The 57,671-nt window shown below is 49.6% G+C and carries 47 protein-coding genes and 2 tRNA genes (2 of these 49 only partly in view); 36 read left to right on the forward strand and 13 right to left on the reverse strand.

From position 1 onward, the window contains the following. The 3 genes from ACO5JD_RS00770 to ACO5JD_RS00780 all read right to left on the reverse strand — a co-directional run. Nucleotides 1-1,058, reverse strand: partial view of an XRE family transcriptional regulator gene (locus tag ACO5JD_RS00770; protein WP_035438493.1) — the 5' portion only. The gene continues 13 nt to the left of window position 1, outside the view; only the first 1,058 of its 1,071 coding nucleotides appear in the window; it begins with the start codon at nt 1,056-1,058; its stop codon lies off the left edge, out of view. A 14-nt stretch (nt 1,059-1,072) separates the two neighbouring features. After that, nucleotides 1,073-1,393 carry a toxin RelE gene (locus ACO5JD_RS00775; protein WP_021626055.1) on the reverse strand — a complete coding sequence of 107 codons (321 nt, stop codon included), beginning with the start codon at nt 1,391-1,393 and terminating at the stop codon, nt 1,073-1,075. Nucleotides 1,394-1,491: 98 nt separating this feature from the next. Continuing rightward, entirely contained in the window at nt 1,492-2,364 is an 873-nt protein-coding gene (locus ACO5JD_RS00780) for a 5-methylcytosine restriction system specificity protein McrC (protein WP_484986985.1), read from the reverse strand. Here ACO5JD_RS00780 and ACO5JD_RS00785 point away from each other — a divergent pair. Together ACO5JD_RS00785 and ACO5JD_RS00790 are read left to right on the forward strand one after the other, a co-directional pair. Then, the gene (locus tag ACO5JD_RS00785; protein WP_484986987.1) at nt 2,350-2,733 is read left to right on the forward strand and encodes a hypothetical protein; all 384 of its coding nucleotides are present in this window, start codon (nt 2,350-2,352) and stop codon (nt 2,731-2,733) included. The genes ACO5JD_RS00780 and ACO5JD_RS00785 overlap by 15 nt on opposite strands. Nucleotides 2,734-2,812: 79 nt before the next feature. Then, nucleotides 2,813-4,132 (forward strand): tyrosine-type recombinase/integrase, encoded by a 1,320-nt coding sequence (locus ACO5JD_RS00790; protein ID WP_484986989.1) that lies wholly within the window; start codon nt 2,813-2,815, stop codon nt 4,130-4,132. Nucleotides 4,133-4,205: 73 nt separating this feature from the next. Here ACO5JD_RS00790 and ACO5JD_RS00795 read toward each other — a convergent pair. Together ACO5JD_RS00795 and ACO5JD_RS00800 are read right to left on the reverse strand one after the other, a co-directional pair. Further along, nucleotides 4,206-4,282: transfer RNA gene (locus ACO5JD_RS00795), tRNA-Glu, on the reverse strand. Between the two features lie 22 nt (nt 4,283-4,304). Next, nucleotides 4,305-4,378, reverse strand: a tRNA-Gln gene (locus tag ACO5JD_RS00800). 316 nt (nt 4,379-4,694) lie between these two features. Here ACO5JD_RS00800 and ACO5JD_RS00805 point away from each other — a divergent pair. The 4 genes from ACO5JD_RS00805 (at nt 4,695) to ACO5JD_RS00820 (ending at nt 11,441) form a co-directional block, all read left to right on the forward strand. Further along, on the forward strand, nt 4,695-4,931 hold the full coding sequence (locus tag ACO5JD_RS00805) for a hypothetical protein (RefSeq protein ID WP_298580180.1): 237 nt from the start codon (nt 4,695-4,697) through the stop codon (nt 4,929-4,931). Nucleotides 4,932-5,116: 185 nt separating this feature from the next. Next, nucleotides 5,117-8,503: an ABC transporter ATP-binding protein/permease gene (locus ACO5JD_RS00810; RefSeq protein ID WP_484986991.1), complete on the forward strand. Its 3,387-nt coding sequence runs from the start codon at nt 5,117-5,119 to the stop codon at nt 8,501-8,503. A 162-nt stretch (nt 8,504-8,665) separates the two neighbouring features. Beyond that, nucleotides 8,666-10,093 carry a D-alanyl-D-alanine carboxypeptidase family protein gene (locus tag ACO5JD_RS00815; RefSeq protein WP_484986993.1) on the forward strand — a complete coding sequence of 476 codons (1,428 nt, stop codon included), beginning with the start codon at nt 8,666-8,668 and terminating at the stop codon, nt 10,091-10,093. A 76-nt stretch (nt 10,094-10,169) separates the two neighbouring features. Beyond that, nucleotides 10,170-11,441 (forward strand): lysylphosphatidylglycerol synthase transmembrane domain-containing protein, encoded by a 1,272-nt coding sequence (locus ACO5JD_RS00820; RefSeq protein ID WP_021626062.1) that lies wholly within the window; start codon nt 10,170-10,172, stop codon nt 11,439-11,441. Between the two features lie 102 nt (nt 11,442-11,543). Here ACO5JD_RS00820 and sdaAA read toward each other — a convergent pair whose 3' ends face one another. Continuing rightward, nucleotides 11,544-13,145, reverse strand: a complete 1,602-nt coding sequence (gene sdaAA, locus ACO5JD_RS00825; protein ID WP_484987358.1) for an L-serine ammonia-lyase, iron-sulfur-dependent, subunit alpha — start codon at nt 13,143-13,145, stop codon at nt 11,544-11,546. A 39-nt stretch (nt 13,146-13,184) separates the two neighbouring features. Then, nucleotides 13,185-14,708 carry a glutamate--tRNA ligase gene (gene gltX / locus ACO5JD_RS00830; RefSeq protein WP_484986995.1) on the reverse strand — a complete coding sequence of 508 codons (1,524 nt, stop codon included), beginning with the start codon at nt 14,706-14,708 and terminating at the stop codon, nt 13,185-13,187. Nucleotides 14,709-15,032: 324 nt separating this feature from the next. On the opposite strand from gltX, the gene ACO5JD_RS00835 reads away from it, so the two are divergent. The 7 genes from ACO5JD_RS00835 (at nt 15,033) to ACO5JD_RS00865 (ending at nt 24,488) form a co-directional block, all read left to right on the forward strand. Then, nucleotides 15,033-15,764 (forward strand): P-loop NTPase family protein, encoded by a 732-nt coding sequence (locus tag ACO5JD_RS00835; RefSeq protein ID WP_035438497.1) that lies wholly within the window; start codon nt 15,033-15,035, stop codon nt 15,762-15,764. Then, a complete protein-coding gene (locus ACO5JD_RS00840) occupies nt 15,765-18,242 on the forward strand; it encodes a YhgE/Pip family protein (protein WP_484986997.1) in 2,478 nt (825 codons plus the stop codon). A gap of 94 nt (nt 18,243-18,336) precedes the next feature. Then, nucleotides 18,337-19,119, forward strand: coding sequence for a TetR/AcrR family transcriptional regulator (locus ACO5JD_RS00845; protein ID WP_035438499.1), 783 nt, complete (start codon nt 18,337-18,339; stop codon nt 19,117-19,119). Between the two features lie 14 nt (nt 19,120-19,133). Beyond that, nucleotides 19,134-21,467, forward strand: coding sequence for a replication restart helicase PriA (gene priA / locus ACO5JD_RS00850; protein WP_484986999.1), 2,334 nt, complete (start codon nt 19,134-19,136; stop codon nt 21,465-21,467). A gap of 105 nt (nt 21,468-21,572) precedes the next feature. Beyond that, nucleotides 21,573-22,124, forward strand: a complete 552-nt coding sequence (gene def / locus ACO5JD_RS00855; RefSeq protein WP_484987001.1) for a peptide deformylase — start codon at nt 21,573-21,575, stop codon at nt 22,122-22,124. 1 nt (nt 22,125) lies between these two features. After that, on the forward strand, nt 22,126-23,052 hold the full coding sequence (locus tag ACO5JD_RS00860) for a methionyl-tRNA formyltransferase (RefSeq protein WP_484987003.1): 927 nt from the start codon (nt 22,126-22,128) through the stop codon (nt 23,050-23,052). Next, entirely contained in the window at nt 23,052-24,488 is a 1,437-nt protein-coding gene (locus tag ACO5JD_RS00865; protein ID WP_484987005.1) for an RsmB/NOP family class I SAM-dependent RNA methyltransferase, read from the forward strand. The genes ACO5JD_RS00860 and ACO5JD_RS00865 overlap by 1 nt, the downstream gene beginning before the upstream one ends. A gap of 222 nt (nt 24,489-24,710) precedes the next feature. Here the strand turns inward: ACO5JD_RS00865 and ACO5JD_RS00870 are convergent, their stop codons facing one another. After that, on the reverse strand, nt 24,711-25,691 hold the full coding sequence (locus ACO5JD_RS00870) for a hypothetical protein (protein WP_484987007.1): 981 nt from the start codon (nt 25,689-25,691) through the stop codon (nt 24,711-24,713). A gap of 433 nt (nt 25,692-26,124) precedes the next feature. Then, nucleotides 26,125-27,483, reverse strand: coding sequence for a thiamine diphosphokinase (locus tag ACO5JD_RS00875; protein WP_484987009.1), 1,359 nt, complete (start codon nt 27,481-27,483; stop codon nt 26,125-26,127). A gap of 133 nt (nt 27,484-27,616) precedes the next feature. On the opposite strand from ACO5JD_RS00875, the gene ACO5JD_RS00880 reads away from it, so the two are divergent. From ACO5JD_RS00880 to ACO5JD_RS00960, 17 genes are all read left to right on the forward strand, one after another. Further along, nucleotides 27,617-27,820 carry an FmdB family zinc ribbon protein gene (locus ACO5JD_RS00880; RefSeq protein WP_484987011.1) on the forward strand — a complete coding sequence of 68 codons (204 nt, stop codon included), beginning with the start codon at nt 27,617-27,619 and terminating at the stop codon, nt 27,818-27,820. A gap of 272 nt (nt 27,821-28,092) precedes the next feature. Then, entirely contained in the window at nt 28,093-28,281 is a 189-nt protein-coding gene (rpmB, locus tag ACO5JD_RS00885) for a 50S ribosomal protein L28 (protein ID WP_021626077.1), read from the forward strand. Between the two features lie 162 nt (nt 28,282-28,443). Then, nucleotides 28,444-28,788 (forward strand): Asp23/Gls24 family envelope stress response protein, encoded by a 345-nt coding sequence (locus tag ACO5JD_RS00890; protein ID WP_035097790.1) that lies wholly within the window; start codon nt 28,444-28,446, stop codon nt 28,786-28,788. Between the two features lie 88 nt (nt 28,789-28,876). Beyond that, on the forward strand, nt 28,877-30,541 hold the full coding sequence (locus tag ACO5JD_RS00895; protein ID WP_035438503.1) for a DAK2 domain-containing protein: 1,665 nt from the start codon (nt 28,877-28,879) through the stop codon (nt 30,539-30,541). A 15-nt stretch (nt 30,542-30,556) separates the two neighbouring features. After that, nucleotides 30,557-32,728, forward strand: a complete 2,172-nt coding sequence (locus ACO5JD_RS00900; protein ID WP_484987013.1) for an ATP-dependent DNA helicase RecG — start codon at nt 30,557-30,559, stop codon at nt 32,726-32,728. After that, nucleotides 32,725-33,363: a 16S rRNA (guanine(966)-N(2))-methyltransferase RsmD gene (gene rsmD / locus ACO5JD_RS00905; protein ID WP_484987015.1), complete on the forward strand. Its 639-nt coding sequence runs from the start codon at nt 32,725-32,727 to the stop codon at nt 33,361-33,363. Before ACO5JD_RS00900 ends, rsmD begins: the two co-directional genes overlap by 4 nt. After that, on the forward strand, nt 33,344-33,853 hold the full coding sequence (gene coaD, locus ACO5JD_RS00910; RefSeq protein WP_484987017.1) for a pantetheine-phosphate adenylyltransferase: 510 nt from the start codon (nt 33,344-33,346) through the stop codon (nt 33,851-33,853). Before rsmD ends, coaD begins: the two co-directional genes overlap by 20 nt. 89 nt (nt 33,854-33,942) lie before the next feature. After that, nucleotides 33,943-34,434, forward strand: a complete 492-nt coding sequence (locus ACO5JD_RS00915) for a hypothetical protein (RefSeq protein ID WP_021626083.1) — start codon at nt 33,943-33,945, stop codon at nt 34,432-34,434. A gap of 5 nt (nt 34,435-34,439) precedes the next feature. Continuing rightward, nucleotides 34,440-34,991 carry a YceD family protein gene (locus ACO5JD_RS00920; RefSeq protein WP_484987019.1) on the forward strand — a complete coding sequence of 184 codons (552 nt, stop codon included), beginning with the start codon at nt 34,440-34,442 and terminating at the stop codon, nt 34,989-34,991. A gap of 163 nt (nt 34,992-35,154) precedes the next feature. After that, nucleotides 35,155-35,334, forward strand: coding sequence for a 50S ribosomal protein L32 (gene rpmF / locus ACO5JD_RS00925; RefSeq protein ID WP_021735096.1), 180 nt, complete (start codon nt 35,155-35,157; stop codon nt 35,332-35,334). A 99-nt stretch (nt 35,335-35,433) separates the two neighbouring features. Beyond that, the gene (gene plsX, locus ACO5JD_RS00930; RefSeq protein ID WP_484987021.1) at nt 35,434-36,432 is read left to right on the forward strand and encodes a phosphate acyltransferase PlsX; all 999 of its coding nucleotides are present in this window, start codon (nt 35,434-35,436) and stop codon (nt 36,430-36,432) included. Between the two features lie 68 nt (nt 36,433-36,500). Continuing rightward, complete coding sequence (locus ACO5JD_RS00935) at nt 36,501-36,737, forward strand: acyl carrier protein (RefSeq protein WP_035438508.1); 237 nt, start codon at nt 36,501-36,503, stop codon at nt 36,735-36,737. A 9-nt stretch (nt 36,738-36,746) separates the two neighbouring features. Then, the gene (rnc, locus tag ACO5JD_RS00940; protein WP_021626088.1) at nt 36,747-37,514 is read left to right on the forward strand and encodes a ribonuclease III; all 768 of its coding nucleotides are present in this window, start codon (nt 36,747-36,749) and stop codon (nt 37,512-37,514) included. Further along, nucleotides 37,514-41,056 carry a chromosome segregation protein SMC gene (smc, locus tag ACO5JD_RS00945; RefSeq protein WP_484987023.1) on the forward strand — a complete coding sequence of 1,181 codons (3,543 nt, stop codon included), beginning with the start codon at nt 37,514-37,516 and terminating at the stop codon, nt 41,054-41,056. Before rnc ends, smc begins: the two co-directional genes overlap by 1 nt. Further along, complete coding sequence (ftsY, locus tag ACO5JD_RS00950; protein ID WP_484987025.1) at nt 41,056-41,964, forward strand: signal recognition particle-docking protein FtsY; 909 nt, start codon at nt 41,056-41,058, stop codon at nt 41,962-41,964. The genes smc and ftsY overlap by 1 nt, the downstream gene beginning before the upstream one ends. Nucleotides 41,965-42,017: 53 nt before the next feature. Continuing rightward, complete coding sequence (gene ffh, locus ACO5JD_RS00955; RefSeq protein ID WP_035438509.1) at nt 42,018-43,436, forward strand: signal recognition particle protein; 1,419 nt, start codon at nt 42,018-42,020, stop codon at nt 43,434-43,436. Between the two features lie 132 nt (nt 43,437-43,568). Next, nucleotides 43,569-43,784, forward strand: coding sequence for a hypothetical protein (locus tag ACO5JD_RS00960; protein ID WP_484987027.1), 216 nt, complete (start codon nt 43,569-43,571; stop codon nt 43,782-43,784). Between the two features lie 48 nt (nt 43,785-43,832). Here ACO5JD_RS00960 and ACO5JD_RS00965 read toward each other — a convergent pair whose 3' ends face one another. The 3 genes from ACO5JD_RS00965 to ACO5JD_RS00975 all read right to left on the reverse strand — a co-directional run bounded on the left by ACO5JD_RS00965 (nt 43,833) and on the right by ACO5JD_RS00975 (nt 46,417). Further along, nucleotides 43,833-44,831: a hypothetical protein gene (locus tag ACO5JD_RS00965; protein ID WP_021626093.1), complete on the reverse strand. Its 999-nt coding sequence runs from the start codon at nt 44,829-44,831 to the stop codon at nt 43,833-43,835. Nucleotides 44,832-44,878: 47 nt separating this feature from the next. Beyond that, nucleotides 44,879-45,232: a hypothetical protein gene (locus tag ACO5JD_RS00970; protein WP_484987029.1), complete on the reverse strand. Its 354-nt coding sequence runs from the start codon at nt 45,230-45,232 to the stop codon at nt 44,879-44,881. A gap of 369 nt (nt 45,233-45,601) precedes the next feature. After that, the gene (locus tag ACO5JD_RS00975) at nt 45,602-46,417 is read right to left on the reverse strand and encodes a TrmH family RNA methyltransferase (protein ID WP_021626097.1); all 816 of its coding nucleotides are present in this window, start codon (nt 46,415-46,417) and stop codon (nt 45,602-45,604) included. A gap of 136 nt (nt 46,418-46,553) precedes the next feature. On the opposite strand from ACO5JD_RS00975, the gene ACO5JD_RS00980 reads away from it, so the two are divergent. Together ACO5JD_RS00980 and ftsH are read left to right on the forward strand one after the other, a co-directional pair. Then, nucleotides 46,554-48,095 carry a L,D-transpeptidase family protein gene (locus tag ACO5JD_RS00980; protein WP_035438514.1) on the forward strand — a complete coding sequence of 514 codons (1,542 nt, stop codon included), beginning with the start codon at nt 46,554-46,556 and terminating at the stop codon, nt 48,093-48,095. A 77-nt stretch (nt 48,096-48,172) separates the two neighbouring features. Then, the gene (gene ftsH / locus ACO5JD_RS00985) at nt 48,173-50,074 is read left to right on the forward strand and encodes an ATP-dependent zinc metalloprotease FtsH (RefSeq protein ID WP_021626099.1); all 1,902 of its coding nucleotides are present in this window, start codon (nt 48,173-48,175) and stop codon (nt 50,072-50,074) included. On the opposite strand, the gene ACO5JD_RS00990 is transcribed toward ftsH, so the two are convergent. Further along, nucleotides 50,071-51,981 (reverse strand): fructose-1,6-bisphosphatase, encoded by a 1,911-nt coding sequence (locus tag ACO5JD_RS00990; RefSeq protein WP_484987031.1) that lies wholly within the window; start codon nt 51,979-51,981, stop codon nt 50,071-50,073. The genes ftsH and ACO5JD_RS00990 overlap by 4 nt on opposite strands. Before the next feature lie 169 nt (nt 51,982-52,150). Between ACO5JD_RS00990 and ileS the strand changes: the two genes are divergently transcribed. The 4 genes in view from ileS to ACO5JD_RS01010 are tightly spaced (at most 47 nt apart) and all read left to right on the forward strand, a layout consistent with a single transcriptional unit that may run on beyond the window. Continuing rightward, a complete protein-coding gene (gene ileS, locus ACO5JD_RS00995; protein ID WP_484987033.1) occupies nt 52,151-54,970 on the forward strand; it encodes an isoleucine--tRNA ligase in 2,820 nt (939 codons plus the stop codon). Nucleotides 54,971-54,973: 3 nt separating this feature from the next. Then, nucleotides 54,974-55,558, forward strand: a complete 585-nt coding sequence (lspA, locus tag ACO5JD_RS01000) for a signal peptidase II (RefSeq protein ID WP_021626102.1) — start codon at nt 54,974-54,976, stop codon at nt 55,556-55,558. Further along, complete coding sequence (locus ACO5JD_RS01005; protein ID WP_484987035.1) at nt 55,551-56,594, forward strand: RluA family pseudouridine synthase; 1,044 nt, start codon at nt 55,551-55,553, stop codon at nt 56,592-56,594. Before lspA ends, ACO5JD_RS01005 begins: the two co-directional genes overlap by 8 nt. A 47-nt stretch (nt 56,595-56,641) precedes the next feature. After that, nucleotides 56,642-57,671: the 5' portion of a glycosyltransferase family 2 protein gene (locus tag ACO5JD_RS01010; RefSeq protein WP_021626104.1), read on the forward strand. It continues 290 nt past the right edge of the window; 1,030 of the gene's 1,320 nt are visible here — the first part of the coding sequence; the start codon lies at nt 56,642-56,644; its stop codon lies beyond the right edge, outside the window.

A 57,671-nucleotide genomic window follows, 5' to 3' on the forward strand; every position in this document is an offset into this window, starting at 1 on the left:
CTCTTGAGGTAGTTGAGCTGCTGGTATCCCAGGCGCCGATCATGCTGCAGGAAGGCTACGACAATGCCAGGCGCCACATTTTGGCTAGCTGCAAAGTCCCGAACGGCAGCGGAAGAGAAGTCCTTCGCTTCAACGAAGTTATCGTATTCGCATTCGTCAATAAAGAACTTCCTTGCCAGTCTGTTCGCCTCATCGTCCTTCTCAGCGCTGCTCTTCACTGCAGGCTCTTCCGATTTATCCATAAGGAACTGTACTTGTTTTGGGTCGTAATGCTCAAGTAGGTGCATAATCTCATGAGCGATGGCAAACCAGATGTCTGCATGAGTCTTAAACCGTCCGCTTATGTAGATGACTGGGTGTCCATTGTGTTTGCCGAGGGCACCGCGAATCTTTGGCTTTCCGACTTCCGGATGGTAAACAAGATACACGCCAGCCATGTTGAGAAGGTTGCGACAGCTGTTGATAGATTCCTCGATGTTTGTGTTGAGCGCTACGTCCTTGAGCATGCCGAGCATGCTCCGGAGTTCTTTCTCCGAATAGGGGGGCTCGGTCAAGTCTGCGTTTTGGATGTCGATCTCTTGGTCGCAAAGCTTAATCCATACAACAACGGACTCAGGCTCACCGCCATCTTGCATGTATTCCATATTAGCTGGAATTGCGTAAGGGTATCTGTCAAAGCTCGATATTCCCAGTATTTTCAGCATGGCAAGTGCTTGTTCCGTTAGTGTCATGCCTGCACCCCTGAACACCTCCCTGAAATTGAATCGCTTAGCAATGTCCTTGAGGTCGAGTCCCTCAATTTCATGCTCTTCTCTCTCCCTAGCTAGGTATTCCTGGTACTTAACCTCGTAGTTCAGCCAAAAGCTCGCTGGCACGTCTGGCATAATCTTTTCAAGCTTCAACGCCATTTCTTCAGTGAGACGCGTCTTGCCATTGAGCATGTTAGAGAGGTGCTTTTCGCTCACGCCGAGGCGCTTGCATACCTCTTTCTGACTCAAGCCGCGTGCGTCCAGATATTCCTTTATTACCTCGCCCGGGGCGACGATGAATCCGCTCATATGTCTCACCTCTCTCATCGTTTGTGGTAGTCCTCAACTGCTTCAATCTTCACTGCCGTTATTGTTGTTAGGTCGTCAGGTTCATAATTACCAATGGGATGTATTATGAGTCGCTTGTTCTTACTGAGATCGATTCCCCAGCATCCAGCCCAGTTTCCTATGAGCTTGTGTCGCCTCGGTGGCGGAAGGTGAGATATCTCTGAGAGATTTTTAGCAACTCGGAGGTCCGAGAGTCTGAATTTCAGGTGACTGGCAACGTCGCTGTAACGTCTTACGATAAGACGGGGATTCTCCATAATCTTCTTCATCCGCTTGTCAGCATATTCGATTTCCATATTCACCTCCGTATACCGACATTCTAATAGAATTGACCTTAGAGGTCAATTCTGATATAAGAGCCAATTATCCTTAAAGAGGAAACTACCGACTGCCTTTAGTAGATAAAACTCTGCGTTAGATACATACCAAGCTCTGTAGCGAACTTACTCATGCCATGCGAACCCAATAAGCTTGGATCCACGCGCACGCCGTAGATATCCCAATTATCAGTTGTAACATGTTGGAACTGCTCGAAAAACGTCCCGTCAGTAATCTTGCCGAATGGATACAGAAGGACCAACTTGGGAATGCCGGTCGCCTCGATAAACGCCCGGCCCTCATATACGTCAGCGTTCGCAATGGTCCCTGCGGCGGCGTCACCATATTTGTATTTCGCATCAACAAGCAAGTTGATCCCGTTGTTCGAACGAATAATGTAGTCCGGCCTAACCCTGATAGTAAAGTTGTCTCTGTGCGCAAACGGGTGCTTTTCCTGGAACGCAACGCTGCAGTCCTTCATCCCAACCACAAGCGCCTGCCTGAACAGTTCCTCCCATGCATCAGACGTGCGTACGACAAACCCTGGACTGAGCACTTCTCCCTGCGTGACATAGTCGATGCCGTAGCCGTCAAGGATATCGACGCATAGGCTATAGAGATCCTGCCAGTTTCGAAAGCGTGAGGGTACGCTGCGCTGCGGCACTGCAGGTAGCCTAGATTGCTTGCCCAGATGTTGGATTGCGCGGATGAGCCGTGCTTTCAAATCAAAGTCGCTAACCGATTGTGACAGAATATGGGCCGCCTCGACAATGACGGCGTTGTATTCGTTCTGTCGGGAGAACTCGGTGATAGTTTGCGTGAAGCCATCTCGCTCGGGGTGGAAGACAGATTCCTCGTCGAGCTCTCCCTCAACTTCGAATGCCTGTCGAAGAACACGGGCAACGTGTTCGTGGAGATGTGTCTTTCGTATGCCGTGGACCAGATGCACCTGTATCGCCCGCGCGACATAGAGGACACCGTGCGAGGCTACGTGGCGGCAGCCTTCTCGCTGCTCCTGTCAGACGAGACGCGCAAGGTGCTCGAGACGACGCTAGAGCCGTACACGTCGAATAACACGATCCTCTCGGCAGCCTGGTCCTTCTTTGCAACCGGACTCGACAAGGAGGAAGGCTCGGAAGCGATCGGAGTATGCAAGTACTGCGGCAAGTTCTTCCAGCAGCTGCGCTCAACCAAACAGTTTTGCAGCGACTCCTGCCGCGTCATGTATCAGCGTAAGCATGCGGACGAGCCCGACACGCCACTGCCGGTAACCAAGACGGTAGAGCTGCGCAGAAGGCTGAGGGAGAAACTCAAATAGCCATCACGCGCCGATCGCGAAACGGCGCTTTTGGAATAGTCATCGCAAACGCCTCGGATAAGCAGAAAGGAGGGAAACCATGAGTTACGGAGAAGGTTCAATCACGGAGAAGCTCAAGCCCAACGGAAAGAGCTACAGCCCCAAGCGTTGGCGCGTCTGCCTGTCCTACGTCGTGCAAGTCGAGGAGGATGGCCAGATCAAGAACAAGCGCAAGAAGGTGCAGCGCATTGTCGAGGGCACCAAGGCTGAGGCAAAGGCGCTGCGCGACAAGCTCAAACAGGACTATGACGGCGGCCTGTCGCTCAAGGACGACCAGCTCACGTTCGACGTCTATGCCAACCAATGGCATGACAAGCGCGTGCTCCAGGCCGAGGTCGGAAAGGCTCGTCTCGACCGCGAGAAGAGCATCGTCAACGACCTCGCGTCGGTTCTTTCGGGCATCCGCCTGCAGGACATGACGCCCCAGACCGTCGACGCCGCCATGCTCGCAATCAAGAAGCGCAAGCAGGCTGAGGGCCATCCCATCAGCAACACCACGCTCAACATGGGCTTCAAGGTCCTGAAGCAGGTCCTAAAGAACGCTGTGGACTACGACCTCATCCTGCGCAACCCCTGCGACCGCGTGAAGGCTCCCAAGATAGACGCGCCGGAGCGCAAGTCGCTCGAGGCGTCCGAAGCCGCACGGCTGCTCGGCTGCGTCGACCGCGAGGAAGACGAGGCATGGGCGAAGCTCGAGGAGAAGGAAGCCCGTCAGGCCCAGCGCGGCAAGAACGAGAACCGCAAGATGATCATGGGTCTCAACGACCTCGGATTCATCCAGGCGGTCCGCATCGGCCTCGCCACTGGCATGCGTCGCGGCGAGGTGTTCGCGCTCACGTGGAAGTATGCCGACCTCGATGCGGGCAAGCTGCGCGTCGCCGCGTCGCTCACCGTCTACGACGAGGTCAAGGCTCCCAAGAGCCGTGCAGGCTACCGCGTCATCTCCATCGACGCCGCGACCTGCGAGCGCCTGCGCGACTGGAAGGAGCGCCAGGCGGTAGAGCTCAAGAAGCTCCGCATAGTGCAGGGTCCGGATACGCCGGTGTGCTGCTCCGCCACCGGCACCATCGCCAAGCTCGCCGGCTTCGAGCGCTGGTGGCGTGCGTTTCGCGAGCGCAACGACTTCGGTGATTTGAAGTTTCATGAGCTTTGCTACACACAGGCAACCCAGCTCCTGGCCAACGGCATCGACGTCAAGACGGTTCAGACGCGCCTGGGGCATTCCAACGCTTCGCTCACGCTCAACCAGTACGCGCACGCGATACCGGAGAACGACGAGCATGCGGCCGCACTCGTGGGCCAACTTTATGCGCTACCCGAGGAAGAGGATTATCGAGAGGAGGAGAGGGCTTCGGCCTAGTTTTGCCGAATGTCCCCCAAGCTGGGAAAGGGCAAGAAAAAAGGCCAGAACCGAAGTTCTGACCTTGAACATTTGGTAGCCCGTACCAGATTCGAACTGGTGATCTCCGCCTTGAGAGGGCGGCGTCCTAAACCGCTAGACGAACGGGCCATATACTGTGTAGGACGGAAAATGGCTGGGATGGAGAGAGTCGAACTCCCGCTGACGGAACCAGAATCCGTTGTCCTACCACTAGACGACATCCCAATGATTTTCGTCCTTGCGCTAAGCTCGTGCTCCTCAACGCGAGAAATCACTTTATAGGAAGGCGCAGTGCAATGCAAGCCCTCTTTTCAAAAATCTTTTCGGGAAGGTAAAAAGTTGAGAATTTATGTACATTTCCCTGCTCATTAAGCTCTTCGATTGCCTATATCAAGCGCCTACATATACATGTTAATCCCTCGAGTATGCATCCCTAAATAGTAACGATTTTATTGCCGGGCTGTTCTCGCAGGTAAAAAACCGCTAAAGTATTAGCAAGGGCTCGTTTATACGAGACCATGTTGTCGATGATTGGGAGATTATGCGCAAGACTAAGATGTTTGAAGGTAAGCGTCATGTCTATGACACTGCTAAGGCTACCGAGGTTGCACACCGTAGCTTTGGCGGCTTTGGCGATCCTGCTGGTTATGAGGAAACCCTCTATCAGACTAAGCAGGGTCTCTATTTTGTCGTGGGCGTAGGCGGAGCCGATTCCCCGTATCCTACCGAGGATCTCAAGCCTATTTCCAAGAAGGATGCTGAGGCTTTCGAGGCGTAGTTCCTCTGTGATTACAATTTAGCAAGAGAAAGGGCGAGGGCTTATGGCTTCTTGCCCTTCTTTTTAAGGCGAGCGGTGAAGTAACGGCTCACTCTGTAAAATCGGCGCATTTCAAAAAAGTGGTTTTGATTTTTAGTCAATGGGTAGACTTTTCCCGACTGTGATTTATTGCTTTGGGGGAATTGATGATTTACCTATCTGACCTGCGCAAATCTTACAGAACGGGAGACTTTGTTCAGCGCGCCCTTGATGGAGTGTCAGCAAAGTTTCGGGATTCTGAGTTTGTTGCAATTTTGGGACCGTCGGGCTCGGGCAAGACGACTTTACTCAATGTAATTGGCGGTCTTGATCATGCTGACTCTGGCGACCTTATCATTAATGGTGTGTCGACCAAGGGTTACCACGCTAAAGATTGGGATGCATATCGCAATCACCATGTAGGTTTTGTCTTTCAGAGTTACAACCTGATTCCTCATCAGACGATTTTGTCCAATGTTGAGTTGGCTTTGACGCTGGCGGGCATTTCTCCTGCCGAGCGTAAGCGTCGTGCACAGGAGGCGCTGACGCAGGTAGGTCTGGGCGAGCACATTCACAAGAAGCCATCTCAGCTCTCAGGCGGTCAGATGCAGCGTGTTGCTATTGCTCGCGCTTTGGTCAATAACCCCGATATTGTGCTTGCAGATGAGCCTACAGGCGCCTTGGATACTGAGACAGGTGAGCAGGTCATGGGTCTGCTTGCCGAGGTCGCAAAAAAACGTTTAGTTGTGATGGTGACGCACAACCCCGAGCTTGCCGAGAAGTACGCTACACGTATCATGCGCATTGCCGACGGACGTATTGTTGACGATACAGATCCTTTTGAGGGAGTAGAGCAGGACATTAGTCACAACGTTGCGACTACTACCAGTTCTGCAACGATCAATTCTCCAAAGTCCGCTGCTACAGCTACAAAGCCGCATCCAGGACGCGCGTCGATGAGCTTCCTTACGGCGCTGGCTTTGTCTTTTTCAAATCTCATGGCCAAAAAAGGTCGTACGCTACTGACTGCTTTTGCGGGTTCAATTGGCATTATGGGCATCGCGGCGATTCTTGCCCTCTCAAATGGTGTGAGCAACTACATCGACAAGGTACAAGAAGACGCCCTATCATCATCCCCGCTAACTATTACTAAATCGAGTTTTGATATCACTTCGATGATGACCAAAACAACTGAGTATCGTACGGGTAGCAAAAAGTCAGCGAATGATACGGCTACAGACAAGAAGAAATCCAAAGACGAGCTTATTCCTTCGTCGCCCATCATGAGTGACGTCCTAACCGATGTAAAAAACAATGACCTCAAGAGCTTCCGTGCGTTTCTTGAGAGCGGCAAATCGGGGATGGAACCCCATGTCAGTGCTATTACTTATGGATATGGTATCAAGCCCCAGATCTATATGGCTGACAGCTCAAAAGGCGTAAAGCAGCTCAATCCTTCCTCGCTTAGCAAGATCATGTCCAATGGAGTTTCGTCGATGTCAGCAATGTCTGTAGGAGGCTCAAATATGGGCTTTCAAGAAATGGTTGATGATCAGGACTTGCTCGATGCTCAATTTGATGTTGTTGCCGGTAAATGGCCCAAGAAATACAACGAAACTGTGCTTGTACTCAACAAATCAGGCGAACTTTCGGACTATACACTTTATTCGATTGGTGTGCTTGATCCCGACAAATTGTCAGATATGCTCTCTGACGCGATTGCATCCAAAAAAGTTACTGCTCCTGCGACTGATGTCAAATTTAGCTATGATGATGCGCTCAAATTGAAGTTTAAGCTGGTCAATCAAGTCAATCTTTTTGCTCGCAGTGAAGACGGTAAAACGTGGACGGATCACTCCAATGACAAAGACTTCCTTAAATCCGCAGTTGATGCGGGTACTGAGCTGCGTATTGTGGGTGTCGTCAAACCCAAGGCAACCGCATCGAACACTTCACTCAATGAGGGCGTTGCCTATCGTCATGATCTGATTTTGCATTTGATAAAAGAGGCAGGGGAGTCCGAGATTGTCCAAGAACAGCTTGCTCACCCCGAGACTGACGTCTTTACTGGCAAGACCTTTGATGCGCTCAAAAAAAAGCAGGGCAAGAAGCTCGATATGTCTTCGCTTTTTTCGGTTGATCAGTCACTTTTGGCGAGTGCCTTTACGCTTGATCAATCCAAACTGAATGCGGGCAAAATTGACCCATCTGCTTTTGATTTTTCCAAGCTCAAATTTGATACAAGCTCTCTTAAGCTGCAGATAGACCAAGCGGCAATTGCAGAATCTGTTCGTCAGTCCTTGGCAAATAATCTACCAACTCCTGATGCGGCTGATCTAGGCTTTGGCGATCTTGCAGACATATCTGGTGCGCCTGACGAGGCGACAGCAGCACGTCTTGCAAATATGCAGGCCGTATCTCAGGCAGTAGGCGAAAATTTCCCCAAGCTATTGCAGGGCTATATTGCGAGCTTGGGTAAGAAAATCCAAGCAGGTGACGATGTCAGTAACTATAGCCAGTTGATGACAGATTACCTTGCAACACCCGTATCTCAAGGCGGTGGCAAGGACTACTTTGATGCTATTGTGGCCGCTGCTGGTGATGAGACCCAACAGCAAAAGACCAGTGCTGCTTTGACGAAATACTTAGTGAATTCAGTAGCGCCGAGTGTGCAGGCTACGTTGAGCTCGGCAGTGTCGAGTGCTTCTTCTCAGGCACTTAACCAGGCAATGGATCAGATGAAGTCTCAGCTTGCTCAGACTTTGGCCGATCAGATGGGCCAAGCAATGCAGACGCAGATGGCAGGTTTTGCGACGAGTCTCAAGAGTGCTATGAGTGTTGATCCCACGGTGTTTGCAAGTGCTATCAAGGTCAACATGGACCAAGAGGACTTAACATCTCTGCTTGCCAATTACATGAATGCAGAAGAGCTGAGCTACGACAACAACCTTGCCAAGCTCGGTTATGCCGATGAAGCAGAGCCTGAGTCGATCAATATCTATGCCAAGAGCTTTGATGACAAGCAGGAGGTCAAAAACCTCATTGATGCCTATAACAAAGACCAAGAGGCTGCACATAAAGCCGATCGTTCCATTTCGTACTCTGATTTAACGGGCGTACTGATGGGTTCGGTCTCCGATATCATTCACATGATTTCTCTGGTTTTGATTGCTTTTGTGTCGGTGTCGTTGGTGGTGAGCTCAATCATGATTGGCATCATTACCTATATCAGCGTGCTTGAACGCAAAAAAGAAATTGGCATTCTACGTGCTATGGGTGCATCCAAACTCAATATTGCCAATATATTTAACGCTGAGACCTTCATTGAAGGCTTGTTCGCTGGTGGCTTGGCGATTGTTATTGTGTTGTTGGTCTCGGTACCCGTCAATATTTGGGTGGAAAAGACTTATAACGTTGAAAATATCCTTGCTCTGCCTTGGACTCAAGCAGCCATTTTGATTTTGATTTCGGTTATTTTGACGCTGGTAGCGGGTGTTATACCGTCGACTGCTGCAGCGCGTAGAGATCCGGTGGAAGCTCTTAGGAGCGAATAGCTACGTCGATGAGCAAGTCCTACGGGGACATATGCCTGTGAGATTTTTGCAGAAGCGCTTCGCAAACGAAGAGATATCGTGCGAAGCGCTTTTTCTGTCCACTGAGGCTGCTATGCTAAAAAGACTAGATTTCGATAGATGAAGCGGAGACGAGGAATGTCGATGTCTACTTTTAGCAAGAACGTCCGTGTTATGCGACTGTTAGTTGCCTGTGTGTTGAGTCTTTTGATGGTGACCCCAGCCTCTGTCGTATGGGCTTCCTCAATGCCGCAGCTACCCAAAGACGCAGCAATCTATCTCATAGATAACCAAACAGGTGACGTTATTGCTTCTCAGCGTGCAGATGAAAAGATGTATCCCGCAAGCCTTACCAAAATGATGACCGCGCTTGTCGCAATGGATTATGTAGGCGACAAGTTGGACGAAAAAGTGAGCGTTGGCGATGAGGTCAAATTAACGCCTGAGGACAGCACAATCATGGGCTGTCATTCTGGCGATGTATATAGCTGGCGTGATTTGATATATGGCATGATGCTTCCATCAGGAAGCGATGCAGCATTGGTGTTGGGCACTCACGTAGGTCGTCTGTCAGCAAATGATTCCAAGCTTGACCCCAAAGATGCTCTTGCAAAATTCATTGCCTTGATGAATGAAAAAGCCAAGACAATGGGCTTGACTGGGACTCACTTTAATAATGTGCATGGCTTTCATGACAAAAATCATTACAGTTGTGCGCATGACCTAACGTCTATTGCGCAGGCGGTACTCGCAAATAAATTTTTGAGTGAGGTAGTCTCGACTCAATCTCATGAATGCGTCAATAAAGAGGATGCTAACGTTACGGTTTACAACACCAACTGGCTAGTAGACAAAACAGCGGGCAAGATCGAGAAAAACGCGCTGGTAGCTGCAGGTGAGACGGGTGTTGATAATCCTTATTACAAGGCAGAATGCCAAGGTGTCAAGACGGGCTATACCGAAGAAGCAGGTCGTTGTCTTGCCTTTGCGGGTAAAAACAAAAAGATGTCTTTTGTTGGTGTAGTCTTGCACCTGTCTGATAAACCCACTATCTACAAAACAACAGGTGCTGCTCTTGAAAGTGCACTCAATGAGTATGAACGCCGTCGTTGGGGCACAGATGTGCTGCCTTATACGGTGACGATAAACAATCCCTCTTTACAGGATTTTCTTAACCATAATATCAAGCTGAGAGTGCGTCGCAGAGATATCCCAAAAACTGTAACTATCGACGCCACACTGAAATATGAAACTAAAATTGCTTGGGACAAGAAATACGTGAAAGAAGGCTCCGAAGATACCTGTGAGTTGCAGAGTGCCATCAAGTCGGGCAGCCAGATTGCAACTATGCAGGTGTTTTGTGAGGGCAAGCTGATAAGTGAAACTCCGCTGTATGTGGATCAAACCATGATGCCCTTTAGCAATGAAGACAAGCTCGTGTTAGCTGGTGTGGCTGTGGGAAGTGTTTTGCTCATCGTGCTCATTATTGCGGGTATACGTATGATTGTTAAACGCAATAAGCATGATGAAAGTCAAAGTCCAAAAGAGGCCGACGATTTGGCAAAGCAGTAGTTGTAATGTGTGCAGTTTTGCTTGTCTGCAGTAAAATAATTGTACTCATGAGTGAGCGGTATAGGAAGTAGGCGACGTGACAAGTACAGCCAATAAGGCGCACAAGAGCGTTGCTACTGAGCACAAGCTTAAGCCGCGAGTGAGCCGTAATACCAATAATGAAAATGAGGCAAAGGCACGCAAGGGAGCACTTTTTCTTGTTGGAGCTGTGATTGCCTATATCATTTATCTGATAGTTTCTGGACAGATGAGTAGTTTTATCGCAGCTCTGCGCGGAGTTGATATGCGCTGGGTCTGGTTGGCGGCTCTCTGTTATGTCTTTTATTTCATCTTTGGCGTCATTGCCTATGCGGTGGCAGTTGTGCTTGATCACGAATCACCCGTGGGTATTCGTGATCTCATGAGTGTTGAGGCCTCTGGTGTATTTTTTGGCAATCTCACGCCAATGATGGCGGGTGCGGTGCCTTCCCAGATTTTGCGACTTACGCATACTGGACTTGATGCGGGCGAAGCAAGTGCAACGCAGTTTACCCGCTTTATCATGTTTCAGTTGGGTGTGGTACTTTTTGCAGCCATCATGCTGATTGCAAAGTTTCGCTTTTTTCTCGAGAGTTATGGCGACATCGTTATCCTAAATCTCGTTGTTTTTGGGGTACATTTTCTCGAGTTAGTTGCACTTTTTGTTATTTGCCTTTGTCCTTCTTTTGTCCGAAATATTGGCAACTGGAGCATTAATTTTGCTGAGCGTCACAAGTGGATGCGCAATCCCGAGCATGCACGCGAGCTGGTTAACGTGCAGGTGCAAGAGTTTGCTGATGCATTTCGTCGCGCTGCCCAAGATATGCCTTCCATGCTGCTAACGCTGGTGGTTACGATGGCACAGTTGGCGTCTTTGTATGTGATTCCTTGGTTTGTCTTGCGTGCTTTTGGACATAACGCAGATTTTCTTGCCTGTATGGCAGCGGGGTCGATGGTGCAAATGGTAGCTTCGGCTGTACCTCTGCCTGGTGGTACAGGTGGTGCCGAAGGCGGTTTTGCTCTGTTTTATGGACCCCTTTTTGCAGATGCTGCTCCTGCGGGATACTTGGTCTGGCGTATTGTGACCTTTTTTGCGCCGACTTTGCTGGCAGCGCCCTTGCTTGGCTTTCGTTCTGATTCGGGTGTGAGCATTTACCACCGTTGGATGCGGCTTACAGGACGTGAGTCGGGAGCTGCCACTGTCAAGGGTGGTTTTCGCTTCAAAAAGATTTCTGGAGCACATGAGAAAAACGGCACATCAAAAAAGCGCGGCAAGATTCCTGGTGTTGCTTCTGTTGACCTCAAGTCTCTCAATAAAAAACGCAAATAGTTGCATGTGAGCGTTATATATGCGCTAACGCCAGCGCAAAAGTGTTTTCTCGCAACGGTTTGAGAAGTAGAGAAAAACACGTTTGTGTTAAAGCATGAAGTATTAGTCGCAAAGACCGCAAATGGAGCAGCGGCTGCGAGCGCTATGTGCAGATGGGGTAGCAGCGAGACCACCTAGTGCAGTTTCACGTAGGGTCGCAGGCAAAGCTGCACCTACTTGGCGCATAGCTTCGACGACTTCATCAAAAGGCAAGGGGTCAAGGACACCTGACAGCGCCAGTTGAGCAGAACTAAGTGCTGCGCTGACACCAATAACATTACGGTCTTGGCAGGGATGCTCAACGAGTCCACGTACTGGATCGCAGACCAAGCCAAGCAAATTGTCGATAGCAGTAGAAGCGGCTGATAGTGCAACTGAAGGAGTTGCTCCCAAAAGTTGAGCAACTGCAGCAGCAGCCATAGCGGCGGCAGAACCCACCTCCGCTTGACAACCTCCTTCAGCGCCAGCAACAGTAGCGTTGCGGGTCATAATGGCTCCAATGCCAGCGGCACACCACAAGGCTTCCTTAATCTGTTGATCATCTGCGCCAATCGCCTCGCTTACGGCAAGGACGGCGCCAGGAACAACACCAGACGAACCGGCTGTAGGAGCAGCTACAATGACACCCATGGAAGCAGAACGCTCGAGGGTTGCCATTGCATAGGCAGAGGCTCGAGTGAGCGTATTACCCATTAAGGGAGCAGCAAACTTATCTGCATTATCAAAGACAGCACGTGCCTGTCCTCCAATGAGCCCACCTAAAGAAGGACGAGGATTGTTAATGGGATCTGTGGTCTGGCCACGCATAGCGGTAAGTACACGCTCCATTTGTGCATCTACTGCTTTGGCATCACCTGAGCTCAGCTCAATCTCGCGAGCACGAGTCAGCGCACCAATTGAGAGCTTCTTATTTTGGCAAAGCTTTAGCAGCTCATGACCATTGTTATAATCAAGTGTGATTTCTGCATCGGCAGAAATAAGCGTTGCACCAGGGATTTCAACTACGCAGGCGCTGATGACCTTAGGTAGTTTTCGCAGTCCTTCAAGCTCCTTTGTGGAGGCGGATTCGTCCAGCTCAATGATGGTATATGCCATACCACCGCGTTCCTTACGGAACGTATTGATGGTAGCGATATTGGCACCAGCAGTAGCGAGCGTGCCTGTTAGGGCGGCAAGCACTCCAGGGTGGTCACGGTGTGAGATAAATAAGGTGGGATAATCGCCCGAAAGCTCCACATTGACACCGTCTACCTGGCTGATACGTATGCGTCCACCACCCAATGATTCGCCGGTGACCGAGACAGTATTGCCATCAACGCCAGTCATAACGCAAGTCACTGTATTGGGGTGGCGACCTGCTCCTTCTTCATCAGAAGCGGGAGCAAAGCTAAAGATAAGTCTCGTGTTGGTTGCTTGTGCAAAAGAATCGCGTACACGTTCGTCATCGGGAGCAAAGCCTAGCATTCCAGCTACGAGGGCACGGTCGGTACCGTGCCCACGGTAGGTTTTGGCAAAAGAGTTATATAGAGTAAAGTCCACACGCGCCAGATGCTCAGGTCCTAGCGAACGTGCAACCAACGCGATGCGCAGGGCGCCTGCGGTGTGCGAGCTTGAAGGACCTACCATAATGGGCCCTAGAATCTCGAATGCCGAGATGTTCACGATAGTACCTTTCTGTCACACATGGCAGCGTGCGATAAAATTTTAGAGAGCTAGAGGTAGTGCGCGTTCCAAACGGGCAAGACCAATCTCACGACCCAGCAGCTCGATGGAAGCACCCAGTGGGGGAGAAACCTGATTTCCGCATTCAGCTACACGGACCGCACCATAAAATTTGCGTTTGTTGACCCCAAGGGTTTCGGGCAGTGGCTCGAGAGCGGCATCAATTTGCTCGGTATGCCACTCGTCCTCACCAAGCTTACTTAATGCCTCGTAAGCTGCACTAACAAAGGAACGCGCACCTTCCTTGGCAAGGTTTTTTGCCACAGACTTCTCGTCCATTGTGACGTCAGCACCCTCATAGAGAAAACGCGCCTTGTCGACAACCTCAGGCATGAGGGTTGTACGGGGTTTAAGTTGTTCAGAGAGCAAATCAAACCAAGCAGGACGTGTTGCGTAAGCACTTCCAGCATCACCGCTTTCAAGCCCCGCAGCGACTAATTGGGGTACTAGCACCTGTTGAGAAAACTCTGAATTGCTCATTGCTTGCAGATACTGCTGCTGAATCCAGTCGAGTTTTTTGGGGTCAAAGGTAGCGGGGTTCTTGCTGACGTGGTCAAGGCTGAAACTTTTTGCCAGTACATCGCGGGGGACAACAGTGGTTTCACCATCGGGCGCCCAGCCAAGCAAAGCAAGATAGTTTACAAAAGCATCGGACAGATAACCTGCATCGCGATATTCCTCAACAGAAGTTGCGCCATGACGCTTGGAGAGCTTCTTGCCATCAGAGCCTAAAATCATAGAAATATGCGCAAATGTTGGCGTGGGATAGCCCAGTGCCTCGTATACCATGACTTGACGTGGAGTGTTGGACAGATGGTCATCACCACGGATAACGTGGGTAATACCCATCATGGCATCGTCAACGACAGTGGTGAAGTTGTAGGTGGGCGTGCCGTCAGTACGGATGAGGATAAAATCATCCAACTCACGCGCATTGAAGCTTACGCGACCATGCACTGCATCGTTAATGACTACATCACCACGGTCCAAGGGCACCTTGATGCGAATGGTATAAGGTTCACCAGCGGCAATACGTGCCTTGGCCTCGGCAGGGTCAATGTTGCGACAGGTGCGCTGATAGCCTTGGAAAGAATCGTGGCGCTGTTGGGCGGCTTCTCTATCAGCAGCAAGCTTTTCGGCTGTGCAGAAGCAGGGATAAGCCCTGCCCTCCGCTACCAGACGTTCTGCTGCCTTACGGTAGATATCAATACGATCAGTCTGGCGATAAGGGCCATAAGGACCACCAATACCTTCGCCCTCATCCCAGTCCAGCCCCAGCCAGCGCATGGCACGCAAAATAATCTGAGTGTTTTCCTCAGTAGAACGTGTGGGGTCGGTATCGTCGATACGTAGAATAAAAGTGCCTTCATGTGCACGAGCAAAAGCCCAGTTAAAAATTGCAGTACGCGCGCCTCCTACGTGAAGCTTGCCCGTAGGTGAGGGGGCAAAACGCACACGAATTTTGGGTGCGCCGTCAGTTTGTATGTTGTTGTCGTGCGAAGCCAAAACAATGCTCCTTTGAACTTATCGGACGCACGTAGCGTCAATCAATAGTGGTAACAAAGACGAAGCACAGTATACCTGCTCAGCGAACCTGTTATGCACTCAACACTAAGTGTCAAAGAAGCAACGGAAATCTTCTTGGATACGGCGGATTAAAACTTAAGTGTGAATGTGTTGTTTGAATTTTATTCGAAATATTAAAAATATTTGAAAAAGAGTCAAAAACTGGTCAAAAAGGGGTAGAGTGCCCTACGGCTGTTGATGAACTGCTCACACAGAGCTCCTACTGACTCTGCCGAGCGCATGTGTAGGGAGATGAATTTGCCTATGAGTACACAAGCCGAAGTCAGCTTGTTGGGACCTGCCATTCATGCGCAGGCGCTGACGATGAAAACCGCACGTATGACGGCATACAAAGACATTAATTTGGATTTAGCCGCAGGCCAGGCGCACGCTTTGCTTGCTGAGCACAAGGCCGGTAAACGCGAATTGCTGCTGACCTTGGCGGGCCATATGTTGGCAAGCTCGGGTGAGCTTACGATAGGTGGGCTTAATGCACGCTCGGTTAAAGGACTTCACGCAATAAAGAAGCTCTCTGGTCTGGGTTGGTTTTCTAATGTCAATGAGCTCGAAAAAGTACTGAGAGTGCGCACTTGCATTTCAGCTGAATTGGGGCTGATGGGCAAAAAATCCAACCGAGCAGCAACCGATGCCTATCTTGAGCAGTGGGGACTTTTGGATGTAGCCGAAAAGAATCTCGAAGAGCTTGACCGTATGACCTATGACTTAGTAGGCATTGCGCTAGGTATGGCAGGGGATCCCAAGCTTTTGGTAGTACAAGAAATCGAGCGTGACCTAACTGAGCTTCAAACCATGCAACTCATCGATATTCTTTGCGAAATCTCTCATGGTCGCGGTGCGACTGTGGTTTGTGGCATGTGTGATTACGGCATCGCAAGTAAGTTTGACAGTATCAGCTGCCTGACCGAGGATGCGCGCGCACAGCGCGATGCAGTACTTGGTCAAGCTGCTCAAACGACGCCTCTGGGGGTGGCATAAATGAAAAACCCATTCCGTGGACTGCGCTTTTCTCTGCTTGATTTTCATAACGCTCGTGCAAACGCGGGTATGAAGGTCGCGCTTGCAGCTATCTGCTGCATTCCTTTGATTTATGGTGCACTCTATCTAGCGGCTTTTTATGATCCGTATGGCAATATTGACAAGGTGCCAGTTGTAGTAGTCAACCAAGATAAGGGTACAACCACCAAAGACGGCAAGGCACTCAATGCTGGCGACGATGTTGTCAAGCAACTCCGTGATGCCAAAGCGCTTGACTTTAGCTATGAAAAAGACGCGGATAAAGCTCAGCGCCAACTTGAGTCGGGCAAGTATTACATGGAGCTTATTATCCCTGAGGATTTCTCTGAGAAGGTCTCTTCTGCTGAGACTGATAAACCGCAACAAGCAAGTTTTAAGCTCATTGGTAATCAAAGTGCCAATTCAATTGCAACAACAATGGGCACCTCAGCGTTTCGTGTGATTACTTCTAAGGTCAACTATGCCATCGGCCAAGACTACTATGTACAGATTTTTGACACCATTGATGACTCAACAGCTGAAATTAAGGTTGCAGCTGATGGTTCGGCAGAGCTTAGTGATGGTCTCGCGTCGGCTACGGATGGTTCAAAAAAGATTGCTGATAATCTATTGGTAGCAGGTACGGGTGCAGATGAGCTTGCTGCAGGCATTGTGCGTGCAACAGATGGTTCCAAGCAACTCAAAGACGGTCTTTCTACTGCTAAAGATGGCGCTAAGTCCCTGGATGGAGGTTTAGGCAAGCTCTCAGATGGTGCAAGTAGCGTGCAAGATGGTGCCGATCAGCTCTCTGATGGTATTTCTAGCGCTAAGGACGGTGCAGATACCCTTGCCGACAAACTCACCGAAGCCAAGAAAGGCTCCTCAACGCTTGCAACAGGCGCGAGTCAACTCAATGCTGGCGCATCCCAGCTTAAAAAGAGTCTTGATGGTCAAAAGGCTAATATCCAGGCTTTAGATAATGGTGTAAATGAGCTTGTGGGAACCGTTGGCCAAACGGGACAAAAGCTCAGTGGTGTTGCTGCCCAATTGGGTTCTGAGGGCTCTTCATCTGGTAGTACTGCCTACGCTGCAATCAAGGGCGTTGAAAATAGTTTGGCTGGTGCGCAAAAGGCCAGTCCTGATGGGACAGTAACTTTGACTGCCGAGCAATGCCAACAGCTTATCGGCACACTTGATGCTGCTGCTTCTGGTGTTTCACAAGCAAGCTCTGGTTTGGCAGATGCTGCAAGCGGTATTGATACCAATAGCTTGGCGCAACTCAAAAATGGTGCCGACGCTCTTGCAACCAATCTCACCGTATCGACTGGTAGCACAGATCCTTCTTCAATGACGCTCTATGATGCGGTGACTAATCTCTCTGCTGGAGCCAATCAGGTTTCCTCGGGTGCTACTCAGCTTGATCAAGGCGTTGGCCAGCTTGCAGATGGCGCAAGTCAGCTGGCTGGAGGACTTGATTCTGCAAAGACGGGTGCCACTGCACTATCTGCGGGTGCCTCTCAGCTTAAGACGGGCACTCAGTCTGCAAAGGACGGTTCAAGCTCCTTGCTTAGCGGCATTGATAAGCTTTATGCAGGCTCGGCAAGTCTAAGCGACGGTTTGGGCGATGCAGAGAAAGGCTCTGGTTCTTTGGCTGATGGCATCAAGAAACTTGCAGATGGTGCAACTACGCTTACCAAAGGCATTAGCTCTGCTCAAGATGGTGCAGATCAGCTGGCAGATGGCTTAAGCGATGGTTACAAAAAGGCTCAGGAATCTACCGCTAACTCTGATGCTAAGTCCGAGATGATGAGTGAGCCCGTCAACCTCAAGTCCTCCAACTACACTACCGTCTCCAATTACGGCTCAGGTTTTGCTCCTTACTTTATTGCGCTGGGTCTTTGGGTGGGCGCACTGATGACAACCTTTATTATCAAGCCACTCAACCAGCGTTTGCTGGCTTCTGGTGCCAACCCCATTGTGGCTGCTTTGGCAGGTTTGTTGCCTGCACTGATGGTAGGCGTTATCCAAGCAGTGCTTATGGGTCTGGTATTGCAGTTTGGTCTCAAGATTGACCTGCTTCATCCTGTAGCGTACTACGCACTTTGTATCTTGACTGCGCTCTGCTTTGCAGCGTGGAACCAAGCACTTGTTGTAGGCTTGGGCTTCCCTGGCAAGTTCTTGTCAGTTGTATTGCTTATGCTGCAACTGACTTCAGCTGCCGGTACCTTCCCGCTTGAGGTTGTGCCGCATTTCTTCAAGATTATCAATCCGTTACTGCCGATGACCTATTCGGTGCGTGCTCTGCGCGTTGCAACCACTGGCTTGGATATGTCACTGATTACGCCGAATGTCTGGATGCTACTTGCCTTTACGGCAGTACCCTTTGTGGTGACCTGCTTGATTGCTGCTCGCAAGCGCCTGGTCACGATGGGGGACTTGCATCCGCTCGTACAGCTCTAAGGCGATACGCTAGTATTAAGAAAACGCTCGCAATCAATTCATGCGTCAGGTGCCTTATGCGCTTGGCGCATGTATATCAAATGTGGTGAGAGATATGGCTGCAAAAGAAGCTCAAAACAAGAAATCGCTCAACCATGTGGTTGGAGTTGACGCGCCAGGCATCCAAGAACTAGTTGGTCGTGTTGAAGCGGCGCATCAGGCAGTGCGTACCGCAGCTCGCAAGGTTGCTCGTGATGCGGTTGAAGCAAAAACTGCAAAAGTACGCGAGACCAATCGTATGAGCAAGTCCGAGCGTACGCGCGTACGTATTCTTGCAGCAGCTTCCGAAATTATCATGGAGCGTGGAGGTATCGATTTTCAGATTGGCGAGGTTGCTGAGCGTTGCAACATTTCTAAAGGTGCGCTTTATTATTACTTTGCAGATCGCGATGCCATTGTGGAGGAACTCTTCTCACAGGTGGTTGAGGACTTTGTTAGTTCTCTAGAAACAGATGTTGCTCATGCAAGTTCCTCTCACGAGGCAATGCGCGCAATGGTCAGACGTCTGTGTTATTCAGTGCATGAGGGCGGAATTTTTATTGCTGCAATGGCAACAGCGCTACTCAAGGATGGCACCTCTATGTTGCCGCGGCTCGAAAATCGCTATACGCGCGTTACACATTTGGTTGCTAATCAACTGATACGCGCGCAAAGTGAGGGTCTGGTTGACTTTGAGGGCAATCCCGAGATGGTTGCGGCAAGTATTTGTGGCATGATTTTTTTTGGCGCTTCACGTCAGATTGAAATCGAGCCCGATACTGATGTGGACGAGCTGATCGAGCGACTTATTCGCTTGGTGGAATTTGGTATTTCTGCTTCTCGCACCTCTGACGCATAGGGAGGGTTGGGTTCATGGCCTTTGCGGCAGTAGTACTTGATATCGCAACGCGCGAACTTGATCGTCCCTATGATTACGTTATCCCAACTGAGCTTGCGTTTCAGGTAAAGATAGGCGTGACAGTTCTGGTGAACTTTTCTGGCAGAGTTGCCGTGGGCTATGTAGTGGCGTTATCTGATACTCCTCCTGCAGAGGTACCGCTTAACAAAATTTTGCCAATCAAGCAGGTTTTGACAGAATCAGCTTTTGATGAAGCTGCAGCACGTGTAGCACTTTGGTTGGCGGCTGAATACGCCTGTCCGCTTGCGGTGGCTCTACGACTTTTCTTAGCGCCAGGGCAAAAGTTGCGTGTGCATCGTGTGGCGCCTGATGCGCCTTGGGAGCTTGTGCGTGAAAAAGCAGGACCTATCGATACTCGTTGGGTCTCTTTGAGCAAAGCAGGGCTTTCTTTTGTTCCTCAAAAAAATGCTTCTCGTCAGCGAGAATTACTTGCTGCTCTTGCTGCGGGTCCTCAGCGCATGGCAGAGCTTGCGGCGATGGTGCCGGGGGCAAGTGCGGTTGTCAACGCGCTCGCTAAACGCAGCGTAGTGAGTATTGAGCTCCGCCGACATATTCGCGGAAGCGGGGAGACTACGAGCTTATCAAGTGCTCACGCAACGCGACCCGACATGCTGACTGAAGGGCAAAAAAACGCACTTGAGACAGTTGAGGCGGCGCGTCTTGCTGCTCGTGGTGATGTGGTTTTAGTTGATGGTGTGACGGGTTCAGGCAAAACCGAAGTATATCTTGCGGCTATTGAGCGAGCTCGCGCAGCTGGTCAGGGTGCGTTGGTGCTTGTTCCTGAGATCTCTTTGACAGCACAGACTGTCGGTCGTTTTCGCAGTCGCTTTGGCGAAGATGTTGCGGTGCTTCATAGTCGTCTTTCGGTGGGTGAGCGTTTTGATCAGTGGGATATGGTACGCCGCGGATATGCCCATGTAGTAGTGGGTGCTCGCTCTGCTTTATTCGCTCCCGTGGCAAATTTGGGTCTTATTGTGATTGATGAGGAACATGAAGGTTCTTACAAGCAAGACTCTATGCCACGCTATCATGCACGTGAAGTAGCGGCGCGCATGGCAAAAGAGCGCGGCTGTGCCTTGGTATTGGGTTCGGCTACACCGTCACTCGAAAGTCTTGAGCGTTGTCGCTGTGGCAGCTATGCGGGGGTATCTTGGACGCGTGTCGAGATGCCCGAGCGACCAGGTACTACAGAGTTACCATCAGTTGAAATTGTGGATATGACTCAGCAGTTCGCTGCGGGTAGACGTACGTTTTTTTCTTTACCACTCACACAGGCATTAGAAGATGTAGTGCGCCATCGTGAAAAAGCAGTACTGCTCCTTAATCGACGTGGCTTTGCCAATTTTTTGATGTGCCGAGAATGCGGCTGTGTGCCTGAATGTCCGCACTGCTCTGTTGCACTGACGTATCACGAACGCACTCATGAGCTGGTTTGTCATAGCTGTGGACGCTCGTGGCCACAAAAGAGTTACCCCGATCCATCCTCGCGGTGTCCCAATTGCGGGAGTCGCTATATGGGGGCCTATGGGGTAGGTACGCAGCGTGTCGAAGATGAGCTACATATTTTGCTCAATGATTTGGGAGAAGCTGGGGACGATGTTGAGATAATCCGTATGGATGCGGATACGACGCGTACCAAGGGCGCTCACCAAAAGCTGCTTGAGCGTTTTGATGGTGCAAACTGCGCTATTTTGTTGGGAACGCAAATGATTGCTAAGGGCCTCGATTTTCCCGAGGTTACCTTGGTGGGTGTTATCAACGCTGATACGACACTTAAGTTACCCGATTTTAGAGCTGCTGAACGCACTTATGATCTGCTCGAACAGGTGGCAGGTCGTGCAGGGCGCGGTGATAAAGCAGGGCGCGTAATTGTGCAGAGTTATTGGGCGGGTCATCCCGCTATTGCATCGGTGGCACTGCATCGTCGTGAGTTGTTTGTGGATAGTGAACTTGATCTGCGCGCTGAGGCCTCATACCCGCCCTTTACGCGTCTTTCCAATGTGTTGCTTTGGGGGACACAAGAGTCTCAGGTCAAACGTTGTACTGCGGAGGTTGCTGAGGCAATACGTGCTGCCATTAAAAGCTTTGATGATGCAGATAACTGGGAGGTACTAGGTCCTGTTGAATGCATCAAAGCGCGCGTTAAGGATCGCTTCCGTCGGCATATTTTAATTAAATCTCCTCTTAATTCAAAACCTGGCCCCTTGCTTTCTGCCTGTGTAAAAGCTGCAAAATTACCCCGAGGTATTACGGTGGCAATTGATGTGGATGCCGCTGACCTCATGTGAGTCTCATGGGTCGATGACTTATGCCGTTTTATGGGTATGATTGTGAGGAAACAACTTATGTTGCCCAAGCGCTACTTTTAGGCAACATTTTTCTAAGGAGTTACGATGAGCGCGGTTCAAGATATTGTCTTTGGCAATGATGACCGCTTGCATGTTGAGTGCGAGCCGATTGAGACCATTGATGACGATGTGCGGCAATTAGCAAAGCATATGCTTAAGGATATGTATGCGACTGATGGCGTTGGGCTTGCAGCGCCGCAGGTGGGCAAACTGGTGCAGATGGTTGTTATCGATGTTGATTATGCCGAGCCAGGTGGACGCAAGAATCCTTATGTGCTTATCAATCCTAAAATCATTGTGGCGGACGGTCCTGAACGTACAACAGGGGAGGGCTGCCTATCCTATCCCGGCATTACTTGTGAGGTCACTCGTCCTTCTCATGTTATTGTGCAAGCGCTCAACCTTGATGGTGAATTAATGCAATATGAGGCTCGCGATAATCTACTGGCAGTTTGTTTGCAGCACGAGATCGATCATATTCATGGTGTGACAATGGTTGACCATCTGCGTCCTTTGGCACGTGCAGCAGCCATTCGCGATTTTGAGGCTGCACTTGCCCGTGGTGCTAAGCCTGGAGATGTTGGAGGGGAAGACTAGCATGTCGCTGAGAGTTGTCTTTATGGGCACTCCCGATTTTGCTGTGCCCTCTCTATCTGCCCTATCGCATGAATTTGATGTGGCGCTTGTGCTAACTATGCCCGATGCGGTGCGTGGGCGAGGCAAGGAGCTTATAGCATCTCCTGTTAAAAAGCGTGCGCTTGAACTGGGCATTCCTGTTATCGAAACAAAACGTATTGGCGCAACTGAAATCGCGAGCATTCGTGAGGTGGCACCTGATGTTATTGCTGTTGCTGCCTATGGTGCGATTTTGCCGGATGAGCTGCTGTCGACTGATTTGGCACGCTTTGGTGCGATTAATGTACATGGGTCGCTGCTGCCGCGCTGGCGCGGTGCCGCTCCTATTCAGCGCGCCATCCTCGCTGGCGATGATCGTATTGGCATCTCTATCATGCGTATTGCTCATGAACTTGATGCGGGACCGTGGTGTCGTCAAGCATCTATTGACCCTAAAGGTCTATCTGCCGCAGAAATTACCCAGAGCTTAGCTGAACTTGGCGCTACCGAGCTGGTAGACGCCATCCATGAGATGGAGGCAGGTACTGACAGATGGACTGAACAGGACACCTCTCAGGTCTGTTATGCAAAAAAGATAAACAAAGCTGAGATGCGCTTGGCGCCTGCCGATGGCACATGCACTAATTTGTTGCGTATCAGCGCGGCTACTGATGCTGCTCCTGCGCGTGCTATGGTGTGTGGGCGTGGCGTGCGTGTCTTGCGTGCGGTTGCTGCACCTACCGTGAATATCGCTACTGGTGAAGTATTGATTGATGGTACGAGGCTCTTTTTGGGTTGTGCTGATGGCGCGCTGGAATTATTGTTGGTAAAGCCTGATGGTAAGCGAGAAATGCCCGTCTCTGCTTGGCTGGCCGGCCTTCGCGGGGATCCTGTCTGGGGTGATATGTAGTGTCTGCCCTCTCGCCTGCACGTGTAGTTGCTTTTGAGATGGTGTCCGAGCGCCGCCGGCGAGGGGCACATATGCGCGATTTATTGCGCACATCTCGAGCGATGGCTGGACTTGCATCGCGAGATAGGGCTTTGGCATCCCGTTTGGCTTTGGGTGTGACGGCTACCGTTGGCGCACTTGATGCCATGATTGACTCTCACTTGAGGCATGGAGTGCATATTGAGCCACGTGTGCGGGATGCGTTGCGCGTTGCTTGCTATGAGCTCTGCTGGTTGGATACCCCAACAGCGGTGGTTATAAGTCAGGGTGTTGAGTTGGTGCGTCGTGCTGTCCCGCGTGCAGCGGGCCTTGCCAATGCGGTGTTGCATCGTGTGTCCGAGCAAGATGTTGCAGCTATCTGCGAAGCCGAGCGTCGTATATATGAGGGCAGCTCAGATTTGCTTGCCAAAGACATTGCGATTGCCTGCGGAATGCCCGAGCCGTTGATTTATCAACTGTTGGCTTCGTGCGGTGAGGAAGTGTGTCGTGAGTGCGCTTTGGCGCAGCTCGAACCAGCACCAGTGTATATTGCAACCAACTTGGCTATGTTGAGTCCCGAGGAAGCTGCGCGACGGATGCAACAAGCTCGTCTTGAAGCACAGCCGTTAGTTATTCCGGGCTCTTGGCAGGTGACAAATCCTGCTCGCTTGGCACCTTCTGGATTGGTGCGCAATGCTATTGTCCTGCCCGTAGATTTAGCAGCTCAGATGGTTGCTCGTATTGCAGGTCCTCTTCCAGGTCAGCGTGTGTTGGAAGTAGGTCAGGGTAGAGGTACCAAAACATTGTTGTTACAAATGGCTGCGCTCGAGCAAGGTGGCCTTGCTGAGATAGTGAGTATTGATTCCGAGGATTATAAGGTACGGCTTGCGTCCAGCCGTATGGCCGTAGCTGGGGTTTCTGCTCACACGCAAAACCTTTGTTTTGACGCTTGCCAGCTCGATTCGCCGCAGTTGCCCGCTGTGCTGAGCGGCGGTTTTGACATGGTCTTTATAGATGCGCCGTGTTCGGGTACGGGCACATTGCGCCGCCATCCAGAAATTGTTTGGGGCCTTTCCCGTGCATCGGTGATGTCTCATAGAGCAGATTCACTACCTGCCTTACAGTTGCGTATGCTTCGCGCCGCATCGCAACGAGTACGTCCGGGTGGCAGTTTGGCCTATGCGACCTGCTCTTTGCTCGAGCAGGAAAATACCGGTGTGGTTCAAGCATTTCTCGAGAGCCCCGAAGGCCGTTCATTTGAGCGAGTCTCTGTGCTTGAGGCTCCAGCAGTGCGTTCTTTAAGCGATGCTGCATACGGACTTGTGGCATCTTGTGTTACGTCTGAAGGCTACTTTGCCTCGCATCCTCGCGTTGCTTCCTTTGATGGTCACTTTTGCGCTCTTTTCCGCCGCAACTAAGCCAATTTATTCTTCGACTCTTATCCACACAGATGGTTCATCCTTCGACCTGCACTCACCCAAATGGTTCATCCTTCGGCCTACCGAAAAAAATGACCAGCTGTTTTGTGTACTCCAACTTCGAAACTTGAACCATCTTTAGTAGCACATTTCAAATTGAGTAGCACATACTGATGCGGAGGACGCAAAACTAAAAGCCATCAGTCCCAAAACTAAAGGCCATTAGTCCCGGGTGATGAATGGTTGTAGTGCATGGGGAACTCCAAATGACTGTAATAGCTGGTAAAAGAAAGCTAAATCACATGCATTTGCGAATGAAAAGCGCATGATGCTTGCTAGTCGGGAGAGACGCGATTCTCGCAATCGTTCTGCTGTTAAAACATCAATGGCAGAGCGTCCTTGGGTCATGTCTGGATTTACGTATTTCTGTCGTCCATCTAGTTCCCCGATAATCCTTTGTCCTGTGGGCAATGTCCAGAGAAAATCAACTCGATATGTTGCTTTGCTTATGGGGTCAATAATTGTTGCTTGCAACTCTGGTGAAGCAAAGCCAAGTTCAAGAATATGGGCGCGAGCTATTGACTCGCCTCCGCTTTCTGCACGCGCATCGGCAAAACCTGCAGTAATTCTTGCCTGCGCAATCCCTTTCTGGCGGAATCCTAAGTGGTTAACCTCGTTAAGTAACCATTCTTTTGTCTGATTTAATGTGCGCAATCCTGAATCTGCTATACATAATCCATCAGCAAAATTAGACATTCGCAAACATTGGGCCAAAGTTTCTGCGGTGCTAAGGACGGGTATTCCTGCTGAAATGTATGGGTGTTGCAATCTGTTTTTCATGCGCGGGATATAACGATGATGGCAGATGTATTGGTTTTCGCGAGAGCAGCTTTTTAGATGTGTAACGTGAATTTTTTGAAGTTGCCAATAGGGAACCTCAAAACCGTATGCTAATGCTGCAGTTGGACCGCAAAAAATCCAGTTAGGATGCTTTGCAGTTAGAGCGCGCGCAATATAAAGATGTTTATTATTAAAATTCAATTGGTTCCAATATTCTTTGCGTATATAAAGGCTGGGCACAGGACTAATAATGTCTTCTCGTGCTTTGCAATGACAAAAGGTATCTTGCAAGGCTTTGTTGTTCGTCCAAGCACATGTTTGTCTCTGCTCTGCTTCATCAAGCATAGAGGTAATGATTTGCATGTGGAAGTTGGCCATTTAATCACCGAAGCCCATAGACGAGAATGTGTAAAAATGCTTCAAGAAGCAGCGAATCAATGTGCTCTATGCTGCTTTTTTGAGCTTAGATTAACCTCAGTGATAATTGGTGAATATGGTATTGATTCCGAAATATGGCTTCCCTCAAACTGACCTGCAGCTTGCACAAAACTGCCCTAGGATTTCAGCAAGTAGGCTACTAAATAATCCTTTTTGCTTGGCAGACGGTTCAAGTGTCGGAGTCTTTCCAAATAAATGGTTCAAGTGTCGGAGTTGGAGTACACAAAACAGCTGGTCATTTTTTTCGGTAGGCCGAAGGATGAACCATTTGTGTGAGTGCCCGTCGAAGAATGAACCGTTTGTGTGAGAAAAGCAAAGCAAAGCGGTCAAGCAAAACGTAAGCTGTGTCGAGGTGTTGCTAGGACAGCAAGAAGCAAGCAAGGATGCCTTGGTGGCAGTTGATACGGGCATTTTCAGAGACAATTTCGTTGGAGATGCCAACATCGGACAGCAAGGCAAAGTTTTTGTGATTAACTTCCCAACGCAGTCCTATTTCGGAAGCAAATGTGTCGGGTGTCAATGCTACTGCAGAAAAAGTCTTGCCCACGGCTCCAGCATCAAGTGTCCAGCTTGTCTCACCGGCAGGGGAGAGCAGACGACATTCCCAAGCAGAACCTTCATTGTCTTCCACAATATGTGGACAAGCATTGGCATAGGCTGTCAAGTTGCCCCAAACACCCAACTGATGGTCTTGTCTGCCACCTGAGATACAGCTGAGTGTCAGGCGCAAATTTGAGTTGCGACGCGCTGCTTCGTGCGTTGCGCTCTCAAGGGCGATGGCTAGGTCGGTTGCATATTTTTTTGTGGGATAAAGCAAGGAAGTATGTGCTACTGAGCGGGCCCAATCGCATGTAGCAGGACTTGCTGTATCGTCGTCTCCACAAAATGCATCGGGTTTAATACCTGCGGCTTTTAGTGTCTCAGCCCCACGATCGACAGCAACAATCCAGTCAGCATCAGCGGCAAGGCGTGTAACAAGATCTGTTGAGCTTGGTGTGGGAGAACCTCCTATTACCAAGCAATGCAACGTGTCTGTAGGTGCTGTGGTGAGCGATCGGGCATAGTCAGTTAATAAATCCAGGCTTAATTCGGGATATCCATGGACAAAAACGTCACAGTTGGCGCGCATAAAGTTCTCATCGCGTCCATCATGGTCGTTAAAAAGGCATATTGTGGGAAATCCTGCTTTATGAGCAGTGTTAACACCAAATGGCGCATCTTCAAATACCCATGTTTCATCAACAGGTGTATCCAGTACATCACGAGCAGCAAAATAGATGTCAGCCTGTGTTTTGTCGGCATCAACCTCACCTGTGTACAGTATGTCCGAGAAATAATCGAGTAAGCCATGGTAGGCAAGTGCCTCCTTGACCAAAGGTGTTGTGGTAGACGAGGCAATGACCATTGGAATTTTTGCCGTCTTAAGCGTCTCAAGCCATAGGTCTACACCTTCAAATGGCGCAACTTCAGTCTCGTAAGCTATACGTACTTGTGCACAAACTTCAGCAAAAGCTTCTTCACGACTGGCACACACACCAAACTCATCATGAAAGAAAAAGCACTCGTCTTGAAAATTCATGTACTCATACTTTTCGGCAAGCATGTGAGCATTAGGAATATTATGGCTATCCAACCAATCGGGAAATATCCTGTTCCACATGGGCATAGAGTCAAGAATCGTGCCGTCACAATCAAAAATTGCACCAGAGATTTTCATATTGAGCTCCCCTTGTGGTTTGCTGTTAGCTTGTCATATTTTTGTCAGATGATACGTGACTTGGAGAATTTTCCCAAGGTTGGGTAGAGTGTTTTTGGGAAACACATCGCAAATGTATTTACTCGGAGGAATAATGGCACGCTATGACTACAAATGCAGCTCCTGTGGCAATGTTTTTGAAATTGAGCATTCTATGAGTGCTCATCCTGAGATTTCTTGCCCTAAGTGCGGCTCGCATGCGGAGCGTATGTTCAAAACCTATGGTATTGAATTCAAAGGTTCTGGCTACTACAACACCGATCAACGTGGTCGTTTAGCCTCGAGTACAGGCAAATAGTTTGTGTGCGTTGCAGCTGCAAAACTGCAGGCAAAGTGAATGTAGCTTGCTTACTTGCAATAAAGAATACGCAAGCAGAACGTATGTGAAAAAGTTTTTGGAATGATAGTCGTAATTACTGTGTGCTTTGAGGGTTTCTTGTCCACAATCAGCACAATAAGTAGGGGTTGTCCCTTGCATAAGGCACATTGTGTGCTATTTTAATACGGCTATGCAGTTTGCGGGCGCGGAGCCCATATGGGCGCAGGAGCGCCGCCTTGGAGGTAGGAAGTATGTCGAAGGTTTGTGATATCTGCGGCAAGCATGCCGTCGCTGGTCGTTCAATCAGCCACTCTCACCGTACGGTTAACCGTGCGTTTAAGCCCAATATCCAGCGCGTCCATGTCGTCAAAGATGGCCGTCGTGTCCAGATTAATGTCTGCACCCGCTGCCTTAAGAAGGGCAATCTCGTTCGCGCATAGCGCCTGCGGAATTTACTCTGAAGTTTAGGGGCTCCCTCGGGGGCCCCATTTGTGTATCAGCAGCTTTTGTGCCAAAACTCCGCTAGCATGTATTGGTGCGCTATACTTTCCAAAGAATATTCTGGGTCGAGACGACGTTTCGACCGTATGGAAGGAGAGGTCATGGCAAACGCCACCCCAGGCATCCTCAAGGTTTCCAACGATTGTATTGCAGACCTTGCGGGTTACGCTGCCCTCGAATGCTACGGCGTCGTGGGTATGGCCGACACTGAGTCTCAAACAGGTGTTATTCGCTTGCTTCCAACCTATCGTCTGCGCAAGGGCATCGGTGTGAGTGCCGAGGGTTCTTCGGTTGTTGTTGACCTGCACGTAGTAGTCGAGTCTGGTGTCAATATTGGCCAGGTTTCCTCGAACCTTGTGAGCGCAGTCAAATTCATCCTGAGCCAAATTGCCGAGCTCAACGATGTTGAGGTCAAAGTTCACATCGAGGGTATGCGCGTAAGCTAGGCAGCTTAAACGCTAAAACCCCATGCAAGAGACGTTCGTCAGGCAGACTCGCATCGCGCCTTTGCCGACACAGCCAAGAGGATCAAAGATGATTTCCAAAGTTATCCGCACATGTTTTCCGATTGCGGCTCAGGTCGTTGCCGACAAGGCAGAAGAAATTAACAAACTCAATGTATTCCCCGTGCCTGATGGTGATACGGGTACCAACATGTCTTTAACCTTGGGTACGGTGGTCAAGGAGGTTGAGTCTCTGCCGAGTTCAGCTACGGTAGAAGACATTGCCAAGGCGATTACTCATGGATCCCTGATGGGTGCCCGCGGTAACTCGGGTGTTATTACCAGCCAGATTCTTCGTGGTGTGGCTGAGGGCTTGACTCTTGCCAAGGGCGCAGATGCAACTCCTGGTGATATTGCAGTTGCTCTACGCAACGGTGTCAAGGTTGCTTTCAAAGCTGTGCGCAAACCAGTAGCAGGTACCATTTTGACCGTTCTCAAGGATACTTCTGCCAAAGCAGATGAACTTGCTCGCACCAAGATTTCGGTTCCTGACATGCTTGATGCACTAGTGGTTGAGGCATATGAGTCGGTTGCACGTACTCCCGAATTGCTTCCTGTCCTCAAAGAAAATGGTGTTGTTGACTCTGGCGCCTTTGGTCTTGCAACTTTCTTTGAAGCCTTCGTCAACGCTTACCAAGGAAAGGCGGGCGAGATTAGTTCCTTCAAGACAACCGTTGATGCCAAGGCAGATGTCGCCAATGTGGTTGATATTGAGCTCAACGATGATTGGGAGGGCTCTGAGTTCCGTTACTGCACAGAGTTCCTCTTCCATGCAGATAGTGCCCAGTTTGATGAGGCAGCATGCCTCGGTTACCTGTCTGCTCAGGGCGACTGTGAGCTCCTTGTTGGCTCCAACCCTGACTACAAAATCCATGTTCATACCAACAGGCCTGATCATGTCCTGCGTCACATGTTGCATCGTGGTCAGATTTACAATGTTTTTGTACACAATATGGATCTTGAGGCTCAAGAGCGCACCGAAAAGATTGCTGCTGATAAGGACGCAAAGTCAGCTTCCAATGAGCCTCGCAAATCATTAGGTTTTGTCGCTGTGGCTGCTGGTAGTGGTGAAGCAGAGATTTTGAAGTCTTTGGGTGTTGACGTGGTAGTTTCTGGTGGTCAGACGATGAACCCCTCGACTGCTGATATTCTTGAGGCTATTGAAAGTGCTCATGCCGAGCAGGTTATTGTGCTTCCCAATAATGGCAATATTCGTATGGCTTCCGAAGCGGCTGTGAGTGCCTGTGAAGATGTGAAAGCAGCGGTTGTTCCTACCAAGACTGTCCCTCAAGCATTCTCGGCCATGTTTGTTGTCGATCACGAAGCAAGTCTCGAGGATAACGTCGAAGAAATGAGCGCTGCAATTGCTGATGTTCGCGATGGTGAGGTTACTACCGCGGTTCGCGATTCACAGGCAGCTGATGGCAGCCCCATTCATTCTGGCGACGTTATGGGTATCGAGGGCGGCGAGATTACCGTTGTTGGTAACGATGTTGCTCAGGTTACACTTGACCTTATCGCCAAGATGATGGATGACGAGGAAGGCGATACGCTAACTCTGCTTGCTGGTTCTGATATGGATGACGAGGCATTTGAGCAGCTTCAAGAGCGTATTGAAGAAGTTCAGCCTGATCTCGAAATTGATGCTCAACGCGGCGAACAGCCTCTGTATCCTGTGATTTTCTCTATCGAGTAGGTGATGGGAGTCCCTATGGGGCATGCTCCCAGTATTGGTGAGGCGGCAGGTCGCCTGCAAAGGACAGCTTTGCTTGCAGGCGGGGTGTCCAAATTAAGATTCGCATCTCGTTTCTCTGGAGGAACGGGTGGCGGAGCTTTGGCGAGGCTGGGTATCGAGCGTGCTCGGGACCTGCTATTGCATATTCCTACTCGCTACAGCGACTATTCTCGCGTAGTTCCCATTGCCCTGGCGCAGGTGGGAAGCGATGCAACAATTATTGCGACTGTAGACAAAGTTGAGCTTAAGCAGCCTAAACCTCGTCTGCAATTAGTGGAACTTGCACTGGTAGACGATTCGGGCATTATGTTGGCAACGTTTTTTCGTCAGCCTTGGGTCGCCGATCAGGTAAAGCCAGGTGACCGCATTATGCTTTCGGGCAAGGTGAGCTTTGGCTATGGCTTTAGGCGTATGAATCCTGCTTTTTGGGAAAAGCTTGACAGTGATAATGACCAAGCAAATCTCGCTCGTTTGATTCCTAACTATGCTTTAACTGAAGGTTTAGGCGCGGGTTGGATGAGGCGTTTAACCTCGGCAGCTCTTGCAGATATGGGGGACGTTTGCGATCCCTTACCTGCGGCTCTTGTGGCGCGTCGTCAGCTCATGGGTCTTGCTCCTGCATTGCGTTCCATTCATTACCCTGACAGTAAAACTGAGGCCGAGCAAGCTCGTCGTCGTCTTGCTTATGATGAGCTACTCTGCTTGCAGTTAACCCTACTTGTGCGACAGCATCTACAAGATGCGGGTGTGCGTCCTGTGCAACACTGCATAAATGGAGAGCATCTGCATGCCCTAACTGCTGCTTTACCTTTTAAACTTTCGGACGAGCAGAGCCGTGCAAGTCGGGAAATCCTGCGCGATATGGCGGCTCCCCAAGTGATGAATCGCTTGCTTCTTGGTGATGTAGGTACAGGCAAGACTGTTGTTGCTGCCTTGGCTTTGGCAACTTGTGCGGATAGTCGTACTCAGGCGGCCATGATGGCACCGACTTCGGTTTTGGCTCGTCAATATGCTGAAAAACTTGGCCCATTGCTCGATATAGCACACATCAGCTGGGCTTTGCTTACAAGCGCTACTCCTAACTCTGAGCGCGCTGATATTACAGAAGCCGTAGCAGCGGGGGAGTGCAGCATCGTATTTGGTACGACGGCTCTGCTCTCAGATACGTTGCAGTTTCACAAACTCAGTCTTGTTGTGGTTGACGAGCAGCACCGCTTTGGTGTTGACCAGCGTGTGGCCTTGCGGCGAAAAGGTCCTGGCGCGGACTTGCTGGCTATGACAGCAACACCTATTCCACGTACCCTTGCGCTGACTTTCTATGGTGACATGGAGTTTTCTGTCATTAAAAAGCGTCCTCTCGCGGGTGCTGGCGTAACAACTCGCTCGGTGGTTCCCGCCAATTTAGATCTTGCCTGGGGAGCTATACGCACTGCTGTTGCCTCAGGTCAGGCTGCCTATGTCGTCTGTCCTTTAATTGACGATAGTGATGAGGGTAGCGATCTTGAAGACATTCCCGAGACCAATAAAGTTGCATCTCAGCAGCTACATTCAGTTGTTTCTACCTTGCCCGAAGTGCAGCGCATGGTACCTGGAGCACAGGTAGCTATGCTGACTGGTCGCATGACTGCTGCTGACAAGGATGCGGTGATGGAGCAATTCCGCCGTGGTGAAATTCAGGTACTGGTTTGCACTACGGTTGTTGAAGTTGGTGTTGATGTGCCTCAGGTTACGGTCATGTTGGTTTTTGACTCTGATCGTTTTGGTTTGGCAACCTTACACCAACTGAGAGGGCGTGTTGGTCGAGGTCAGCTTGCAGGTCAAGCTTGGATGGTGTGCGCCTCAAAGAAAAATAGCCCTGCTCGTAGACGTATTGATGCGCTTGAGGCAACCTCCGATGGTTTTAAATTGGCAGAGCTCGACCTCCAATTGCGCCATGAGGGAGAAGTGCTAGGCTATCGCCAACATGGCGGCATGAATTTGCAGCTATCTGACCTTGCAACCGATCAGGATTTGATTGGATGGGCTCATGAGGATGCACTTGCCTTGATGCAAGCAGACCCAGAACTTCAACTACCCGAACATGCCCCCCTTGCCATAGAATTACACGATCGTTTTGGAGTGTATTTTGAAGAGGTAGAGCGCGTATGAGTGGGCAGCTGCGCATTGTAGGTGGCATGTGGAAAGGAAAAACTCTTGAGACACCCAAAGGTCGTGAGGTAACACGCCCCTCAACAGACCGTACACGTGAGCGTATTGCCTCAATGGTCTTGTCATCTTTTGCTTTGGATTTGAGTGGCATACACATACTTGATGCTTTTGCAGGAAGCGGAGCCTTGGGACTTGAGCTACTATCTCGCGGGGCTGCAAGCTGCTCTTTTGTAGATATTAATCGTAATTCTGCTGCAGTTGTCAAACGTAATTGTGCAGCGCTGCAGGCACAAAGAATGACTCGTGTAGTCGTAGGTGATATATGGACCCTCATAAAGCGCGGAGGTCTTTGGGGTGCTCCTTTTGACCTTGTTTTGCTTGATCCGCCCTATGCGATTGCAGCGGGGCAGATTTCTCAGTTGGTTGAGGATCTCGACCAACAGGGTCTGCTTGCTCCGTCGGCACGCATACTCTATGAGCATGAAGTCAAGACTTCTGGTCTTACGTTGCCCAAAGCGATGCTCATGAAGTCAAAAAAGCAAGGAATTACTACTGTTGATCTGCTGATATATGATGTCGGCAAGATGAGTGAAGCTGATGATGAGGGACGTGTATATGAGCGCGCAAATTATTGATCATGTAGTGGTGCCTGGTACTTTTGATCCAGTTACCTTTGGACATCTTGATGTCATTGAGCGTGCGCGGCGCCTCTTTCCCAAGGTCACGGTGGCAGTAGCAGCTTCTCAGGGCAAAAATGGGGTAGGTACGGCATTTTCTTTGGATGAGCGTGTGTCCATGATTGCTGATGCGCTTCATGCAGAAGGTATTGATGATGTGGACGTAAAGCCCTTTAGTGGTCTGCTGGTGAGTTTTTGTCAGCAGCTCGGTGCTCGTGGAGTGGTCAAGGGTCTGCGTGCAATGACCGATTTTGAGTATGAACTTCAACAAGCAGCCCTTAACACGCGTCTTGATTCGGATATTGAGTCTATTTTTGTCATGTCGGCAAGCAAATATGGTTATGTTTCATCATCAATTGTGCGTGAGCTGGCCTCTTTGGGATCTGATGTGTCTTTTTTGGTACCGCCCAATGTGCAGTCTTGCTTGCTTGAGCATTATGGTGCTTAAGTTTCTGCTACCATTCTAAAATAAGTGTGAGATATAGCAGCTTGGACTTAAGCTTGCTCAAAACGAACTCAGGACGGAAGGAGTCCCAGATGCAGCCAGGTGAGGAGATCGAGAGCCTGGTCGGCGAGCTCGAGCAGATTATCAGTGAGGCAAAGCAACCCTTTGCTGGCGGTGCTCAAAAGAAGGTTGTCGACGCCCAGGAGATCTACGAGATCCTGGATGAGATTCGTGATCGTTTCCCCCAGGAGTTCGCCGATGCACGTCGCATTGTCAAGGAAGAGCAGGAGACTCTTGATCGTGCGCAGCAGCAGGCTGATGCTATCATCGCTGATGCGCAGCAGCAGGCGATGATTTTGGCTGGCGACCAAGAGGTAGTTCGTTTGGCTCAGCATCAAGCCGACCAGATTCGTGACCAGGCTTCTCAGTATGAGCGCGATACACGTTACAATGCCGAGTCCTATGCCGACTCCGTACTCGCTCATCTTGAGGACAACCTTAAGTCGATGACGAGCTCAGTTACGCGAGTCCGTCAGACGATTGAGGAAGGTTCTTCCTCTCGTCGTGAAGAGGCAGGTTGGTAGACGGCATGCAGCCGCTGATTATTCCTTTAGACGCAAGACTTGCAGATCCCGGTAGTACTCTACCGCTGATGGGTCATCTTGACGAAGAGGGCTATACCCTCGGTGATCATGATTTCATACTTCCTGCAGGTATTGATTATGATTTGATGCTCACCAATGCTGGTGAAGGTATTTTGGCTACGGGCATGCTCAATGCGCACGTTGTTGGCTCTTGCGATCGCTGTCTTGAGAAGGCTGAGTTTGATGTTGCGGGTGAAGTAGACGAGTATTTTCTCTTCCATGAGCCTGATCCCGCTAGCTTGGGTGACGATGAAGATGAGATTGACTTTGCGTTGGTCTCTGCCGATCAGACCATTGACTTGTCTGAAGCGCTTAGTTCAGCTCTGCTGATGGAAACCCCCTTCGTCGTTTTGTGTAAGCCTGACTGTCGCGGTCTTTGTCCTGTATGTGGTGCCAATCTCAATGAAGAAGATTGTGGCCATGCAGTTCAAATCGAGCAGGACAGATTGTCATCAAGTCCTTTTGCCAAGCTCAAGGAGCTTAAACTGGAGGATTAACATCGAGTAGCTTACTTGCTCCTGCGGCTTTTTGGGAGAAAGATATGCAGATAGTGGCACACAGACTATATGCGTGCTACAATTTCGTTTTGTGTGATTAGGTAGGACCGTGCCGTCGCATAGACTACGGACGGTGCGAGATGAGTTGGAAGCAGAGGTCAACATGGCAGTTCCTAAGCAAAAGAAGGGTCGCGGTGCCACCCACACCCGCCGTTCGGCAAACAGCAAGCTCACGGCACCTAGCCGCTCGGTGTGTCCCCGCTGCGGCGCCCCCAAGCTGCCGCATCATGTGTGCCCCAACTGTGGCTACTACAAGGACCGCGAGGTCATTGTCACCGAGTAGCCTCATGCTGCAAGGGACAGTCTGGGGTCGGTCTCCTCGTGGGGTCGACCCTTTTTTATTAGGTTTTAGGCGTAGTTTGCCAATTGAGAGGAGTTCCGCATGACCTGCATCTGTGTTGATGTAATGGGCGGAGACAAAGAGCCTCAGGTAGTTCTTGATGGAATTGATGCTGCTTTGGCTGAGGATCCTCAGTTACAAGTCTTGGCTGTTGGTGCGGCTGAGTTTGTAGAACCATTTGCTGCTGCACGTTCCCGTGTTGAGGCGTTGGTATCGACTGAGGTTATAGGCATGGAAGAACATCCAGCTGAGGCAGTTCGCAACAAAAAGGATTCTTCAATTGTTCGAGCTTGTGCAGCGGTACGAGCGGGCAAAGCTGATGGTTTCTTTTCTGCAGGGGCAACAGGTGCGATTTTTGCAGCAGCAACTCTCGGTGTAGGCAGGATTCGTGGTGTCAAGCGTCCTGCTTTGGCAGCGGCTCTGCCAAGTGGCAGTGCGCATAGGACGGTTTTTGTGGATCTTGGAGCCAATGCAGATGCTCGTCCCGAAATGATGGTGCAGTTTGCTCAAATGGGACGTGCTTATGCCAAGGTGACTTTGGGGGTGACAGATCCCAAAGTGGCTCTGCTTTCCAATGGTGCAGAAGAGACCAAAGGCTCTGAGGCAACGCTTGCAGCTCATGAAGCGCTGGTAGAGGCTGCAGCTAGCACGGGCTGGTTTGCTGGCAATTGTGAGGGCTCTGATCTTTTTGGGGATGCCTTTGACGTTATCGTGACCGATGGATTTACAGGTAATGTGGCGCTCAAGACCCTTGAGGGCACCGCAAAGTTTTTGGTTTCCGAAATCAAAAAAGCTGCCAAGGCATCACCTGTGGTTGGCCTTGGCGCACTGCTTATTAAATCGCCTCTTAAAGAAGTAGCTCTTGCACTTTCGGGCGATGAGTACGGTGGAGCAGTGCTTTTGGGTTGTAAAGCACCCGTGTTCATTGGTCATGGCGCCACTTCAGTTCAGGCAATTAAGCACGGTACTCTTGCAGCCGCTGCTGCTGTCAATTCTGGTCTCGTTGCCAACATTTCCGATGAGCTTGTGGCAACAAAATAAGGTGCCCCAGGGGTTACAATCTTCTCAAAGTGTTTGTTTTGATTTGTTGTTTAAGAGAGGACTGAATGATGGATCGCAGCGAAATTTTTGACAAGGTCGCCACGCTTATCGCTGAGACCCTTGAGGTTGATGCTGACGAGTTGACCGAAACTACGAGCTTCAACGATTTGGGTGCTGATTCTTTTGATATGCTCGAGCTTGTAACTGCCATGGAAGATGAGTTTGAAGTCACCGTGGACGAGGATGGTCTAGGCGAGATTGAGACCATTGGCGACGCGATGGACGTCATTTTGAAAGCACAGTAAGGGGCTCTTTTGAAGTTGCACCAACGCATCACCGCCCTTGAGGAAATTCTTGGACATCATTTTCTCAATCAGCGGTTGATTAGCTCTGCCATTACGCACCCTTCAGCCGTCGAGGGTCATCCTGTCTCCGACTCCTACGAACGCCTTGAGTTTTTAGGCGATTCCATCATGGGGGCCATTGTCGCTACCGATTTGTTTGAGCGTTTTCCTCAGATGGATGAAGGGGAGCTTACCCGTCTCAAAATTTCTCTGGTTTCAGGCCCCATGTTGTCCGAGGTGGCGGAGGATTTGGGTATCGGCGAACTTATCGTGTTTGGCGAGTCAGAGCGGGGTACCGGCGCTCGCGGTATGAGGTCTGCTCTTGAGAATGTTTATGAGGCAGTTGTTGGTGCACTGTATTTGGATGCAGGGTACGAGAAAGCACATGATTTTGTGCGACGTACCTTGGGTCCACATATTACCCCTGAAATTGCCGAGCGACCTATTTCACCTAAATCACGTCTGCAGGAAGTGACTCAGCGTGATCTGCATGAGGGACCCGAATACAAAATCGTGGGACAAAGTGGTCCTGCTCATCAACCCACTTTTAATGCTGTGGCTCTGGTACAGGGTAGACGTATTGGTCGTGGTTGCGGCGGCTCAAAAAAAGATGCCGAAAGCGCTGCAGCTCAAGATGCTCTTGTGCGTCTAGGTTATATTGAGGATGCCACAGCCCCTAGTCCCACAGCCCCAATGACACTCTCGCATTATTTTGCCCAACATCAGGAGGAAGACTGATGTATCTCAAGTCGCTCTCCCTCAAGGGCTTCAAATCCTTTGCTGACAAAACGCAGATGTCTTTTGACCCTGGTCTTAACGTTGTAGTAGGACCTAACGGTTCGGGCAAATCAAACGTGTCCGATGCGGTACTTTGGGTATTAGGCGAGCAAAGCGCGCGCATGTTGCGTGGTCAAGCTATGGAAGACGTTATTTTTTCAGGTAGCTCTGCTCGTGAGCCAGTGGGTGTGGCAGAGGTCACGCTCGTTTTGGATAACGAGGACCATACTCTTCCAATTGATTTTTCTGAAGTGGCACTTACACGGCGCATGTATCGCTCGGGAGAGTCTGAGTATTTGGTCAATGGTGCCCCTTCGCGTTTGCGTGATATCCAAGACATCCTGCATGATTCGGGATTGGGCAAAGACACACATTCTATTATTAGTCAGGGCAAGCTGGATTCAATTTTGTCAGGTCGTCCCGAGGAACGTCGTGAGCTTATCGAGGAAGCAGCTGGCATCTCCAAGCATCGCCGTCGTAAGGAGCGCGCCGAGCGCAAGCTGACAGCGATGGATGCCAATTTGGTTCGCGCCAAAGATGTGCAACGCGAGCTCAATCGTCAATTACGCCCCCTTGAACGTCAGGTGGATCAAGCGCGCCGTCACCATGATCTTAAAGCGCAACTTCAAGGTATTCGCACCTCGCTTGCCGTTGATGACTTGCGGCAGTTGCAGCTGCGCCATCGCGAGCTTAGTAGTGCTGGCAACGAAGCGGCGGCTCGAGTAGAGCTAGCTCAGTACCGTCTTGACGAGCGCAATCATGAGCTTGAGAAATACCAGTCTCTGCTTGAACAAAAGGGCATTTTTGTTGGTGATCTTGATGGTCAGCGTCGCCGTATGCAAGATTTGTTAGGGCGCATGGATTCCGATATACGTCTTTTGGAGGAGAAGGGCAAAAACATGGTTGCCCGTCTTTCTGAAATGCGTATGAGTTTATCGACTGCAGAAACGCAGCGCGCAGATGCTGAGCATTTGCTTTCTGCAGTTTCGTCTGAGCTTGCTGAAGCACGAGGTGCCGAAACTGAGCTGCGTAGCTCTGTTAAGGAGCTCAAGCAGAGCTCTGAGGAAGCTACGGCGCACCGTCGTGAATTGGGAGCTCAAGTCAACAAACTCAATAATGAACAGCGTCAGGCACAGCACGTATCTGATACCGAAACGCTTGCGTATGCACGTCTGCGTGATCAGATTGAGTCTGCTGAGACAACAGATGAACTCTATGAGCAGCGTTTGTCTCGCATTTCCGAACAGCTTACCCAAAATGAAGCCGCTACAGAAAAAGCTGAAGCACGCAAAAAGCAGCTCGAGACGTCGCTTGCTCAGGCGCATGCCGACCAAGATATTGCCGAGCAGCATATCGCTGAATGCCGCGAGGCTGTGTCTTTGGCGCGTGAGCATGAAGTATCTGCACGCAAGGCCTTATCTGCTGCAGAGGCAGATCTTGCTGCTACAGAGGCTCTTGATCGTGCAGGAGAAAATCAAAGTGACTTGGTGGCAGCCCTGGCTCGGGGTCCTCAAAAAGATTTGATTCGCTATCGCTTAGCTGATGTGATGGAACCGGCTCCCGAATATGAGGCAGCGTTTGAAGCGTTTTTTGGCGGCGATCTAGCAGCTTTGGTAGTCGATAGCGTCAAGGAAGCAGGACTGCTGGCACAAACTGCTCTCGAGATGAATAGCAAGGGAACAGCAACACTGCTTTCCCTTGAGAGCGCCTCGCTTGCGCATGAGGATGCAGACAATCTGCCTGGTGTTGCTTTGGCAGGCAAGGTTGTGGCGCAAGCAGGTTGTGAGGCTTTAGTCGCGCGCCTGTTAGATGGTGTGCGTTATGTAGAAAGTGCTGAGCAAGCTTTGCAAGCGCATGAGATGTATCCAGGACTTAGCTTTGTTTCTGCTGATGGCGCAGTGGTTCATGGTGATGGTCGCACATCAGTTGGTAAACTTGCCTCTGCCTCGGCAGGTGCTCTTGAGCGCAAGCGTCGCCTACGTACCCTTCGCGCATCTATGCCACAACTTCAGGCTAATTTGGAAACAGCGATTACAAGTCTTGCCGATGCCGAGGCTGCTTTAGCCACGGCACGGGATGAAAGTTCTGCTGCTCGTGGTGAACTTGCACGAATGAAGGGTGAGCTGAGTTCAACTACTTCTGAATTGGGTCGCCTTGCGGCTCAGCATGACTCGGCATTGTCCGAGAAAAAGCAAGTAGAGCGTACGCGTCAGGCCGCTGCTGATAAGGTTGCTGAGGCTCGCGAACAGGTACAGCGTCACAAGCAAGCAGCCAATGAGGCACAGACGCGTGCAAAAGAAATTGCTGCTCAACTTGAAGATATCAATGCTGAGCGCAGTCGTGCAAGTCGCGAAGAGCGTGAAGCCCAAGACAGGTATTCGGAAACCAAGCTGCGTCTTGCGACAACCTCTGAGCGTCGTAATCATCTAGAGTCTCGTGAGCGTGAACTTCTGCGTTCGGTCAAACAACTCACAGAGCGCCTTGAGACAACGCGCCTGGCTGCTGCATCACTGGATGTAGTGCGCCTGCGTGTAGAGCCGCTACATGAGCGTTATGATGCCGTACGTGAATGTGCTTTTAGATGGGCAGAGCGTCTGCGCGACCGCGCTTCTCTTGAAGAAGCAAGCTCTGATTCATTGAAAAAGACCATCGCAGAGGCACGTGCAGTGGCTGATGCTGCAGCAAAAGAGCTGGATGCTGCTAAGGCTGAAGAGGCTTCGGTCAAAATTGAGATTGGTAAAGTTCAAGTCGAAGTTAAGCATGCTGTTGAGGCTATTGCAGCAACTGGTATGCCTCTTGAGGAGGCACTTGAGCTACCTGCTCCTGACAATCGTGAGGAAAGTGAACGTCGCGCCGAGCGTATCGCTCATCAGCTGGAATCCCTAGGCCCAGTTAACGAGGCCGCGATGGATCAATATAGCAAACTCAAGGAGCGCGCTGACTACATTGCCTCTCAGGTTGAGGATCTTGAGCGTGCGCGTACTTCTTTGCGCAAAATTACTTTGGCTATTGAGCGCAAAATGCGCAAGAGGTTCCTTACCGTTTTTGACCAGGTAAACGCCAATTTTTCTGAGGTTTTTTCTTTGCTTTTCCCCGGCGGCAAAGCACATCTTGAGATGGACGATCCCGATCATCCCGATGAGACGGGCATTGAGATTTCAGCGCAGCCACGTGGCAAGCGTATTGCAAAAATGACTCTGATGAGCGGTGGTGAAAAATCGCTTACGGCTTTGGCATTGCTTTTTGCCGTATACAAGACGCGCACGGTACCCTTCTATATCTTTGATGAGGTCGAAGCCGCACTAGACGATGCCAACCTCACCAAGCTTCTGGATGCTATCGAGCGTCTTAAGGAAACGACGCAGCTCATTGTTATCAGCCACCAAAGGCGCACGATGGAACAAGCAGATGTCTTGTATGGTGTATCCATGCGTGCTGATGGTATCAGTCGTGTGGTCAGTCAGCGACTTGATCGCGCAACAGGAAAGGTAGTTGATGCCTAATGGGTTTTATGGAACGCCTGCAGAAAGGCCTTTCTCGTTCTCGTGAGGCACTTTCTGAGATTTTTTATATGGGTGGCGAGGTTGATGAGGACTTTTGGGAGGACCTCACAGATCGTCTGGTAATGGGCGATATCGGTGGCGAAGTAGCAATGCAGGTTACCGATGATTTACGTGAGCAGGCTGCTCGTGAAAATCTTGTCCGTCCCGATCAGTTGCGTTCTGCTTTGGCAAAGCGTCTGGCACAGGCATTTACGCCTGCTGAACGTGATCCGTTTTCTGATTTGCCAAGCTGTGTGCTCTTTGTTGGTATTAATGGTGCGGGTAAGACAACCACTGTGGGAAAACTAGCAGGGGCTGCAAAATCTGCTGGCCAAGGTGTTGTGATTGGCGGTGCGGATACTTTTCGCGCTGCTGCTATCGAGCAGCTGCAGGTTTGGGGCGATCGAGCTCATGTGCCTGTAATTACTCGTGAACGTGGGGGAGACCCTGCGAGCGTCTGCTATGACGTATTAGATGCTGCTGAGAAAAACAACAGCCAACTAGTGCTTATCGATACAGCAGGACGCCTGCATACCTCGCCTGAACTTATGCGTGAGCTTGAGAAGGTTGTGCGTGTCACTCGCAAGCGTGCCGATGGTGTGTTTCCTGTATCGGTAATTTTGGTGATTGATGCTACAACCGGGCAAAATGGTCTTGCTCAGGCGCGCGAGTTTAATGATGCGCTTGATATTGATGGTCTGATTGTTACCAAACTTGACGGTACAGCCAAGGGCGGTATTGCTATTGCCATCTCACATGAGCTAAAACTTCCGATTTATCGTATAGGCGTAGGTGAGGGTATTGAGGATTTGCAGTCCTTTGATGCACTTTCCTATACGACAGCATTAGTGGGAGATGTCACTGCATAGCTTAAGCGTGATTTTGCGTATGTTTTTTAGTGTATAACCCTGAAGGGATGTATATGTTCAACAGCCTCTCTGATCGCTTGCAAGATACTTTTTCCAAGCTGCGCGGCAAGGGCCGCTTGACCGAGGACGACATTAATGCAGCTATGCGTGAGATTCGCATGGCTCTGCTTGAGGCTGATGTAAATTATCGTGTTGTCAAGGATTTTGTGGCAGCTTGCAAGGAACGCTGTATGACTGCCGAGGTTCTTGACTCGCTGAGTCCTGCTCAAAATGTTGTGCGTATTGTACTTGATCGCCTAACTGAGCTTTTGGGCACCACTGATTCCAAGCTTGCGCTTGCCCAGAATCGCACGCCTAATGTCATTATGCTTGTGGGTCTGCAGGGTTCTGGTAAGACTACTGCAGCTTCCAAGCTTGCCTATTTGCTCAAGAAGCAGGGCCACAGTCCTTTGCTGGCTGCCTGCGATACTCACCGTCCCGCCGCAGCTGACCAACTTGAGACCCTTGGTGGAGAGATTGGTGTGCCAGTATGGCGTGGCGATGGCAAAGATGCAGTTGAGGTCGCAAAGGGCTCCATCCAAAACGCTGTTGATCGCATGTGTGACATCGTTATCGTCGATACTGCAGGTCGTTTGCAAATCGATGAGCTTATGATGCAGGAAGCAATTGCAATCAAACAGGCTGTCAAGCCCGATCAGATCCTCATGGTCGTTGATGCTATGGGCGGTCAGGATATCGTCAATGTTGTGTCTACCTTTGCCGAGCGTACAGACTTTGATGGTGTCATCATGTCCAAGCTCGACGGCGATGCTCGTGGCGGCGGTGCTCTTTCGGTACGTGCTGTTACTGGTAAGCCTATTAAGTTTGTTTCTATGGGCGAGAAGCCCGATTCACTCGAGGTTTTTCATCCTGATCGCATGGCCAAGCGTATTCTTGGCATGGGCGACGTTATTGGCATTATTGAACAGGCTGAAAAGGTTGCTACCGAGCAGGATATTGCTGATGCTGAGCGTATGCTCAAGTCTGGCTTTACGATGGATGACATGCTCTCGCAGATGCAACAGATTCGCAAAATGGGTGGTCTAGGCAAGCTGATTGGCATGATTCCTGGTGGCGAGCGTATGATGGCTCAGGCTGGCGGCAATCTTGATGATACGCAGATTACTCGCATTGAGGCTATGATTCACTCAATGACAGTGGGGGAGCGTGCAAACCCCAAGCAGATTAATGGTCAGCGTCGTCGCCGTATTGCTGCGGGTTCAGGCCGTAGTGTTCAGGAAGTTAACCAGCTGCTCAAGCAGTGGGGTGAAATGAACAAAATGATGGGCAAGATGCGCCAGATGGCTGGCAATATGGGTGGTAATTCCAAGCAAGCAAAGCGCCAGATGCAGCAGATGATGCGCGGTATGGGCGGTATGCCTGGAATGGGTGGTATGCCTGGCTTTGGCGGCAAGCGTGGAAGACGCTTCTAGAGTCTCAATATCGTTCCCAACCACCCCGCCCCGCAGGCGGTCCACTCGGTTCAATACCGTCCCAAATCTCCGCAGACGGTTCAAAACCGTCGCTCCGCTTCAACAAAAGTGTTGCTTACCTTTTTACTGAGGGTGCCTCTTGAACCGTTTGCAGATAAAAGGGTGCTTCTTGAACCCGTTGTAACCACTTTTCCGCAGGCGGTTCAAAACCGTACCAAACGGCTGAAGAATGCCCAGATAAAAATTTCCGCAAGGGCGTTTATTGAACCCGATGTGGGAGAAAGGGTGCATATTGAACCCGATGCGAGTAAAAGGGAGCTTATTGAACCGCCTGCGGGAAGAGTGTAGACAAAGGGGTGAAGGAATACCTGAACAGCCTGTGCGAGGAGACTTACTTTAATAGGGTTGTGTCATAAAAGGGTGGATCGCGTGGGGAATATCAAACGAATTGAGTAGTTTGTCCAAGAAGACTAGATTGCAAACATCTGCAAATGAGAATCGCATGACGCTTACCTGACGAGAAATACGAGATTCACGTAAGCGCTCGTCGGCCATCACATCTACTATCGAACGTCCATTTGTCATATTTGGATCACAGTATTTTTGTCTGCCATCAAGTTCTCCCGCGACTTTACGACCATCGGGCAAGATCCACAAAAAATCAGCTCGGAAGGTCTTTTGACTTAACGGATCAAATATAGGAGCCTGCAACTCTGGTAAAGCAAAACCAAGCTCAATTATGCGTGCGCGGGCAATTGATTCGCCGCCGCTTTCTGCGCGTGGATTGGCAAAGCTTGCAGTAAGTCTTGCTTGGACGATGCCTTTGCGCTGCTTTCCAAGTTGCTTAACAGCTTCTAGCAACCATTCTTTTGACTTGTTCAAAACTCGTAATGCCGAGTCCGCAATGCAAAGCCCATCTGAAAAATTCATTGTGCAAAGGCATTGAAGAATAGTTTCAGCGGGATTTGGCACCGCAATATCGGAGGCGATATACGGATTGCTGAGAGTGGCTTTCATATGTTCCGGGAAACGACGATGTTTTATAAGCCCATTTGCCCGACAAGCACCTTTCGTATGCATAACATGGATTTTTGCCAGCGAGTTATATGGAACAGCAAAACCATATGCAAGAGCGGCAGTTGGGCCATAAAAGACCCAGTTGGGATGTTTTGCCTGTAGAGCTCGAGCAATATGAAGATGTTGCTCCTCCGTGCTTAGCCTGCTCCAGTAATCTTGTCGTACATAAAGACCAGTTGTGGGACTGGTTACACGCTCTTTAAGTTTGTATTTGCGTAATGTATTTCTTAATAACCTATCGTCTGTAAAAGCGCACATATGCATGTGCTCTGCATTGGCCAGTAATTGTGTTGCTTCGTGAATATGAGAAGTAGCCATTTGTCCTCACATGCCTAGAATTTCCGCTCCTACAGAGATTATTTCGTCTAAATGAAAAGCCGATTTGTTCGCCCAAATAAAATGTAGTTAATATCCATGCTAAATGGCTCTGAACTGGTGATATTCATAAAATATAGATAAATAATTAAATTAACTTGGCAATAACTGCCACTTATCTGCCGTGTATCTGGCATGTAGTTAATAGTTCCATAGCCAACTGATAGCGATTTCATCATCAACTGACACTTAGCTTGCAGTTGGCTGGCAGAACTCTGTACAAATTCGGGATAAAGCTTGTATCCGCAAAGCGCGATGCGGTCTTCATGTTTTTCTTGCATTGGGTTCAAAAGCGTACCAAACAGCTCGAGAAAGTGCAGGTAAATTTTCTTCCGAGGATGCATCTTGAACCCTCTGCAGGGAAAAGGGTGCTTTTTGAACCGCTTGTAGATGAAAGGGTGCTTCTTGAACCCGTTGTCTTCCATTTAATGCAGGCGGTTCAAAACCGTACCAAATGGCTGAAGAATGCCCAGATAAAAAATGGCGCAAGGGCGCATATTGAACCCGATGCGAGTAAAAGGGAGCTTATTGAACCGCTTGTGGGTAAAAGGGAGCTTATTGAACCGCCTGCGGGAAGAGTGCGAGCAAAAAGGTGCATCGTGGACTGCATGCGGGAAGAGTGCGGGTAAAAGGGTGCTTTATGAGCCAGCCATGGGCGTGTGCTGGCGCTTTAAGGAAGCAGAGCAGGACACGGACCTGTGGCGATGCGCTACCTAATGGCGGCAGAGTTGCCAGAAGGCAACAGCGCTTGCAGCAGCTACGTTAAGAGAATCGACCCCATGACTCATGGGGATGATAACGCTGGCATCGCAACCAGCTAATACCTTGTGCGTTAGTCCACTGCCTTCAGTACCCAAGAAAAGTGCAAGTTTTTCATGTTGGCTAAGCGCTGGATTATCTAGTCGTATTGCTTTCTCATCTAAAGCAAGCGCAGCGCAGAAAAACCCTTCCTTATGCAGGAGTTCCAAGCCCTCCTGCGGCCAAGGCGCGGGAAGATATGCCCAGGGCACCTGCAGTACTGTTCCCATAGAAACGCGTAACGAGCGACGATTGAGCGGGTCGGCGCAGGTAGGAGCAAGTAGCACTGCATCTGCACCAAGCGCTGCTGCCGAGCGGAAAATCGCTCCTACATTGCTCACGTCAACAATATCTTCAAGTACTGCAACCCTTTTTGCACCCGCCAAAACCTCTTGCGCATCACGCGGCTTTGGACGAGAAAAGCAGCCCAGAATACCGCGGGTTACGGTATAGCCCACCACCTTGCTCATGAGCTCAGTTGGAGCGACAAAAACAGGTGTATCTTTGCCAAGCTGGGCAAAGATGTCAGCGCAACTCTCAAAGCGCCGTTCATCAATAAAAAGCGAAAGAGGAGAGAATCCTTCCTTAAGTGCAACTTCAATTACTAAACGTGATTCTGCAATCATGACTGCAGCCTCGGGATTGAGCACATGTTTGAGCTGCTTGCCGCTTAAAGATATGTAGGCCGCAAGACGAGGATCGTCCAGATTAGAAATATCTATGCGCTGCATGAAAACCTCTTGCTTCCGTAAAATCTTCTAAGAGAGCGTTACCATTATCTAACAGTGGGAACAATCTCTTGTGTCTAAGAGTTCAGATGTAATTTTCAGCGCAGCATATAGGCTGCGTAGCTGGGGGAATGTTGATATGGCTCAAAATAATTACCCGCGTCACAGTGCGGCATATGCACATTTGGGTGTTGAAGAGACAAGTGTTAGTCCATCTCCTACGCCCCCTATGGATGACAAACCAAAAAAGAAAACCTCTTTGGTGCCCATTCTGGTGGTACTTGGCGTTTTGCTTGTTGTGTATTTTGGCGGAGTCTTTTTCTTTAGTAATGCGTTTTATCCCTCGACCACTCTAGACGGCAAGGATGTGTCGCTGAAATTTGCCAAGGAAATCGCCCAAGCTCAAGTTGAAACAGGTGAGCGTTCGCATCTTACGGTCAACATTCCTGATGGTCAGACGCTTGAGCTTAATGGTTCTGACGTGTCACTAAAAATTGACGGTAATGCTTACGCTCGTAATGCCATGACCACTCAGCAACCCTGGTTTTGGCCAGTACGTGCTTGGGGCTCTCATGTGGTCAAACTTCCCGTTTCAGCAAATTTTGATAAAACCAAACTAAAAGAGGTTGTAGCTAAGCTTGTAGAAGAACATAACTCTGGAGCAAAGCAGCCCAAAAATGCCAGCGCTCGCTTTGATGACAAGTCGAAAAGCTACCAGATTACTCCGGCTGAGGAAGGCACCACGCTTAACGCAGATTATGTTGAGACTGAGGTTGCAAAAGCCCTTACCGATCTCAAAGCTACTTTTGAACTTACCAAAGACGCTTACATCCAGCCTACCGTCAAAGACGATGATGAGGCGCTCAAAAAAGCGGTTGAAAAGGCAAATTCTATGCTTAAGGCAACCCAGTCTTTGACTATTGAGGGCAAAGAAGTAGCAAAAGTCGAAGCAGATAAGCTTGGTAGTTGGATTTCCATCTCTGATAAAAATGAAGCCACTATCAATGCTGATGCTGTCAAGAAATGGACCCAAGGCGATTTGTCAAAGCAACTTGATACCGTGGGCTCTACGCGTACGTATTCGTTGCCTGATGGCGGCAGTGTAACCGTTAGTGGTGGTCGTTACGGCTGGGTTATTGACGGCGCTGATGTGGCTGACAGTATTGTGAGCAATGTTAAAGCAGGCAAATCCGCAAGCATTGAAGTTTCGATGAAACAAAAAGCCGTCAAATACGCTGATGGGGGAGCAGACTGGGGTGATCGCTGGGTTGATGTCAATCTCAGTGCACAGCACGCTGTGTTGTATGACCATGGCAAGAGGCTTTGGGAGTCTGATTTTGTATCTGGCAATAGCAGCGAAGGTCACAGTACCCCGACTGGAGTTTATTCGGTCAACTCCAATATGACTTCTAAGGAATCTTCGGGTTCGCAGGTAAAACTTGTCTCACCCTTTAAAGATTCTAAGGGTAAGCCCACCTATACTAGCTATGTTGACTGGTGGGTTCCTTTTATCGACAACCAATATGCTTTCCACGATGCCTCTTGGCGCAAGTCTAGCGAATTTGGCGGCGATACTTACAAGTCCAATGGCAGTCACGGCTGCATTAACCTTCCTCCTGATAAGGCAAAAGCTCTCTACAAATTAGTCTCAGTTGGCGATGTTGTTGTGGTTCACGACTAATTCTTATCTGCTATGGGTATCAATGGGGGGAATATAGAAACTCTCGCATGAGTTGTCTTTGCTGATGGGAGCTTTAGATGGAAATGAACAATAGGCGCAGACGCCAAACAATGATTATGTATTTCATTGCTGGTCTTGTGCTTGCTTTCGCGCTGCAGAGGGCGCTCTTTACCAATATTTCTGCTGCCAAGGTAGAGCAGGTGACTTACAGCAAATTTGTTTCAATGGTTGAAGATGACAAGGTAAACTCTGTCAGCCTCAATCAATCAAATAACGAGATTACCTTTAAGACTGATAACAAAGACATTAGCTATGTCACCACTGCATGGCCTAATGATGATAATTTAACTTCGTTGCTCAAGCAGCACAAAGTTACCTTTGCCTCCACCGTAGATGACAGGTCTTCTGGGATGTGGATGTACCTCGTCGCAAGCTACCTTATTCCTATTGCCTTGGTTTGGCTGGGCTTTTGGTTCCTCCGTCGTCGTTTGAGCAAGCAAATGGGTGATGATGGTCCCTCAATGAATTTTGGTGGTGGCCTTGGCTTTGGTGGTGTTGGTAAGTCTGGCGCAAAAATTGTGGCAGATAAGGATAATGACACCACTTTTCGTGATGTTGCAGGTCAGGATGAGGCTAAAGAGTCTTTGGCTGAGATTGTCAACTTCCTTGAGCATCCTGAAAAATATGCCGAGATTGGTGCCCGTTGTCCCCGTGGTGCCTTGCTTGTAGGGCCTCCAGGAACAGGTAAAACCCTGCTTGCCAAGGCAGTGGCTGGCGAAGCAAAGGTGCCCTTCTTCCAAATTGCAGGCTCTGAGTTTGTCGAGATGTTTGTTGGTCGAGGCGCTGCTCGTGTGCGTGATCTTTTCAAGCAGGCCAACGAAAAAGCACCTTGTATTGTCTTTATTGACGAGATTGATACCATCGGTAAAAAACGTGGCGTCTCGCTTAATTCCAATGACGAACGTGAGCAGACCTTAAATCAGCTGCTGACCGAGATGGATGGTTTCGACAATCACAAGGGCATTGTTGTGCTCGCAGCTACCAACCAGCCTGATGTGCTTGATCCTGCACTTTTGCGTCCTGGTCGTTTTGACCGTCGCATTCCTGTAGAGCTGCCAGACCTTACTGGTCGTGAGTCCATTCTCAAATTGCATTCTCATGATGTAAAGATGGAGTCTGGTGTCGACTTTGCTCAAATTGCACGTACGACCCCGGGCGCCTCTGGTGCAGATCTCGCTAATATGATTAATGAGGCGGCTCTGCGCGCTGTTCGTCAAGGCCGAAAGTATGTCACTCAAGAAGACATCGAAGAGTCGGTGGATACTGTTATCGCAGGCGAAAAGAAGAAGTCCACCGTACTATCTGAGCACGAAAAGGAAGTTGTTGCCTATCATGAGACTGGTCATGCTATTGTCGCAGCAGTCCAAGATGGCAAAACTCCCGTATCCAAAATTACGATTGTTCCTCGTACCTCGGGTGCTTTGGGCTTTACGATGCAGGCTGAGGAAGACGAGCATTATCTCACCACGCGTGAGGAGTTTAAGCAGCGTATTGCTGTGCTTTGCGGTGGTCGTGCAGCAGAGGAACTCATCTTTGGTCATATGAGTTCAGGCGCTGCTAACGATATCGAAAAAGCCACTAAGATTGCTCGCGCTATGGTGACTCAGCTTGGCATGTCCGATAAGTTTGGCATGATGGCGCTAGGTGAGCGTCGCAATGTTTATCTTGGCGGTGGCAGCGAGTTGACCTGCTCTGAAGGTACTGCTCGTGAGGTTGATGATGAGGTTCGTCGCTTGGTCGAAGAAGGTCATCAGACTGCTTTGGCTACCCTTCGAGAGAATCGCTTTAAGCTTCATGAGATCGCTCATTATCTACAGTGCAAGGAAACTATTACGGGCGAAGAGTTTATGAATATTCTCTCCCGTAACGACGGCTTTGCTCCTGCAATTGTGAGTGAGGCACGTTCCAACCAAGATTAGCCTTCGGCTAGTTCTCCTGAGCGGTAGCAGCTAAGCAGTTCGTTTAGGTCGGCGATTTGTTCTCTTAGTTCGATGCCCTTGTCCGTATCACCCACGCGATGAGGAATGTCATAGCGTTCTAGCACATCGGTCTCACTCATGATGTCGGCGTTGGTATCAAGTGCAGCGTCGAGATCACGGAAAGGCCGATGTGCTTTTATACGTAGATGATGTGCGCTTTGAACCAAGGTATAACCTGCAATACCTGTCTTTGCATGGTAGGCCTGAGCAAAGCCCCCATCAATTACCAGCAGCTTTCCGCCTGCGCGCACAGGACTTTGTCCTGCTCGTACTTTGACGGGCGTATGCCCGTTGATGATATGTCCCTCAGATCCCAAGCCAAATTCCTGAAGAATAGCGTCACAAATAGCAGGGTTTTTGGTCAGACTGAAGTAGGGATCGCTGGGCTCTTTCCAGCAACTTTCATCTTCGACAAACGTACGTTCAAAGGTTTTGACTACGCGTCCCGACAAAGGAGAATGTGCTCCACACCAGAGGTAATACATCCAATCCAATGCTTCTTGTTCGCCTGTTTTCCAAGCACGGCGTGCAATTCGGTCGCAGAAATCAAGATATTCTTTGCCTGCTCTTCGGACTCCATCATCACAAGCAACGCGGGCAAACTTACCCTCTGGTGTCAGCGGTAGACAACCGTGGAATAGCAAATTGCCATTGTGCACAAGATATATCGAGCCTGTCTCGTATAAGAAACCCACGTGACGGCGTAGGCGGTCGCTTTGGCTAAAGGCATTAGCGAGTTTATCGACGATTTTCTGCTCTTCTTTTGAGAGCACATAAGGATCGCCTGCAAAATCAACGGTAGGGAAATCACGTGTGCGCAAGGGATATTCGTGCCCATCAATGGTGACAACTGCATGGGTAACATCAATCTTGTCAAGTAAACGTCGTTTGGCAGTTGTCTTCCAATTAGGATGACGTGCGATTGCTTGACCTTCAAGTTTGAATAATATGACAGAGATAGCCTTGTAGAGTGGCGTGAGATTGTCATAGGTGGTGTAGTTTCTCCGCGCAAAATTTTCGAGCTCACGCAGGGAAATACCGTAGGCGCTCTCGAGCATATCAAGTGAGTTGTAGTGGATATTCGTACGTAGGACTGCTACCTGGCACAAGCTAGAACCCGCTGCAGCTCCCATCCATACAATGTCATGGTTGCCCCACTGTACATCCAACGATTGATAGTTCATTAAGTGGTCAAGGATACGATCGGCATGTGGTCCACGATCAAAAATATCGCCCACCAAATGTAGATGGTCGACCGCTAGACGCTTGATAAGGGAAGAGAGCGACACGATGAAATCATCTGCCGCTCCTGTGCCTACTATCGATTGGAAAATGCGTGCATGATAGTCCTGACGACGCTGCTCATCTTCGGTGCTGGCATGTAGTAACTCGTCGATGATATAGGCATATTCAACAGGCATAGCCTTTCGCACTTTTGATTGGGTGTAATTACTTGCGAGCGTACGCGCTAGCACAATAAGGCGTTTGAGCGTAAGCAGATACCACTCAGAACTAATGTCATCTGCAGCATGAAGACGGCGGAGTTTTTCTTGTGGATAGTAGATGAGGGTGCAAAAATCTGCCAATTGTTGCTTGTTCAATTCAGCAGAAAAGAGCTTTGTTATCTGTTCGCGAATAGCGCCCGAACAGTTATTAAGAATATGAACGAACGCCTCGTATTCGCCATGTACGTCGCTCATAAAGTGTTCTGTTGCGGCTGGTAAGTTTAGGATGGCTTCTAGATTGATGATTTCGGTAAATACAGATTGTGTTGTAGGAAATTTTTCTCCAAGCAATTTGAGATACTTTTGTTTGCTTGTGGCAACACACTCTGCCGCCTTATCCACAGTGCCTCCTCATCTTAAAAGCATCAATGCCTGAAGTATAGCTGCCGTCTCTGTGATGACTGCATATACGAGCCACGGTGAACGGTATTATTTACGCTGCGAGCGTGCTAAAATTGTAGTTTGTCTCATAAGACACACAACGATGTGACACACATGGAAGGGACCCATCGTGGCGAATTCATATAAGCAGACGACAAACCTTCCCAAAACAAGTTTTTCGATGCGCGCTGGTCTGGCGGCCAACGAGCCTAAGAGGCTTGCTGATTGGGAACAAAATCACGTCTATGAGCAGATGATTGCCAAAAATGAAGGACATGAAAAGTTTATCCTTCATGATGGTCCTCCTTATGCAAATGGCCCCATTCACCTAGGTCACGCTCAGAACAAAATCTCCAAGGATTTTATTAATCGCTATTGGTCGATGCGAGGCTATCAGACGCCCTATGTGCCTGGTTGGGACTGTCATGGTCAGCCCATTGAGCACAAGGTTGAGGGGATACTGGGCACCGATAAGTTCAACCAACTGCCGACAGCCAAAATTCGCGAGCTTTGCCGCAGGATGGCAGTGGAGCAGGTTGATACTCAGCGTCAGGGCTTCAAGCGTTTGGGCGTGTTGGGCGAGTGGGACAATCCCTATCTGACCTATACCGATGACTACGATGCTACCGATATAGAAATCTTTAAGGCTATCTATGACAAGGGTGCTGTATATCGCGGTCGCAAGCCTGTACACTGGTGCTCTCATTGTCATACAGCTCTAGCTGAGGCAGAAATTGAGTATAGTGACGAAGTTAGTCCTGCAATCTTTGTTCGCTTTGAGTTGACCACGGTGCCCGAGGGTCTTGAGGCCTATGAGGGCAAGACCTTTGTGGATATCTGGACTACGACTCCTTGGACTTTGCCCGCCGATGATGCAGTTATTCTGCATCCCGAGGCAAACTATGTTGCCATCCAGCTTGAGGGCCGTGTTGAGATTCTCGCTGAAGCTTTAGTAGAGAAGTGCTGTGTAAAGTTTGGCTATGAGAACTACGAACTTGTTGTTGGCGCAGATGGCGAAGTCTGGCACAAAACAGGTACCGAACTTGCTCATAACCGCTACAAGCAGCCTATCTTTGGAGATCAGGGAGAAGAAGGCGAGTTTATCTACGCGGATTATGTCACGCTTGATGATGGCACGGGTATCGTTCACTCTGCGCCTGGACACGGTGTGGATGACTACAACGCTGGTATGAAATTTAGTATTCCCGTTGTTATGCCTGTTGATGATGATGGCCGCTTCTTTAAGGGTGAGGGTATAGGCACTGGCGGTCCTTGGAGTGGCATGGAGGTCAACGAAGCCAACCCAAAGATTATTGAGTGGCTGCGTGAGCGCAACATACTCATTTTACATGAAGATATTACACACAGCTATCCTCACTGCTGGCGTTGCAAGAACCCCGTTATTTTCCGTGCCACAAGTCAGTGGTTTGTCTCTATGGATGAGACGGGATTGCGCAAGCAGGCGCTCGAGGAGCTCTCTCACGTGAACTTCTATCCCAGTCATGCCATCAAACGTATTGGCTCGATGGTTGAAGGTCGTCCTGATTGGTGCATCAGTCGTCAGCGTAACTGGGGTGTACCTATTCCTGCATTTACTTGTCAAGACTGCGGTGAGACAGTTATCAATGACGATACGCTTGATGCTGTTATTGAGCTTTTCCGCAAGAAGGGCTCTGACGCTTGGTTTACCGATGATCCCGCAGAATATCTAGGCGATGCCTGTGTCTGCCCCAAATGCGGAGGTTACCATCTCAAAGCCAATTCAGATATTTTGGATGTATGGTGGGACTCTGGCGTGTCTCATACTGCAGTCTGTAAGCATCGCGATAACTTAGCTTTCCCTGCTGATATCTACCTTGAGGGTTCTGATCAGCACCGCGGTTGGTTTATGAGCAGTCTCATGACCTCGGTTGGTGCCTATGGAAAGGCTCCCTACAAGGCAGTTATTTCTCAAGGCTTTACTCTTGATGGCCAAGGTCGCAAGATGAGTAAGTCTTTGGGTAATGTTATCGATCCCAACGAGGTGTGTAGCACTATTGGCGCCGACATCCTGCGTTTGTGGGTTGCTTCGGTTGATACGTCTACCGATGTGCCCTGCGATAACGATATCTTGTCTCACGTTGGTGATGCATACCGCAAGATTCGCAATACTCTACGTTTCTTGATGGGTGAGATTGAAGACCAGTTTGACCTTGAGACTCAAGGTGTCGCAATCGAGGATTTGCTTCCCTACGACCGTCTGGCTTTGGCTCGTATGTGTCAGGTGCACGATGAGGTCAATCATGCCTATGAGACATATCGCTTTAACATGGTCTACCGTACCTTGTACGATTACATCATCACCGAGCTGTCCGGCGGTTACCTCAATGCAACCAAAGACCGCACCTATTGCGGAGCCTCTGATTCGCTTGAGCGCCGTAGTGCCCAGACGGTGTGGAGTCACTTGCTCTCGATGTTGGTTCATGATTTGCAGCCAATTCTGCCATTTACCTGCGATGAAGCTTTGGCTCACATGCCGGCGTGCCTTCGTGATGGACAAAACTATGCCGCTTTGCTTGACTGGTATCAGGCACCCCTTAAAAAGGAAAGCTATAGTAAGTTGTTGCCCGCCTATGAAGCTATGAATGAGGCACGTGGTGTCTTTACCAAGGCATACGAGGAGGCTCTTGGCACTGGTATCATTAGTGAGAAGACTACACAGGCTGCTCGTGCTGAGTTGATCCTTCCTGTGGAGAATGCACAGCTTTTGATGGGGTCTGATGCACCTGATATGGCAGAGGTCTTTGTGTGCTCTGAAGTTTGTATCCATGAGGGTACAGAGCTTGCGTGTGAGGTTTTGCCAGCAAATGGTCAGAAATGCCCCCGTTGCTGGAACTGGCGTGAGCCTGTTGATGAGGCGGGATTGTGTCAGCGCTGCCACGATGCGGTTGGCAAGCCAGAGGAGGAATAACGCTTGAACGTTGTCCGTATTCTCTCAAAGCGTGCAGGACGCCTTGCTACCTTTTTGACGGTTGTGAGCCTTGTGGTTCTTGTAGATCAGTCAACAAAGGCAGCGGTGCGTTTTGTTGCGCCGCTGGGCTCTCCTGCTCGCCCGCTCATCCCGGGCTTGTTGGACCTGTGGCACGTAGAGAATACGGGCGCTGCTTTTAGCATTGGCCAAGGTGCGAGTTTACTGTTTATCATTTTTGCATTGGCAGTTTTGATTGGCTCTGCTTGGTGGGTCATGTGTGAGCGTCTACCGTTGCGCCTTGTTGTCAGTGTTGCTAGCGTTGCAGGTGGGGGAGTCGGCAATATGGTTGACCGTCTTTCGACGGGCTCTGTTACCGATTTTTTGTCGCTGCGCTTTATTGATTTTCCCGTCTTTAATGTCGCGGATATCTGTGTGACGCTCGGTGTGATTGTGGCGTTTATCCTCTATATCACTTGGGACGGTCAAAGGACTAATACGAACTTTAAAGAGGACGTTGACGTTGCAGATACTGCAACGGAGTCTCATGAGGAAGTGGTTAAGTCGGATTCGAGGCAGGGCAATGCCTGAGAACTCCAGTTTTAACTCTTCTTTACATGAACTGCTTGTGGGTCCCGATGCTGATGGTAGTAGGCTTGATGCATATATAGCTTCTTGTCCTGGCATGCCTTCGCGTAGTGCGTCAGCAAAGCTCATCGAATCTGCAAAAGTGCATATCAACGGTACGCTGGCAGACTCAAAAAGTGAGGCTGTAAGACTGGGTGACAGGATTAGTATAGAGTTGCCTGTTTTGGAACCTGTTTCGAGAACCCTTGTTGCTAATCCAGAGATTCCTCTAGACATTCGTTTTGAGGATGAGTATCTCATAGTGCTTTCAAAGCAAGCAGATCTTGTCTGCCATCCAGCACCTGGACACTATGATGATACATTGGCAAATGCATTGGTGGCACATTGTGGCTACGAGCATTTAGGTTTGCTTCAAGGAGACGATAGGCCCGGTATTGTCCATCGACTTGATCGCGATACCTCGGGCTTGATGGTTGCAGCTAAAGATGATGCAAGTCAAAAAGCACTGCAGGATTTGATACGCTTGCGTGTACTTGACAGGCGCTATGTAACTTTGGTTTATGGTCCTGTTGCCTTAGATGAAGGACAGGTGACCACAGGTATTGCTCGTAGTCACCGCGATCGTTTGCGTATGTGTGTGAGCACGGATCCTGACGCTCGTGAGGCAATTACAACTTTTCGCGTGCTTGAACGATTTGAAGCAGGGTTGCGCGATGAAGGATACACTCTGCTTGAGTGTCATCTTTATACAGGCCGTACACATCAAATCCGCGTGCATATGCGTCATATAGGTCACTCTGTAATAGGAGACCCACTTTATGGACGTGGAGACCTAAGACAAAATCTTGGTCTTACCCGCCAATTTTTACATTCGTGGCATATCGCCTTTGACCATCCTGTGACGGGGAAGTCCATTGTTATGGCAGATACGCTGCCTGAAGATCTCCGCGATATACTAGAAAAGTTAGAATCACGTTCTATGGATCGAACTGTGGAAGGTCAGCGTATTGTTCCGCAGTTGCTTGGACAGCGTGTATAAGGGATGCCAAAGGGAACAGATCCCATATTCTTGCAAGGGGGCAAGGGGTGCAGTTTACGCTTAATTTCAATAACTTAACGCCAATTGTTATCTTTAATGCCCTGATTGCAATTTTCTTTACAGTTGCTTATCTGTATCAATTTGTATATATGATCATGGCTCTCATCAGGGGTACCGTCCGTCTGCCCAAGGCAAAAAAGCTGCATCGTTATGCTTTTTTTATTGCAGCACACAATGAAGAGCCGGTTATCGGGAATCTTGTTCGCTCAATCCTTGCACAGGATTATCCAAGTGAACTCATTGATGTTTTTGTTGTTTGTGATGCTTGTACCGATAATACTCACGAAGAAGCAGAGCGTGCAGGCGCTATTGTTTGGGATCGCCATGACCTTGCTCGTAAGGGCAAAAGTTGGGTTATGGATTATGGCTTTAATCGCATTCTCAATGAATATGGCGATCGCTACGAGGCTTTTTTCATCTTTGATGCCGATAATATCGTTTCACCAGACTATGTACGCCTCATGAATGATGCGTATGATGCAGGCTATCTGGTGTGCACGAGTTACCGTAATTCTAAGAACTTTGATTCTAGCTGGGTGAGCGCTTCGTATGCTATTTGGTTTATTCGTGAAGCGCGCTTTCTTAATAATCCGCGCATGATGGCCCATACCAGCGCCGCTATTTCTGGTTCGGGCTGGATGGTGGCCTCCTCCGTTATTCGAGGCATGCATGGTTGGGATTTCCACACTTTGACCGAAGATATTCAATTCTCAACCTTCTGTTGTGCCAATGGCATCCAAATTGGATATGTGCCTGCAGAATTTTTTGACGAGCAACCCATTACTTTTCAGGCATCATGGATTCAACGCCTCCGCTGGACCAAGGGTATTTATCAGGTATTTTTCTCATATGGACGGGATTTATTCCGTGGCATTGCGCGAGGACGTTTTTCTTCCTATGACATGTTGATGGTGCTGGCTCCCGCTTCGATATTGACGATTCTTTCAGTCTTTGTGAATGGTACCTATCTCATCGTGGGCGCCTTAAGTCATGGGTTTGTGGCGACAGAAGCAGAGC

The sequence above is a fragment of the Olegusella sp. genome, from assembly GCF_057238325.1.

Bases quoted from the DNA above. Each gene is read 5' to 3' on its own strand.
- ACO5JD_RS00860 (WP_484987003.1), top strand. From the start codon at position 22,126: ATGTCGCTGAGAGTTGTCTTTATGGGCACTCCCGATTTTGCTGTGCCC.
- ACO5JD_RS00870 (WP_484987007.1), bottom strand. From the start codon at position 25,691: ATGCAAATCATTACCTCTATGCTTGATGAAGCAGAGCAGAGACAAACA.
- ACO5JD_RS00970 (WP_484987029.1), bottom strand. From the start codon at position 45,232: ATGCATCCTCGGAAGAAAATTTACCTGCACTTTCTCGAGCTGTTTGGT.
- ftsY (WP_484987025.1), top strand. From the start codon at position 41,056: ATGGGTTTTATGGAACGCCTGCAGAAAGGCCTTTCTCGTTCTCGTGAG.
- ACO5JD_RS00805 (WP_298580180.1), top strand. From the start codon at position 4,695: ATGCGCAAGACTAAGATGTTTGAAGGTAAGCGTCATGTCTATGACACT.
- ACO5JD_RS00900 (WP_484987013.1), top strand. From the start codon at position 30,557: ATGGGGCATGCTCCCAGTATTGGTGAGGCGGCAGGTCGCCTGCAAAGG.
- ACO5JD_RS00915 (WP_021626083.1), top strand. From the start codon at position 33,943: ATGCAGCCAGGTGAGGAGATCGAGAGCCTGGTCGGCGAGCTCGAGCAG.
- priA (WP_484986999.1), top strand. From the start codon at position 19,134: ATGGCCTTTGCGGCAGTAGTACTTGATATCGCAACGCGCGAACTTGAT.
- ACO5JD_RS00890 (WP_035097790.1), top strand. From the start codon at position 28,444: ATGGCAAACGCCACCCCAGGCATCCTCAAGGTTTCCAACGATTGTATT.
- ACO5JD_RS00895 (WP_035438503.1), top strand. From the start codon at position 28,877: ATGATTTCCAAAGTTATCCGCACATGTTTTCCGATTGCGGCTCAGGTC.
- ACO5JD_RS00790 (WP_484986989.1), top strand. From the start codon at position 2,813: ATGAGTTACGGAGAAGGTTCAATCACGGAGAAGCTCAAGCCCAACGGA.
- smc (WP_484987023.1), top strand. From the start codon at position 37,514: ATGTATCTCAAGTCGCTCTCCCTCAAGGGCTTCAAATCCTTTGCTGAC.
- ACO5JD_RS00835 (WP_035438497.1), top strand. From the start codon at position 15,033: ATGAGTACACAAGCCGAAGTCAGCTTGTTGGGACCTGCCATTCATGCG.
- ACO5JD_RS00875 (WP_484987009.1), bottom strand. From the start codon at position 27,483: ATGAAAATCTCTGGTGCAATTTTTGATTGTGACGGCACGATTCTTGAC.
- ACO5JD_RS00775 (WP_021626055.1), bottom strand. From the start codon at position 1,393: ATGGAAATCGAATATGCTGACAAGCGGATGAAGAAGATTATGGAGAAT.
- coaD (WP_484987017.1), top strand. From the start codon at position 33,344: ATGAGCGCGCAAATTATTGATCATGTAGTGGTGCCTGGTACTTTTGAT.
- ACO5JD_RS01005 (WP_484987035.1), top strand. From the start codon at position 55,551: ATGCCTGAGAACTCCAGTTTTAACTCTTCTTTACATGAACTGCTTGTG.
- plsX (WP_484987021.1), top strand. From the start codon at position 35,434: ATGACCTGCATCTGTGTTGATGTAATGGGCGGAGACAAAGAGCCTCAG.
- rpmB (WP_021626077.1), top strand. From the start codon at position 28,093: ATGTCGAAGGTTTGTGATATCTGCGGCAAGCATGCCGTCGCTGGTCGT.
- ACO5JD_RS00880 (WP_484987011.1), top strand. From the start codon at position 27,617: ATGGCACGCTATGACTACAAATGCAGCTCCTGTGGCAATGTTTTTGAA.
- ffh (WP_035438509.1), top strand. From the start codon at position 42,018: ATGTTCAACAGCCTCTCTGATCGCTTGCAAGATACTTTTTCCAAGCTG.
- ACO5JD_RS00840 (WP_484986997.1), top strand. From the start codon at position 15,765: ATGAAAAACCCATTCCGTGGACTGCGCTTTTCTCTGCTTGATTTTCAT.
- ACO5JD_RS00815 (WP_484986993.1), top strand. From the start codon at position 8,666: ATGTCTACTTTTAGCAAGAACGTCCGTGTTATGCGACTGTTAGTTGCC.
- ftsH (WP_021626099.1), top strand. From the start codon at position 48,173: ATGGAAATGAACAATAGGCGCAGACGCCAAACAATGATTATGTATTTC.
- ACO5JD_RS00845 (WP_035438499.1), top strand. From the start codon at position 18,337: ATGGCTGCAAAAGAAGCTCAAAACAAGAAATCGCTCAACCATGTGGTT.
- ACO5JD_RS00975 (WP_021626097.1), bottom strand. From the start codon at position 46,417: ATGCAGCGCATAGATATTTCTAATCTGGACGATCCTCGTCTTGCGGCC.
- rpmF (WP_021735096.1), top strand. From the start codon at position 35,155: ATGGCAGTTCCTAAGCAAAAGAAGGGTCGCGGTGCCACCCACACCCGC.
- ACO5JD_RS00965 (WP_021626093.1), bottom strand. From the start codon at position 44,831: ATGGCTACTTCTCATATTCACGAAGCAACACAATTACTGGCCAATGCA.
- ACO5JD_RS00810 (WP_484986991.1), top strand. From the start codon at position 5,117: ATGATTTACCTATCTGACCTGCGCAAATCTTACAGAACGGGAGACTTT.
- ACO5JD_RS00920 (WP_484987019.1), top strand. From the start codon at position 34,440: ATGCAGCCGCTGATTATTCCTTTAGACGCAAGACTTGCAGATCCCGGT.
- ACO5JD_RS00935 (WP_035438508.1), top strand. From the start codon at position 36,501: ATGGATCGCAGCGAAATTTTTGACAAGGTCGCCACGCTTATCGCTGAG.
- def (WP_484987001.1), top strand. From the start codon at position 21,573: ATGAGCGCGGTTCAAGATATTGTCTTTGGCAATGATGACCGCTTGCAT.
- ACO5JD_RS00980 (WP_035438514.1), top strand. From the start codon at position 46,554: ATGGCTCAAAATAATTACCCGCGTCACAGTGCGGCATATGCACATTTG.
- rsmD (WP_484987015.1), top strand. From the start codon at position 32,725: ATGAGTGGGCAGCTGCGCATTGTAGGTGGCATGTGGAAAGGAAAAACT.